Source organism: Neisseria subflava (genome assembly GCF_024205745.1).
In the GTDB taxonomy this organism is placed as follows: Bacteria; Pseudomonadota; Gammaproteobacteria; order Burkholderiales; family Neisseriaceae; genus Neisseria; species Neisseria flavescens_B.
Genome location: NZ_CP073117.1, coordinates 1,725,734 through 1,783,404, shown reverse-complemented (window position 1 = coordinate 1,783,404; position 57,671 = coordinate 1,725,734). Strand labels below are relative to the sequence as shown.

Sequence of the window (57,671 nt, the reverse complement as noted above, 5' to 3'; positions counted from 1 at the left end):
GCAGATAACGCGCCAAAGCCAAGGGCAGCGAGCCTTGAGACAGATTGAGCCAACGGGATTTTTCACGAGGTTTGGGAATCGGATAAGTCATGACAAAACAGTTTGTAATAAGTAAATACAAGCACCATAGGCCGTCTGAAAAATTTTCAGACGGCCTTTAGCGATCAAATAGATTTTCAATTTTACTGGATACAGGTTTAAAAGAATATAAGGCCTTACATTCAGACAGCCACGCCTGCCAGTTTTCCAATAAACCCGGTTATCACCAATGCCGCAACGCCCCATAAACACACGCGCAAAACGGCAGGAACGACAGGCGCGCCGCCGAGTTTGGCGGAGACATAGCCCAGTCCGGCCAGTCCGCATAAAGTGGAAACTGCCAAGGCCGGAACAATGGCACTAGAAGCCGTCAATGCGACCAGTAAAGGCAAAATCGCGCCTGCACAAAATGAAGCGGCAGAAGCAAGAGCGGCCTGCATGGGTTGGGCGGCAGAGGTTTCGGTAATGCCGATTTCGTCGCGCGCGTGGGCGGCGAGTGCATCGTGTTCCATCAAGGCTTTGGCCACCTCTGCGGCGAGCGGGTCGGACAAACCGCGACGGCGGTAAATTTCAGTCAGCTCTTCCAACTCCGCATCAGGATTATTTGCCAATTCGTAGCGTTCTTTGTGCAAATCGGCTTTTTCCGTATCCGATTGGCTGGACACAGAAACATACTCCCCCGCCGCCATTGACACCGCGCCCCCGATAAGCGCAGAAACGCCCGTCAACAGCAGGGTTTGGAAATCTGGCGCGGCTGCGGCTACGCCCGTCAACAGCGAGGCAGTGGAAATCAGGCCGTCATTAGCACCCAATACGCTTGCCCGAAGCCAGCTGTTGCGGTCGCTGAAATGGCGTTCGCTGTGGTATGAATACATATATGCTCCGATAAATTGGCTGTTTCCAGATGATGGTAACATTGTATTGTTTTTTTTGAAATCAATGTCAGTGTATCCCTTCAAATCAAGCATTCTTAAATCTTTCTGCTGCCATTTCAAACCATAAAAACCAACACTCCTCTTTGGATTTTTTCAGACGGCCTTAACTCTTTTACAAGCAAATTTATTGTTCCAAGTCATGGCATTATCACAAGGCAGTTTTGTACTGCTTGGTTTATCCGTTTAAAGATGCTATCTTTATGAATCTTTCCACCCCTCAATTCATTGAAAGGATGTATCATGGCTGAAGAAAACAAAATCAAAGTGAACGATTTGCCTGAAGATAAAAAAGAGCAAACCGAAGAAACCGAGCTGCCCGTTATCAACAACGAAGAAAAACGCGGCGGTCACAGCGAAGGCGGTTGCTGCGGTGCATGCGGCGGCTAATCTTCCCGACAAAGCCTCCGAGGCCGTCTGAAAAGTCTTACTTTTCAGACGGCCTTTTCCTTTCTAAACACTTACAGGTAAATCAATGAAAGGATGCGGGAGAAGAATTTAAACCCAACCGCGTTTGTGCTACATTCACATCTTTACAAACCACAACAATCTGCACCCGCAGACACACAAGGAAGAAAAAAATGTTTTGGTATATCGTCGGCTTTTTCGCCATTATCGTTTCCCTACTCGCCCTCTGGGTCAATGCCAGCGCGTTCGGTATGCAGGAAGACGGCACGCCGCAATCCGAATACGAAAAAATGTTGGGCCTGGGCGCGAAGCTGAAAGACAAAGATACGGTTGCCAAGGAACGCGAAGCGGCACGCTTTCATCCTGACGATTAAGCCTTATTAACTGGACAATCTTGCCGAACTGGGCTAATGTTCCAAACGCATAATGCACACCAACACAACTATACAAGAAGGTAAGAGAAATGACTGTACGAATCGAACACGATTTATTGGGCGACCGCGAGATCCCTGCTGAAGTATATTGGGGCATCCATACTTTGCGCGCCATTGAAAACTTTAAAATTTCCACACAAAAAATTTCCGACGTACCGCAATTTGTCCGCAGCATGGTCATGGTTAAAAAAGCCACTGCGCAAGCCAACGGCGCATTGGGTGCCATCAAGCCGGAAATCGCGGCCGCCATCGAAAAAGCCTGCGATGAAGTATTGGTCAAAGGCCGCTGTCTCGACCAATTCCCGTCCGACGTTTATCAAGGCGGTGCCGGCACTTCGGTCAACATGAATACCAACGAAGTCATTGCCAACCTCGCATTGGAAGTCTTGGGACACGAAAAAGGCCACTACGACATCGTCAATCCGATGGACCATGTCAACGCCAGCCAATCCACCAACGACGCCTACCCTACCGGCTTCCGCCTCGCCGTGTATTACAGCATCGGCGAATTGCTCGACAAACTGGCTATCCTGAAAAACGCCTTTGCCGCCAAAGCCGAAGAATTTAAAGACGTTTTGAAAATGGGCCGCACCCAGCTTCAAGATGCCGTACCAATGACTGCCGGTCAAGAATTCCGATCTTTCCAAGTGTTGTTGGAAGAAGAAATCCTCAACCTCGACCGCACCCGCTCCCTGCTGCTTGAAGTCAACCTCGGCGCCACTGCCATCGGTACGGGCGTGAATACGCCTAAAGGCTATGCGGCTTTGGTCGTTGAGAAACTTTCCGAAGTCAGCGGCCTGCCTTGCAAACTGACTGAAAACCTGATCGAAGCGACCTCCGACTGCGGCGCATATGTGATGGTACACGGCGCATTGAAACGCACAGCCGTTAAACTATCCAAAATCTGTAACGACCTGCGCCTGCTCTCTTCCGGTCCGCGCGCCGGTTTGAAAGAAATCAACCTGCCTGAATTGCAGGCCGGTTCTTCCATCATGCCTGCCAAAGTCAATCCTGTGATTCCTGAGGTCGTCAACCAAGTCTGCTTCAAAGTCATCGGCAACGACACCACCATCACTTTCGCAGCCGAAGCAGGTCAGTTGCAGCTGAACGTTATGGAGCCGGTAATCGCCCAATGTATGTTTGAAACCATTTCCCTCTTGGGCAATGCCGCGGTCAACCTGTCCGACAAATGCGTCAAAGGCATTACGGTCAACCGCGAAATCTGCGAACACTACGTCTTCAATTCCATCGGTTTGGTCACTTATCTGAACCCATACATCGGCCACCGCAATGGCGACTTGGTCGGCAAAATCTGCGCCCAAACCGGCAAAGGCGTGCGCGAAGTCGTATTGGAGCGCGGTCTGTTGAGCGAAGAAGAACTCAACCGCATCCTCTCTCCTGAAAACCTGATGAATCCTCATCTGTAATCAGGATTTGAAATCAAAGGCCGTCTGAAACTTTAAACGTTTAAAGTTTCAGACGGCCTTTTCGTATTTATATTGATTTTTATCGAATTTTTTTGCGAAATTCAGAATTAAAAGATAGCCTGAGCGTCAGGTTTGATTTAACATGGTGTTGCCCCAGCCTGTTTCCTCATTAAGGTTATGCCGGTAATGATACCTCAAAAGGAACCGGATATTGGAATAACATCTTCATTTATTAGGAAAACCAGATGAATCAAATTACACGCGAACAAATGCTGCAAGTATTCGAAAATCGCTGCTCTACCCGTTATTACGATCCCAATAAAAAAATCAGCCAAGAAGATTTTGCAGCGATTTTAGAATTTGCCCGCCTCTCCCCAAGCTCTGTCGGCTCCGAGCCATGGAAATTCTTGGTGATTCAAAACAAAGCCCTGCGTGAGAAAATCAAGCCTTTCAGTTGGGGGATGCAATCCCAACTGGACGACTGCAGCCATCTGGTGATTATCCTTGCCAAGAAAAATGCCCGTTACGATACCCCGTTCTTCCGCAGTGTTGCCGAACGCAGGGGCCTGCAAGGAGAGCAGCTGGAAAAAGCGTTGGCAAGATACAAAAGCTTCCAAGAAACCGACATTAAAATTGCCGACGACCAACGCGCACTCTTTGACTGGAGCGGCAAGCAGACCTATATTGCTTTGGCCAATATGCTCACAGGTGCAGCGGCCATCGGCATCAATTCCTGCCCAATCGAAGGCTTCAACTACGACAAAATGAACGAAGTATTGGCAGCAGAAGGCCTGTTTGATGCCAACGAATGGGGCGTATCCGTAGCGGCAACATTCGGCTATCGCGCCAAAGAAATCACTAAAAAATCACGCAAACCGATTGAAGAAATGGTAACTTGGGTCGAATAAGCAGTTTGTATTCTCAGGGCGGCAAATACCGCCCTTTTACTTTTCTAAAAAAGTGAAGCAAATTCCGTAACAACAAATGCTTCTAAATTTAATATCAAAAAGGCCGTCTGAAACCATGTGTCCGAAATCTTAGATTTCATTTCACACCGTTTCAGACGGCCTGATTTAATACGTTTTTACTTAAAACGATACTTTCAAACTGCCGTAGAAGGCACGGCCATGCTCGTTGTACGTTTGTGCGCCGGCAGTTGTGCGGTACAGTTTTTTGTCAAACAGATTGCTGATACCGCCACGGACGGCCACGCGTTTGTTCCAGTTGTAGCCTGCGTTGATGCCCCAAATGCCGTAAGAGCCGACTTGGGTTTGGCTGTGTTCGGAAGACAACGCTGCCACGCCTGCACGAGGATTGCCGTCTCGTTCCAGTCTATTAATCGCTACGCCGCGCGGTTTGGTGCGACCATAGTGGGTAAAGGTCAGGTTGGCATCGAAGCGTTCGTTCGGCGTCCAAGACAATGTGCTGTTGATGGTGTGTTTTGGCACCAAAGACAATGGATTGCCTTGATAATCTTCGGATTTGTGCATGTAAGTGAAATTGTTGCTCCACTTGAGTGTGTCATGCAACGGAATCACCAAGTTGCCTTCGATACCCGAAATAGTCGCTTTCGGCGTATTTTCCCATTGCAGGAGCCAGTTGCCGATATTGCTGGTGGCAATAAGCTGGTCGCCAATTACGATTTTATTGCGGTACGCATTATGGAAATAAGTCGCGGAAGCCTGCCAGCCGTTTTTGTTGAACTCAAGACCAATCTCTTTATTGATACTGGTTTCAGGTTTCAAATTGTTGTTGCCCATGTAATAGCAACGCACGCTGTTCGGCGCATTGAGCGGACAGCCTTGACCGCGTGTGTACAGGATAAAGTCAGGATTGGTTTGATACAGGTTTGGCGCTTTGTACGCGCGGGCAACACCGCCTTTGACCAACCAGTTTTCGCCGATTTGATGCGAGAAGTTCAAAGCCGGACTCCAGTTGCTGCCGCTGTCGCTGTTGTGGTCGAAGCGGATGGCCGGAATCAGATGGGTTTTGTCGGTCAACGAAATATTGTCTTCAACGTAGGCCGCCCAGTTGCGTTGCGAAGCCTTGCCGCCGCGCGTTGCGGAGATACCGTTAAACGCATCGGTTTTACCTTGGTCTTTAAATCCCTGAGTATTGGAAGCAGGATCATCCAATTTGCTGTCGGTAAATTCCGCACCGACAGTCAATACGTTATCAACACCAAGTTTAAAAGGAATATTCGCTTCGCTGCTGAAACGCAGGTTTTTCAGACGGCTTTGAACAAAATCCAAGCCTGTATAGCTGCCTTCCGGACCACCGGCCAAACCTTCAGGCAAGTGGCTGTTGACCGTGCGCTCATAACTGATCACGTTTTTGGTATCGCCCCATTCCCATGCGCCATCATGCGTTAAGGAATAAGCAGAACGGTATAAACGGGCAGTTTCGGCTTTGCTGTCGGCCAAAGAATTAACCAAAGCAGAACGCGGATTGCTGTTTTGCGTATCGCCGTTGTAGATATTGCCCTGACGGCTGTAACTGCTGTCTAAAATCAGCGTTTGCGCTGGGCTGATTTTCCATTGCAGACGGCCTGCGATGTCTTTATTGCGTACGCCTTCGACACCGGCCGCGCTGTCATTGCCGTGTCCGGCATTAATATCGGCAGCATCTGCATCCGTTTTATTCAGGTTGCCGTAAATGCGGAAGCCCAAAGTATCTTGAATGATCGGACCGCTCAAATTAAAGCCGATACGGCGGGTTGCGCCCTCTTTGCTGTCTTGCGGCTGATTGGCGTAAAGATTGACTTGGCCTTTAAATTCTTTAGACACTTTTTTGGTGACAATATTGACCACGCCGCCCATCGCGCCGGAGCCGTAACGTGTTGCCGCCGGACCGCGCAAGACGGTAATGGATTCAATCTCTTCAACCGGCACCCAGTTGCTGTCACCACGCGTATTGCGTTCACCGCGCATACTGATACGCTCGGACTGGCGCGAATTAACCGGCTTGCCGTCAATCAAAATCAAAGTGTTTTCAGGACCCATACCGCGCAAGTCAATTTGGCGTTTGTTGCCACGCTGACCTGTTGCCGTATTACCGGTCAGGTTGACACCCGGCATAGTACGGACAAATTCGGAAATATCATTGGCTGCAGGGCGTTTGTCGATGTCGTCTTTAGAAATACGCGATACGCCGAGCGACTGTTGCAACTGCTTCTCGGCAGTAACGTAAACGGTATCGACTTCAGCCTGCTCAACGGCTTTCTCTTCAGCTGCGTGTGAGAATGCACTAATTAACGCCAAAGGCAAAATGGCGAGTGTGAATGTTTTCATTGCATTGTTTCTCTTGGTTTTGTTTGTTTAAAATTAAAATGAAAATTATTTTGGATTTTAAATAAACTTAACAGAATTTTCAATGCAATTAAGAGTGATTTACAATTAATAGTTAAATTACGCTAATAAAAAATAACAAAATACCAAACAACTAAAAAGGCCGTCTGAACCGGCATGAAACGAAATCCGAGATTCCTATCATACCGTTCAGACGGCCTTATTCAATTCTTAATTATTTGCCTGCTGCTTTTTGCAGAATAGCATACAATTCGTCTTTGAGTTTGAGTTTGGCTTTTTTCAGCTCTTCAATCTCTTCGGCACCGCTGGTAACAGGGTTGTTAACCAAACCGGTGATTTTATCGTCCAGCTCATTGTGCTCGTCAAACAAACGGGCAAAGTGTGCATCCTCTTGTTTCAGTTTAGAAATCAAATCGCGATATTCTGGAAACATTTTGTTTTCCTCTCTTGTTAATTAAATAAAAAAGTACTGCGGTCAAAAACTAGGACGAATCAATCTTTAGCTTCATTATAACAAACACGGGCGTTTTATCCAGTCTTTTTTAAGTCGAAACTGTTTTACATCAAAATTAATAATATCAACATAAGTTAGCGCCAAAATAGAAAAAAACGGCTTTATAGACGGCTTGCCGACTTGGGCATACAATCGGGCTTATGCGTTTACACAATGGCCGAACCACCCTATTCCGTCATATCAACGGCATGGACGGACAATTTATCCTGCTTGAAAACCATCCTTCATGGATGCCGGTCAATGATGCCGATTTCAACCATGCCGCGCCCCTGCCCGACGGTTTGGCTGTACACGAAGAATCGTTTTATCCATTTGAAAAAATAGATGCTGCCGAATCGGCAGACAATATCAAAATCTTCAGCGAAGAAGCCCTACGGCTGGAGAAAGAACGATTAAATGCGGTAGCCTTGGTAGAACTGGCAAAAAATCTTAAAGCCGCCCAAGCAGAAGCCGATTTAGCCGCGCTTCTGGAAAAAATGGATTTTCATTTAAAACAAGATGATATTTTCAAATAACCCCTTCAATCTCAGGCCGTCTGAAACCAAACACCAGACACAATTGTTGACAATGCAAGAAAAATAGTTCATCTTGAACCAATCCGCAGCACTCCATCTCATATTTTCAGCCCATCACAAAGGAATCGAGAACATGTTTTCAAAAAGCGTTACCCTCGCACAATATGACCCCGATTTGGCAGCAGCCATCGCCCAAGAAGACAAGCGCCAGCAAGACCACGTCGAGCTGATCGCCTCTGAAAACTACGTCAGCTGTGCCGTTATGGAAGCCCAAGGTTCGCAATTGACCAACAAATACGCTGAAGGCTATCCTGGCAAACGCTACTACGGCGGCTGTGAATACGTTGATATTGTTGAACAATTAGCGATTGACCGCGTAAAAGAACTGTTTGGCGCCGCTTATGCCAACGTTCAACCGCACTCCGGCTCCCAAGCCAACCAAGCCGTGTATGCTTCTGTTTTGAAACCGGGCGACACTATTTTGGGTATGTCTCTGGCACACGGCGGCCACTTGACCCACGGTGCAAGCGTTAATATCTCCGGCAAACTCTACAACGCCATTACTTATGGTTTGGATGAAAACGAAGTTCTCGATTATGCCGAAGTAGAACGCTTGGCTCTTGAACACAAACCCAAAATGATTGTGGCCGGCGCATCTGCCTACGCGTTGCAAATCGACTGGGCAAAATTCCGCGAAATCGCCGATAAAGTCGGCGCATACCTCTTTGTCGACATGGCGCACTATGCCGGTCTGATTGCCGGCGGCGAATATCCTAACCCCGTGCCATTCTGCGACTTTGTAACCACCACCACCCACAAAACCCTGCGCGGCCCTCGCGGCGGTGTGATTTTGTGCCGTGACAATACCCATGAAAAAGCGCTGAACTCTGCCATTTTCCCAAGCCTGCAAGGCGGCCCATTGATGCACGTTATCGCTGCCAAAGCCGTAGCGTTTAAAGAAGCGTTGCAGCCTGAGTTCAAACAATACGCAAAACAAGTGAAAATCAATGCTGCCGCCATGGCGGAGGAGTTGGTTAAACGCGGTTTGCGCATTGTATCCGGCCGTACCGAAAGCCACGTTTTCCTCGTTGACCTGCAACCGATGAAAATCACCGGTAAAGCCGCCGAAGCCGCTTTGGGCAAAGCACACATTACCGTCAACAAAAACGCTATTCCAAATGATCCGGAAAAACCATTCGTTACCTCCGGCATCCGCATCGGCTCTGCCGCCATGACCACACGCGGCTTTAACGAAGCCGACGCGCGCGTATTGGCAAACTTGGTTGCCGACGTATTGGCTAATCCTGAAGACGAAGCCAACCTCGCCAAAGTCCGCGAACAAGTGACTGCTTTGTGCAATAAATATCCGGTTTACGGCGCATAAGCATTTCCGACTTGGATAAAATATTAGGCCGTCTGAACAACAGACGGCCTTTTTTTATTTCAACTTTTCTTTTAAATTTCAAAACTGTTTGTTTCGCTGACTTTACGTATCATGCCTGCCGCGACAGTATGGTTGGTGGCTTCGTCAATCAAAATAAACGCGCCTTGTGCATGGTTGTCTTCGTATGCGGCAGCGGCGAGCGGCTGCTGGGTTTTGAAGCTGACGCTGCCGATGTCGTTGAGCTTGAGCGTTTCGGCGGATTCGACCCGGCTGAGGGTGTTCACGTCCCAAACATAGGCAATTTCGCTAATTTTTACGGGCGTGGTTTGGGTAGTGTGCTTCAGCAAATATTTACGGCGCAGATTGAGCGGAATATCGTCAAACCAGCAAAGCGCGGCTTGAAATTGTTGCTCGGGAACAATAACGCTGTCGGCTGAAACAATGCTGTTGCCGCGTGAAATATCGATGTCTGCATCCAAAACGACAGTCAACACCTCCCCTGCTTCGGCAGATTCGGTTTTGCCGTTTGCATTATAGATTTCGGCAACTTTGGCAACATGGCCGCTGGGCAAAACTTTAACTTCATCGCCCACTTTCAGACGGCCTGCTTCCAATCTGCCTTGATAACCGCGGAAGTCGTCGCTGCTACTGCCGTCTTGGCGCGCCACGCGTTGTACGGGAAAATGCGCGGCTTGGTCAGCGGCATTTTGACGGTTGACAGGCAGGCTTTCAAGCAAAGGCAAAAGCGGCAAACCTTGATACCACGGGGTTTGGCTGCTGGCATTGACGATATTGTCGCCTTTTAATGCGCTGATGGGCAGGAAGTGGATTTGTGCCTTGAGGCCGATTTGCTCCGCCAGTTTGCGGTAGGCCTCGGTAATGGTTTGATATTTGGCTTCGTCAAAGTCGAGCAGGTCGAGTTTGTTGACGGCGACGATGATGTTGGGGCAGCCCAAAAGTTTCAGAATCGCGCTGTGGCGTTTGGTTTGGGGCAGTAGGACAGGTTCGCTGCCTGAAAAATCAACGCGAGTGGCATCAACCAAAATAATGGCGGCATCGGCAGTCGATGCGCCGGTAACCATATTACGCGTGTATTGCTCATGTCCCGGCGTATCGGCAATGATGAATTTCCGTTTGGGTGTGGCGAAATAACGGTAGGCGACGTCAATGGTAATGCCTTGTTCGCGCTCGGCGGCAAGGCCGTCCGTCAGGCTGGCAAAGTCGGGCGTTTCACCGTTTTCGGCAGCGCGGTTGAGCTTGTCAATTTGATCGGTCAGCAAGGTTTTGCTGTCGTAGAGTAGGCGGCCGATGAGCGTGGATTTGCCGTCATCGACACTGCCGGCGGTGATGAAGCGTAAAAGCGGAGCGGAAGCTGCGGTCATGATTCTTTCCCATTTCTCGTGATTTCTCAAACTGACTGCTACTTTAAACAGGCCGTCTGAAAATGGGAAAGAATGTTTGGTTGTTAAAAAAGCTGTTTTCGTTATATCGCAAATCTATGGGATGTTGCCTCACGCCATCTGTTTTCCCCGGGTCGCCAACCAACACACAATCGATCCTAAGCACACCATTCCCGCCCCCTGCCAAAACGTCATGGACAACGGCGCGCTAATCACAAATGATGACACCACCGCAGACAACACTGGAATGAAATAAGATGCGCCTGCCAATACAGTCAGGTTGCCACGCGAAATACCGATATTCCATACTGCATAGCCCAAACCCATGCAAGCTGCGGCGGCAACGGCATAGCCGAGCGATACGGAATCAAAATTCAACGTATCCGCGCCGCTGAGAAAATACTCAATCCACAACAGTATCGACACCAGCGCAAAGAAAAAGCCGACGCTGCTGCCCTCCGCTTTTACACGTGCCGTCAGCGTGCAATATGCCGCCCAAAACACGGCATCTACAAATGCCATGATATAGCCGCCGGGATTGGTGCGGACATTGTGGTAAATACCAGAAACCGACAAGCCGACATCGCCGCCCAGTACAGTGGCAATCCCAAAAAACGACAGCACAAAGCCGATGACTATCCACCATTTTGACGGCTGTTTATTGAAATATACCGCTCCGACGATGGTAAACGTCGGCCACAAATAATTCACCATGCCGATTTCCACCGCCTGTCTTGCGTTTTGTGCAAAGCCGACCGACAGCGACAAACACAATTCGCAGCCGACAAAAAACACGCTTGCCCAAAACAAATAACTTCGGTTGTAATTGCGCAAATGCGGCCGGCCGAAAATCAGCCAAATCAATACGGTGGACAGGGTATACATCATTGCCGCGCCACCCACTGCCCCCATATGCAGGCTCAAAGAGCGTATCAGGGAAATGACGAAGCTCCACAAGGTAACGGCAAGCAACCCGATGGCAGTGGCTTGTTTGGATGAAATATTTTGAGATAAGAAATGAATCATGGCGTATGTGTTGAAGATGGTTTTATTAGGTTTATCGTAGTTTGAATATATCGGTTCTACATTAATTATTTTAACGGTTTCAAGGCCGTCTGGAAACGATTGTTTCAGACGGCCTTCTATTTGCAATTAGTCCTAAACATGACTATAATCCGCATCCAATTAGTCAATATCGAGACCAATTTATGAATCAACTTGACCAACTCGGTATGCGCATCAGCCGCATAGACAGCGCATTCGACCAATGGATTAAACAGCAAAACACCAACTACAACACTTTAGCCGTTCTCTACACTTTGGCTACCGAAGGCAGCCGCACTCAAAAATACATAGGCGAAGAATGGAGCCTGCCCAAGCAAACCGTTTCCGGCACATGCAAAACGCTGGCGGAACAAGGCTTGCTGACATTTCACGAAAGCGAACAAGACAAACGCGAACGCTTATTGTCGCTGACCGAGCAAGGCAAGGAATACGCCGCACCATTGGTGCAAAACATGCAGGAATTCAGCAAACAAATTTTTACCGCCTTCGGTGAAAAACGTGCAGCCCGACTGTTTGCCGATTTGGACGCGTTGGCCGAATTAATGGCGCAAACCCTCAATACTAAATAAGGAGGGCAACCATGTGGAAAATGTTGAAATACATCAGTCAAATACACCGCCGCAAACTCATCACAACCTTCTCTCTCGTCGGCTTGGATAATCTGCTCTTGCTGGTATATCCCGTGTTTGGCGGCTGGGCGATTAATGCCGTTATGGATGGCAACGTCTGGCAGGCAATGTTGTATGGTGTGGTGGTTTTATTAATGTGGATAATCGGAGCCGCCCGCCGAGCAGCCGATACGCGTACGTTTACCCAAATCTATACCGAAATCGCCGTCCCGGTCGTTTTGGAACAGCGCAAACGAGAAGTACCGCATTCCGCCATTACCGCACGCGTTGCCCTATCGCGTGAGTTTGTCAGTTTTTTTGAAGAACACCTGCCCATCGCTGCTACTTCGCTGGTCTCCATCTTCGGTGCATGTATGATGTTGCTGATATTGGAATTTTGGGTGGGCGTATTGGCTGTCGCGATACTTGCCCTGTTTTTATGGTTGCTGCCGCGTTTTGCCGCCATCAGCGAAAACCTATATTTCCGTTTAAACAACCGGCTTGAACGCGACAACCACCTTATCCGCGACGGCAACGAGCGTCAGCTCTACCGCCACTATGGCTGGGTTGCCAAACTACGCGTGCTGATTTCCAACCGCGAAGCCTTAGGCTATCTCAGTATCGGCATAGCGATGAGCGTATTGTTCGGCTTCGCCTTTATACACATGACGCTTAAAGGCTATGGCAGCGCCGGCCATATCTATTCCGTCAGCACTTATTTATGGATGTTTGCAATGAGCTTGGACGATGTACCGCGCTTGGTCGAACAATACTCCAATCTAAAAGATATCGGACAACGCGTTGAACTCTCAGAAGAAAACAATCTTTCCAAGGCCGTCTGAAACCTTAACACACTATCAGGACATATTATGAGTTGGTTTTATTTAATCTTAGCCGGTATGTTGGAAATCGGCTGGCCATTGGGCTTAAAGCTGGCACAACAGGAAGGCTACCGCTGGCATGGCTTTGCCGCCGCGCTTGCCTGCATTGCCGGTAGCGGATACTTCCTTTACCTTGCCCAAAAAAGTATTCCAATGGGTACGGCCTACGCCGTCTGGACAGGCATAGGCGCGGCAGGAGCGTTTTTAGTGGGCGTTGTATTTTTCAACGATGCCGCCAACTTCGGCCGCTGGCTCGGCGCATTTCTCATCATCTCCGGCGTCGTAGTGATGAAACTCTCCAGCGGAAACTGAAAATCTCGTTTCATCCAATCCAAGGCCGTCTGAACAAGCATGCTCAGACAGCCTAATACTTTCCCGAATATAACGAAATCATCTTAAATTAAAACCAAGCATTCTTTCCTTTTTTCAGACGGCCTGTTTAAAGTGGCGACTGTCCATTATTCAAACAATCGGTTATAGCCGTCCAACAAAGGAATCCAAATGAGCCAAGCCAATCCGCTTCCACCCGAACTCTCCGCCCAACTCTCCACCCTATCCCCCACCCAACTTGCCTGGCTCTCCGGCTATTGCTGGGCGCAAAGCCAAGGCATATCCGGTGCAGCAGCCGAACCGTCTGCCCTGCAAACAGCCGCTCCGACAGTCAGCCGCCGCGTATTAGTTCTCTCTGCTTCCCAAACCGGCAATGCCCGCAGCGTTGCCGAATCCTTACACGCCAAACTTCAAGCCGCCGGCGTCGAAGCCCGCCTCAGCAGCGCAGGCGATTTCAAAAGCAAGACCCTGCCCGACGAAGACATCGTGCTTTTAGTTACCTCCACCCAAGGCGAAGGCGAACCGCCCGAAGAAGCCCTGCCCCTGTACAAATTCATCTACGGCAAAAAGAAACCCGATCTCAGCAAACTGACCTTTGCCGTCTTGGGCCTTGGCGACTCCTCCTATCCCAACTTCTGCCAAGCAGGCAAAGACTTTGATGCCAAATTTGCCGAACTGGGTGCAGGCCGTCTGAACGACTTGGGCATTTGCGACTTAGAATTTCAAGCCGATGCCGACGCATGGATTGCCGCCGTCGTACCCAAAGTAGCCGAATTAACCGCCCAAGCAACCAATCCAAGTACAACCGCTGCACCAAACGACTCAGCAGCACCAAGCAGCAACACTCTATACACCAAAGAAAAACCCTACACAGCTACCCTATCCGTGCGCAAAAAAATTACCTCGCGCGATGCGGAAAAAGACGTCGAACACATCGAAATCGACCTCAGCGGCTCAGGTTTGCATTATCAGGCAGGCGATGCGCTCGGCGTATGGCCGCTTAATGCCGCCGACCTCGTTCAAGAAATCCTCGACCTCAACCAACTGACCGGCAGCGAAACCGTCCAACTTTCAGACGGCCACGAAACCGATATCCGCACCGCCCTGACCGAATCCGCAGACATTACCCAAAACACACCCGCCTTCATCCAACAATACGCCGAATTAACAAACAACGAAGAACTCAAAGCCATAGCTGCAGATAAAGCCCAACTGGACGCCTACCTTGCCGCCACACCGCCCGTAGGCGTATTCGCGGCCTATCCGCACCCACTGGACGCACAAACCCTATACAACCTCTTCCGCCCACAAACCCCACGTCTCTATTCCATCGCCTCCGCACAAGACGAAGTCGGCGAAGAAGTCCACCTCACCATCGGCGTCGTCCGTTTCGACCACCACGACCACACCTACACCGGCGCAGCATCCGGCTACTTGGGCGAACGCCTCGAAGAAGGCAGCGAAGTCCGCGTCTTTGTCGAGCCCAACCCCAACTTCCGCCTGCCCCAAAACGGCGATACCCCCATCATCATGATCGGCGCAGGCACAGGCGTCGCCCCCTTCCGCTCCTTTATGCAGCAACGTGCCGCCAATGGCGACAGCGGCAAAAACTGGCTCTTCTTCGGCAACCAACGCCTGGCCGACGACTTCCTCTACCAACTCGAATGGAGTGAATGGCGTAAAGACGGCCTCCTCACCCGCGCCGACCTCGCATGGAGCCGCCAAGGCGAACATAAAGTCTATGTCCAACACAAAATCGCCGAATGCGCCGCCGAAGTTTGGAACTGGCTGCAACAAGGCGCACACATCTACGTCTGCGGCGACGCCGCACGCATGGCGCGCGATGTCGAAAACGCCCTGATCGAAGTCATCGAAACCCAAGGCAAACTCAGCCGCGACGAAGCCGAAGACTATCTCAACGAACTGCGTGAAGACAAACGCTACCAACGTGACATTTATTGATTGGATAAACAAAAATAAAGAGGCCGTCTGAAAGCTGAATTTCAGACGGCCTTTTGATCCTTATCATTTTCCCGAAAACATCTTAAATAAACCTGACAACATATTACCTTGTTTTAGCTCCAAATCTTGACTTCCGCATTTGCCACATTGTCCAGGCTTGGGCAACAACATATCCGATCCCTTAGATGCCTCACGCTGCCAACCGCAAGACAGACAAGTCCAATAAACATCTTGGCCGGGTTTAACTGTCATATCAATCTTCCTTTACAAACGGATAAAACGGCTTGCCCCAATCTTTATCGGCATTTTTTTGAATAATCGACAGCATTACCGGCAGGACACTGCCCAAAATCTTACAGGCATCCTTTAATTGTTCGCGATTGGCGCTACTATTATAAGTCGCACCGCCATGCACCATCTGATTACGCAAAGTGTAAAGCCTGTCAAACAACACAAACAAGACCGTTGCCGTATCCTGCGCGGCCAAAGCCGCATTTACTTTACGCCGCTCTTTTTCAAAGCATTCCAAATAAGCGGCTTCAGAAATATAGCCGTTATGGAAATCCCAAAATTCCTGAAACACATAGCGATTGCCCAATAAAGATCGAATCGCACCCGAAAACTCCTTCCACACCAAAGCATAAATCTGCTTATCCTTATCCAGAGCACAGACCTTATTTAAAAAAGTCTGAAATTTGTTTCGATCCGCAGGCATGGTTCGTCCGTCCAGCTCATAAGCATAAGCCGCATTAAACGCAATCCACATAGACTGGAAGGCAAAATCCCAATCCTGTACCGACCATCTTTCCTCCGCCTTTTCCAGCCAGCTCAAAGAGCGGTGGATACGCAAGCGGAAGTGTTCCGAGTAAGTATTTTTATGGTCTTGATAATATGTCTTGATTCCAGATAAATTCATTGCCATTCCTTTTTAACGTATCGATAAATTCACTTCATATGCACGGAATATCCTGCAATGGAATGAAGCAAATCATAATACACCCTTCATAATATTTTCTTAAAAATGATATATTGCACTTACTGAGGCCGTCTGAATGTTCAGACGGCCCAAGCCATCAACTAAACAAATGAATAATAATCTTCATTTTCTTTCCGGATAACTCCTTCATTAATTAATCTCTCCAATGTCAAAACAGGAAAATCACCATTGTAATTTTTTGTCCAATCCTCAAAATCAAAATAGTGCTGTGATTCTATCAAAACCTTTATTGCCTCAAGTTGTTCATCCGACAGATTAATATTATTGTGCCGTTGCAAAAACTGATTAAAAATTTCTTTATCCGGTAAAACAAATCGGTATGTTTTAATTGGATTACTTACTATTGATAACATATCAAATATACCTCTAAAACCAGATTCATTTTTCTTGCTTCCATCATCAATACAACGGATTATTCCTGCTTCACAAAGTGCATTCAAAGCATCATCACAGCTGTAATTTTGATGAAAATCTGTAAAGTAATTATTATAAACATCCTTCCATTCATCAAATGTAAAGGTTTCTTTATTATCAAACAAAAGCATATTTACAGTTAATTCTATTTTAGAATTACTACCTATTAGCCTATTTCCCCAATACCCCCAAAATCTAGCACTTAATTCTGTTGAATATGTTTCCTTCTCATTTGAAGGCTGGTCATTTGAAGGCTGCTCATCCATCAATTCATCGGGCATTTGCTCTTCTTGGGTTAACCGAACGAATTTTTCATCCAGCTCGATTTCGTCCTGCGTCCAATTCTTACGTTTAACCTTACTTGGCTGACCAAATACCTGCTCAATTGCCGCCACAATCTTCATTGTGACTGTTTCCAATTGTTTCAGATGTTCTTCTTTTTGCTTGATGGTAAAGATAGAATTCATTTTGCTGAGTTTTTCATACAAATCCGAACTCAGGTCATCAAAGCCGTTTTCTAACAAATCCAACTTGAAGCCGCTTAAAGTCGCATTGATTTGCTTGTTTTCTTTGATGGTACGCAAAATAGCACGTTGATATTTTTCATCTACGGCAAACAATCTTTGCATAAGCAAGGTTTGCTTTTCAGACGGCTGATCCAGGCTGGCAAGAAAGGTATGCAGCGACTGTTTGTGATACGAATACTCTTCTTTAGTAATAGAACTATATGCAGAAATACCGGCAATTTCGATATCGTAATCGTCCAAAGTATCGGCAATTTCTGCCATAATTTCTTCAAGCTGGTCATATGGGCGCAAATCTGCTTTATTTAGAACGATATAGAGCGGTTTTTGGCTATATTGTCCTGCATGATCTAAAAAATCCAAATCGCTTTTTGAAATCGTACCGTTGGAATCCAAACCAATCAGCCACAACAAAGCCTCGGAATTTTGGACAAACTCTTGCGCCGTTTTTACATCTTCCGCGGTATGTCCGTCTGCCACATCAGACGGGTTGTATCCCGGCGTATCGATAAAGCACAAATGCTCAAACTTCATCGGTGTAGTCATAAACACAAAAGGCATGATGGTTTTAAGGTTGAAACCAAATGACCGGATAAAATTATGCGACAATTTTTGTTGAAAATCAGGATCAATCTTCAGCAAATCAATCACACCACCGTTCTGACTGCAACCGATCACGCCGTTTTCCTGACCGTTTAAAGCATAAGTCGGAATGGCAGTAGTCGGTTCGATGCCGATAGGCAGTCGGATATTGTGATCCTCAAACAAACTGCTGATAAATTCGGATTTACCGGCGCTGAAACCTCCGGCAATGGCAATCGAGCGTTTTTTGTAAAATTCCGGGTAAGCGCCAATGACTTTTAATTCATCACCAATTGCCTGCAATTCTAAAAATGCCGCCGCTTCATCTTTCAAGGAATCTTCCTGATTGGCAAATTCTAAAAACTCTCCTCCCAAAAGCTGAAAATACTGTCGTACACCGGGATTCAGATTATTGGCCGATAGAAGGTCTGCAATCAAAGTCTGACGCAATTCGCTTTCTGACAAGTTCCTTTGTAATTGCTCTAATTTTTTTTGCGCTTGCTCAAGCTGTTTTTTCAATTCAGGCAGCTCTTGCTCTGCCTGATTCAATTGTTCTCGCATGACGTCTATGCTCTTAAGTTGCTGTTTGATTTGTTCAAGAATTTCCAAGGCTTGTTGTTTCTTACCAAACATCAAGCCCAAAGGAATGCTCGGACTGATCCATTCTTTCAATTTATCTACTGAATGATGAGACATAATTATTCCTTGCAGGCCGTCTGAATTTTTCAGACGGCCTGATTGATTTTGATTAAGCGGCAGACTGCATTAAGCCTGCCAATTCTTTCTGAATACCTCGATAATTAAATAAGCTCGCTTCTTTATTTTCAATTTCACTCAGCAGTTGTTTCAGATTATTTTCCAGATCTGCGGTCAACTCTTTCGCCAAGTCAATTTTTTTAAGGTTGCTTACCAAAGTTGTCATATAGGCAGAAATATCTTTATTAACCACGTCTTTAAGATTGGAAATATAATCTTCTGCATCATCAATAAATGATTCTGCCTCATAACCTGTTAACTTACCTGTCTTTTTCAGGCTTTTAGGTATATCGTCTTCTAATTTAAATGAAGCCTCAGGAATACGCACCAAAACATTTTTGACCGCACGGGCAATAATATTGACATCCAACTCTCCGTCACCCATTGCCTCCCTCAACGCGCTGACAACTTGGCTGTAGATTTTCTTTTTCCAAGCCTGTAAATAGCTTTCGGACAAATGGCCCAATTCATCTTCCAAATTAGAACGGATTTCTTCAATTGCACGACGAATCGGTTTGGCTTTTACAGTAGTGTAGGAATGAGAACGTGTTTTAGTGACAGTTTTTCCACCATCAAACCAATCAAGAGGAGTACCGAACAGCCCACCACGCTTTTCTTTAACTTGATACTCTTCATATTCGGTTTCCGAACCCTGAGCATCATCAGAAACACTGTCAAAACGGCGCATTTCACTTTTCAATTTGTCTTTTAATTGTTTGCTCAAATTCAGTTTGATATCCGAAATCAAATCATCATACACGCCGCCCACATTTGCATCGATTGTGGCTTGCTGATTTTTGAGTTCGGCTTCTTGCTTGCGCAATTCGTCCACATCGGCATGCTGAATCTGATAAATCTGCTCATTGATACGGTCGGCCCATGCTTTTAAATAGCATTGTAATGCGGTACGTTTACCATTTTCAAAATCAATGCGCCGTTGCGCTAAAATTTGTTCTTTATTGGCAGTTACTTCACTCACTATTTGATGTATCTGATGAATATTGGCCAATTGGTTTAATGCATTTTTAGCCAATTCTTCATGACTGAAAACATCAGGGAATTTTTGATTCAAATTGCGCCATACATGTTGCAAATTGGCATCCCAAGTATGTTGCTCATCAAAACGCTGCTGCATTGAAAACGCCACGCTTGAAGAGCAAATTACGTTGTTTTTGCTCAACTTGTCCGCAGCCACTTTCATTGACGGATATTCTTGGACTTGTTTGGCCAAAACATTACGCGCATGCTTGGTCAAATTGTCAGAAATACGTTCCAAAACATGAATAGGATCGCTCAAGCCTTGACTTTCACTGCCAAACAATTGGTTATCCACCTGGCTGGCGATAAGATAAGCTTGCTGCGTCCCCTCTTTGGTCGTTACCTGATGCATCAAATCGGTATCCTCACTGCTGAGGAATTGTCCAGAAGGAGAAACAATCAATACGACATCGCAGTGTTGCAACAATTGGTTGGTGCGTTCGCCACGAGATGTCACAGGGTCATTAATTCCCGGGGTATCAATGATTTGCAGGCCCTGCAAACCTTTTTCCGGAATATGCAATGTAACGGACTTGGTAAACGGCATGAATGCACCGCTTGACCCAACAAATTGGTTCAATGCGCCATTCATCAGCTCTTCCACACTACCCGCTGAAATCGTACGGTATTGCTCCAAATCACTTAATGATTTGCCTGATTCTTTAATACGGCAATATTGATCATATGAAGCAAAAGACGGATCGTCCTTCATCTCCCGCTCGGCTTGAGATTTGGCTTTATTGCGGCATTCTTGCTGCTCTTCAGCCGATAAAGAATTAACACCCTTTTTTCTCTTAATTCTCTCAGCATTTTCCAGCTCTTTTTCTTTAACTTTGCTATCTAACGCTTTTTGGAATAAATCATATTTGACTTTAATTTCATCAATGTCTTGTTGGGTAAAAAAGTCCACTTCTGCGCTGACATTTTCACTGTATTCCATAATGGTCAGCGCGGCAGTCATCGGTGTGGCTGCTTTGGGCAAAATGTCGTTACCATTGAACAGTAAGGCATTGAGCATGGAGCTTTTCCCTGCCTTCACACGCCCGATAATGCCGATACGCAACACACGGCCTTGTTCTGCAAAGCTATCTAAAACTCTCTGCCACTCTTCACTTTTCTGAATTGCATGCTCCTGCTTCAATGCCAAGGCATCATGACTGAAATTATTTTTATTTACGAATTCTTCAATTTGGTTGTTTAACTGGATGATATCCATGAATAGATCCTTAATATTTTTGTGAATATCTATTTTTTCAGACGGCCTTCGATATCATTGAGGCCGTCTGAAAATGATTAGGCAAACAAATAACGGTTTGCCGCTGTAGTCAGCTGTTGCTTGCCGCTTTCCAACTCATTAATCGTGCTTTCCAACTCGGCGGCTTTTGCTGCTTTTTCTGCCTCTGCTGCTTCAATCTCATTGCGTTTTTGTTGCAGCTGCTCCTCAAACTGTTCGCTGACTTGATTAATCAGGGCTGTAATATTCTGATTCATTAAATCAGGCAGTACGCTATTAAGCTGCTGTTGAATTTGTGGAATGACATTATTGATAATTGCCTGTTCTACTTGTTCACGCTGTCTGCGCTCCTTCTCTCCTTTTGTAAATAAAGAAATAATTTCAGGCAGGAAGAGCAATACGGCACCTACAATACCAAATACACTACCAAGCAATGCTTTCAATGTTGTCGAAGTCACATTAACCATAATTGCTTTAGATATTGATTTTAATGCTGTATTAGCTACTTTTCCGAAAGCGTCTGCCCCGCTATTGGCCAATACATCCATTGCAATGCCAGCCAAACCGCCATCCGGCAAAGTAGCTAATTGTGCATTGATACCATTGCCCATTTCTTCTATCAAATCTTGGCTAATGGCTCGGAAGCGGGTCTGAACGGCGGAAAGCAGTGCATTTTTTGTAATGTCGTTCAGCTCGCGCTCAAATGCACCTTGGTTATTGATTGCCAAATCAACCAGTCGCATTTTTTGCTGCAAAATTGCAGATGTGACAGCCTGATTGATGACAGATACGCTATCTCGTGAATAACGTTGTTCGACATCATTGATTGCAGATTGTTTTTTGGCCTCAATACCTTGCAGGCTGTTTTGCAGGGCAGATAAAGTTTCTTCGATTTCTTTTCTATCTGATTTAAATGTAGAAATTTTGACGTTGATGCTTTGTATTAATCCTGTATAGTTTTCACGCAATTCATCAATAAACAAAAGTTTGAACAATTCATCAGGATTGACTGCAGTCAAAATATTTTTAAGGTTATTGCCACCATCCATATCTAAAAGGGCAATTTGTCCCGTATAGTCAAAATCATCTTCCAGTTGCTCGGCAATTTTTTGTTGTACTGCTTTAACATCATCAGGTGCGCGCAAATTGGTTTTGCTGATACAGAATGCAAAGCCTTTTCCAATTTGTTGGAGATTGTCAATTTCACGCTTCATGCTCAATGTAATGTTTCCGTCTTCGATGCTGGTTAGGAATACAAAGAAAACGCCACGCTCCAAGTAATTCAAAATAGCTTGGTTATGGTTTTCAATCGGCGCATCAAATCCTGGCATATCAACCAATACCAAAGGTTGAATGGCTTTTAAATTTTCATTATTTAAATAAACACGCAGATTTTTGAAGTTTTGTGCATTGTCTTTTAAACGTGCAAAATCAGCCAATTGATGACGCTCAACCGCACCCGAAGCCGTTACTGCTTCAATATAGTTGCTATCGCTATAACGCAATTCTGTTGCTAATGCAGTTTCCGGAGTTACAGCTGTCGGCAAAATCTCATTGCCTAAAAAAGAATTGAGCAATGTACTTTTTCCTGCACTAAATCCACCAACCACTGGCACAATCAGCTCTGCACCCATAATATTTCCTTGAATTTCCGATAATTTGTTATCTGAAATTTCCAAAGGGGAAATGATGTTCTTAACTTCGCCGATATAATCTAAAAATTGCTTTTTGCTGTTCATAAAATAAATTTCTCCTGAATCAAAATTAAATGGAAATGACTACTTTCTGCTATTTGTGCCGATTAGGCCTTACTGAACGAACTCATTAGCAGACAAAAACCCATTAGACTAAAAATAAAACAAGAAATAAGTTCCAAGTTCCCCCTGTACGTTACGTTCCAATCAAGCCAAGATGTACTATGCATATAGATTAGCCTTATAATTGCCCTAATTCCGCCTCTTTGCATAAACGCACCAGGCAACATGATGAATCCAAGTATGATTTGCCACATGTTATTAGCCCTCCGCATGGTTATTGATATAGTTTTTTAATTTGCCAATTATCTTTTCCTGCAACTCTTGCGGACTGACAATTCTTGAATGCGGTATCCAATATTGGACGATGGGAATAACTTCAATTTCGTTAACATTTTTGCAGGCAATCAACAGGCCGCCGTTATCGAGGCGGCGAATAATCTCCTGATTGGGTAACAGCTTGCGCCGCAAAAAATAATGCGCAGCCTGTGGGCTGATTTGAATAATGATTTCACTGACTTGATTACCGTATGAGATGCTGTCGGTATTTTGAATTTTTTCTACAAATCCTACATCTGCAACATATGTCTTTGATGTCGTTTGCAACTGGGATGTTTGAGTAAAGCAATAGGTCTTTTCTCGACCATTTTCGAGTCCGATAAGATACCAAATACCGCTTTTATTAATGAGCCGGTAAGGATCTAAAGTACGATGGCTTTTGCTGCCATCGGCTTTGGTGTAATTAAAGCTAATGGTTTGCTTTGCTTCTATAGAATGTGTTACCAAATCAAAATCTGATTGGCGATGACGAATATTTTCGTATTGATGGCCTTTGATGATAATGCTTTGACGCAGACTTTCTTGAAAAAAGCGGCGGTCCGCTTCAGGGAAAAGGTCTTGTAAGCCTGCAAAATGACAAATACGGCGGATTTCGTCTTTATTCAGACGGCCATACTGGTTTTGATCCAGACGGTAATAACGTGTACCTGTAGTTTGCAATAAAGGGGCAAGACGATTGAGATCACGTTGGGCTGTACGCAATGAAATGCCATAGCGTTCGGGCAAACTTTGAATATCAATCGTTTCCCCTTGATTTAGACGTGTCAGAATATCTGCCAAACGGATGCCTAGTGCTTCCTGTGCTTTAGTACGCCGGCTCATAGTAGATAAATTTTCGTTTTCGTATGTAATGGCGGAATTTTATGTTGCAGTCACGACAGGTACTGTCGCTCTTTTTTTTGCTTTGCGTATTTTTATAATTCATTAATAAACTTTGGCAATTCTACCTTATTATTCGATATAGTAATTATTTAATTTACATTAAATTTACACTTTCTGTTTTAATGATGCAGTTATATCCCTTTTTTTAATTTGCTGTTTCATTGAGCAAATGCGATGGCCCAAGGCCGTCTGAAAGCTGAATTTCAGACGGCCTTTTTAAAGAGCCAGCTCGGATTGTTATCAATTCACCCGGTTTTGCATTATAATTGTGCAAATTTGACTCACTCGAAAGAAAATAAATTGGAAGAATTACAACAACTTGTAGATTTATTGGTGGGTTTTGTCGATTGGGTATTGAAATTACTGGCATTCTTGTTTTAAACTACGTTTCATTCTTTTATACATTAAAGACGTATTTTCATCATGCAAACCGCGCAACGCTCTGCTACTTTCTTCTATTGGTACCACACAAACGTGCGGTACTTTTTTGCGCTTGTCTGAAACAGACCAAATTGAAAATACGCAAATTAGAGCCGCCTCACTTGAGCGGCTTTTTTTATACCCACCATGGCCGCTTAAATCCACCCATTTTTAAGAAATAAGGAATACAGCCATGACCGCTTCAACTAAAATCCACAGCCAAACCCAAATGTTACACACCTGCCGCATGGTCGTTGACAGCAACAGCCACCACAGCATGCTCAACATGCACACTTTGCCAGATTCGCCTGACAGCCTCATCAGCGAAGCCCTGATTCCGCAAGTGCGCACCATCGCGACTTTGATTGCCGCAGAGCGCCACGACTTCAATCAAAGCAGCCCCAACGTTTTTACTGATGAAGCAGATTTCTTCGCAGCGCGTATTTTGGTTCTGGGCGTACGCCGTTTCCATTTGGATATTACCCTGCTGCCTATGCTTAAAACCGCCAACAAACGCGCCGAAGCTTTCGCCAAACGTCATCACATGCCCTTCTCTCCCGCTGAAATGCAAATGTCCCTGCACGCCCGCCGCCCTGCCAACCTGCTGATTATCGAAACCGAACACGAAATGCCTGCACTGGGCAACCTGGCTGCCAACAGCCGTGCATTTGCAGCGCAACTTTCCAATATTATTTTGTAAAACCACTTGAAAAACAGGGAAATGGTTTAATATTAGGCAAACACACTCCGCCGAAATCTCGGCAAAGACAAACCTCTCTCAGGAAAAACAATGAAAAAACTGATTGCCTTAGCCGCCCTTTCCACTTTTGCCCTCGCTGCCTGCAAAGACAATACCCAAGCGCAGCTTGAGCAGCAACAGAAACAAATCGAAGCATTGCAACAACAGTTGGCACAACAAAACGGCCAACAAGAAGACAATACGGTTTACCAGCTCACGCCTGAAGCCGTGAAAGACACCATTCCTGCCGAAGCACAAGCCAACGGCAACAACGGCCAACCGGTAACCGGTACAGACGGCCAACAATACATCTACGACCAATCCACCGGCAGCTGGCTGTTGCAAAGTTTGGTGGGTACTGCAGCCGGTGCATTTATCGGCAACGCATTGGCCAACAAATTCACACAGGCAAGCAATCAAAACAGCCCGATTGCCCGTCAAGCCCGTGCCAACTATTATCAAACCGCACGTCCAAACGGACGCACCAGCCAACAGCTGAATACGCGCACCCTGCGTGCCCAACAACAAAACGCTCAACAGCAACAGCGTTACCGCGAAACCGCGCGTCAGCCTTCCAACTACCGCCGCCCAAGCATGGGTCGGGGCTTTGGCCGCCGTCGCTGATTCGGTTTATATTCCATCTTTCGTGCTGAAGCACACACCTTACGCATGGATTTTAGGTTTCATGCAGGCTACAGTTTGTTTGAGAATATGTTTTTTGTATTTCTTTACACTTTTTTTGATATTCAGGGTGAGCTATTAAGAAATCAGATATTGCAATATTAAAGTAATGATATGCTAAATTAATAGGTATAATTAATTCTTCAGGATTGAAATCATCTCCAACTGAAAAATAAATAGAAGGAGCTTTATCAATATACTCAAATCCATTTACCTCTTCATAATCTCCAATCCATCTGGTAGCATCTATTTTTTCATATTGAGCACCTATTACTCCAAAATGTCCGGTAGTTGTAATATTTTTAAAACACTCTAAAAGCGTATCTTTAGTTTCAAATTGGTAAATTGTTTCAAAAAAAATCGAAATAACAAAATGGTTGTTATTTATAGATTTTTTCTTTAAGTTTAGAAAAATATTATTTTTCATAATTTTTCCTTTAAATTATTCTGGGTGAATGTTTGTAATTCTTCCTGTATTTACATCAAAATATGATCTAAATTTGATTCCGTCAAAGGTTTCTGAGAATTGAATGACATTTTTTCTTTCCGATATTGATTTAGTTCTTTCATTTTGAGCAATTTTAGAGGCTTTTGAATATCCTTGTGAAGCAGCTTTTTGAGCCATTTGAAGTATTTTATCATCAGAAAATTTTTTAGGATCATAAACAGTTTTTATACTTGAAATTTCCTTAAATCCACCATCAGGTTTACCTGTCCTGTCTAGTGTAGAAATCTCATATTTAATTCGGGTAATGCCTTCAATATCAGTTTGGGTTTCAGATTTTACGCGTCCTCCTCGTGAATTTAGTTCTGCCATAAAATTGGTGCGGTTATGGGCTCCTTTAATGCCCTGTTTTTGACTAAAACCATCAGCATTTGCCAGATGTCTTTTTAGGTTTGTATCGAAACTAATGCCTTCCGGGTATTTAACATTAGTAATAGGTGTATTTTGTTTTACAAACCCTCTTGGTATTGGAATGAATCTAGGATTAACTCCTGGATATAAACGCTCCAAATATAAAAGGCCGTCTGAAAATCAGATTTTCAGACGGCCTTTGGTTTTCTCTATTTTCTTATTGCAGACTTGTCAGGTCTGTTTGTATGCGTTATGACCAAAAATCTCGCGGAGCATCCAATACGGGTTTGACGATGCCGGTACGGATGGCAAAATCGCCAAAACCTTCATCATCCAAACGGTTTCGAGACCAATCTGCCACCCAGCCTTCGACAATTTCAAGGATTTCGGGTTCGGTAATGTTTTCTTTAAACAGGCGCGGAATGCGGGTGCCTTCGCGGTTGCCCCCTGCGTAAAGGTTGTAGCGGCCGACGGCTTTGCCGACCAAACCGATTTCCGCCAGCATGGCGCGGCCGCAACCATTCGGGCAACCGGTTACGCGCAAAACTATGTATTCGTCTTCCAAGCCATATTTGGCGAACATTTCGTCGATTTTATCGGAGAATGTCGGCAGGAAACGTTCGGCCTCCGCCATCGCCAGCGGGCAAGTCGGCAAGGCAACGCAGGCCATCGAGTTCTCACGCTGGATGGTAATCGATTTGCTGATTAATCCATGCTCTTTAGCGATTTTATCAATCGTGTCTTTCAATTCCGGAGGCACATTGGCAACCACCAGATTTTGATTGGCTGTCAGGCGGAAGTCGCCGAGATGGATTTTGGCAATTTCGCGGATACCTGTTTTCAACGGCCTGCCGGGATAATCGAGCAGACGGCCGTTTTCAATAAACAAAGTCAAATGCCAGTTGCCTTCATGCCCTTGTACCCAGCCGATGTGGTCGCCGCGATGAGTAAATTCATAAGGGCGGATGGGTTCAAACTTAATGCCCATGCGTCTTTCAACTTCTTCTTTGAACACATCCACGCCGACGCGTTGCAGCGTATAGCGTGTACGCGCTGCTTTGCGGTCGCTGCGGTTGCCCCAGTCGCGCTGGGTGCTGACGACGGCTTCGGCGGCATTGAGGGTGTATTCGAGCGGTACGAAACCAAATTCGTAAGAAGTGTTTGGATAGGTTTTGGTATTACCGTGTTCACTGGATAAGCCGCCGCCGACCAATACATTGAAGCCTACCAACCTGCCATTTTCTGCAATCGCTACAAAACCCAAGTCATTGGAATGAATGTCCACATCGTTATCAGGCGGAATCACCACGGCAGTTTTGAACTTGCGCGGCAAATAGGTTTTACCCAAAATCGGCTCGACCTCATCGGCAATTTCTTTATTGCGCGGCTCGGTCGGCTCGGTCGTGAACACTTTTTCACCGTCCAGCCACACATCAGCATATGCCATCGTGCGCGGCAAAAGGTGCATACTGATGCGCGCCGCCCATTCATAGGCTTCTTGGTGCAAAGTACTTTGTACAGGATTGCTGGTGCACAACACATTACGGTTGACATCGCTGGCTGTGGCAATGGAATCGAGACCTAGTTTGTGCAATGCCTGATGTGCCTGTTTTAAATCGGTTTTCAGAATGCCGTGGTATTGAAAGGTTTGACGGTTGGTCAGGCGGATAGAGCCATAAATCGTATTTTCACCGGCAAATTTGTCGATACCCAGCCACTGCTTCGGCGTAATGATGCCGCCGGGCAAACGGCAACGCAACATCATGTTTTTTAAGGGTTCAAGCTTTTGTTCGGTACGCTCGGCACGGATATCGCGGTTGTCCTGTTCGTACATACCGTGGAAGCGAATAAGCTGAAAATTGTCGGCGGTAAAGCCGCCGGTAAAATCGTCTTTCAACTCTTCCTTAATCGTACCATGCAGATAATCGCTGCGCTCTTTCAAGGCTTCGTTGCCGGACAAAGGCGTCTCAGGCAGCTTGGCTCGTGGGTCGGTTGTAGTAGCAGTCATTGAAGCACTCCTTATTTTTGGTATAGGCGTTACTTTAATGAGGCCGTCTGAAAATGAGAAAGAATGGTTTGTTTGTTTTAAAGACGATTTTGTTATATCGGTTTGAAACATAAAAAGGCCGTCTGAACTTTGCTTTCAGACGGCCTTGATATTGGACGGGACAAACCGATTAGGCTTGTTTGTTCCAACGTTCGATGGATTCTTTGATGACTTGTTTCGCTTCTTCTACATCGCCCCAAGATTCAACTTTAGTGGTACCTGCTTTTTTCAGGTCTTTGTAGTGGTTGAAGTGGAACTCGATTTGTTTGATCAGTTGTTGCGGTAAATCGGCCAAAGTTTTGTAGGCGTTGCCGTTGTTGCGGTCGTCGGCTGGAACGCAGACGATTTTGTCGTCCACTTCGCCGTCGTCAACGAATTTCATCACGCCGATAACGCGTGCTTCCAGGAAAATACCGGTTGCCAAAGGCTGCTCGGTAACCAGCAATACGTCCAATTCGTCGCCGTCTTCGTCCAAAGTTTGCGGAATGAAGCCGTAGTTGGTCGGTTTGGCAAAAATTGCCGGTTCAACGCGGTCGAGTTGGAACGCGGCCAGTTTGCGGTTCCACTCGATTTTGTGGTTGCTGCCCGCTGGGATTTCGTTGACAACGTTGATGATGCCGCCGTCCACGTCGCCCGGGGTCAGGATTTTGTTGAAGTCTGCCATGATGGTTTCCTTTGATTTTAAAGAGAGTCAAACGGCGAAAGTATAGCAAACCCAAGGCCGTCTGAAAATGTGAAACTGTCGTATTCAGACGGCCTTTTTGGCATTCAGCCTTTTGAGCAGTTCTAAAATTGCACGTTTATTGGAAGGGGAAAACACTTTTTCCGCCGCTTCTTCCGCACCAAACCAACCGTAGGCAACGTGTTCGTCCGGTTGCAGGACGATGGGGGTATCGCGCGGAATTTGGGCGGAGAAGATGTGTTCTCGGTTTTCAAAAACGCCTTTGGGATAGCGATGGCGCCAGTGATGATAGATTTCATAAACGGTGCTGTCGTGCCAGTTTTCCAGCTGTCCGTCTGCAAGGCGGATACCGGTTTCTTCCAATACTTCGCGCCATGCGGTTTCTTCGATACGCTCGCCCTCTTCCAAGCTACCGGTAACCGACTGCCAAAAACCTTGCGGCGCCGTGCGTTCAATCAGCAGGATATTGCCGTCTTTATCATGCAAAACGACCAAAGCGGAAACGGGATACTTCAAAGGCTTACCGCTCATGACTTGTCCTTGCCGGTTTGGTTGGGGAGGCTGATTTTTTGTAGTAAGTAAGCCAAAAGGTTGTCCATGTCTCACTCAAAAATGGGAATTGATATTCAGACGGCCTTTGCCGGAAATCCGCAAAGGCCGTCTGAAATTATACCTGATTTAACTGCGCCAGTTTCCAAGACACCAGCTCTGCCGCTTCTTCCGGCGAGTTGGCCTTCAACCCTGCTTCGCCAAAATACGAAATTTTAGGCAAATCACACAAAAACTTATCGATATCTTCTGCCGTCAAAAAGCGGCCGTGCAAATCAAATCCAACATTTAAAGCACGCCCTTTGATTGCCGCCACCCTATCATGCAAATGACCGTACAAGTGATACCAGCCCTGATAACAGCCGTCCCATTCCTGAATCGGATAGTGAAAGAGAACCAGCGTATTCTTAATTTCCGGCAATTTAAGTTTCAAATACGGCCGTATGGATGACAGCAGCGGATGGCCGTCATGCTTGGTTTGGCTGCGGAAAAAATCGGCATGCTGCCGAATCACATGATCATGATTGCCATAAATCAAGTGATGTTGCCCGTTTAAACGCGACAAAACGCGCTCTATCTGCTTATGGTCGTGGGCAAAGGAAAAATCGCCCAAGTTGTACACCGTATCTTCAGGCGTAACGGTTTCATTCCATGTCTGAATTAAAAATTCATCCATCTGCGCCACGTTATCGAACGGTCGAAATTGCGGGCAAAATTTGGCGATGTTTTTATGTGAAAAATGTAGGTCTGATGTGAAGTAGATTTTGCTCATACCGTGCTTTCTGCGTTGCAGGCTTGAATCGTATCACGCGCGGGCGTATGCTGAATAATGTTTATTGTGTGCTTCAAGGAGTTTTTATGCGTTTGGTTATTGCCGCGCCGGCTAACGGCGCAATATTGAAAGACGCGCTCAAAGCGCATCTGCAAAACGACACGCGCGTCAGCAGTTTGGTCGATTTATCCTCGCCTGAAGGAACCTATCCGCAACTCTCGTTTGCCGCGGCCGAAGAAGTCGCGGCAGGACGCGCCGACCGTGCGCTGTTGATTTGCGGAACCGGCGTGGGCACGGCAATCGCCGCCAATAAAGTGCGCGGCATACGGGCGGCAACGGCGCACGATTTGCTCACGCTCCGCGGCTCGGTGGAAAACTATGATGCGCAGGTTTTATGTATGGGGCAAAACGTGATTGCCGCTCCGGCTGCTTGGGCATTGGTCGATATTTGGTTGGATTTGCGCCACGACACAAGCAGCGGTTATGCACCTAAAATCGGCGAAATTGAAGCGTATGAGCACGGAAAATAAATACACGTTGCTCCATATATTTTCAGACGGCCTTGTTACGTTTCGCTTTAGCAAAACCGGTAAGGCAGTCTGAAAATATTTAAACGCTTATTTTCCTTTTTTATTGCAAGGATGTCCTGCGCTGTTGTCGCAGACGCGTAAATTGCGCAAATGCATGACGGCATTGGTCAACTCGGCTTTCGTCGGCTCGTAACGGAAAGCATATTGCTTCACGTACAAAGCTTCGTTACCTTGTACGGCTTTTATCCAAGTAAATTCAGGTTTGCTGGTTTGCGGATTGTTGGCACAAAACAACATCACCAAAGCGAATGGATAGCCGTTTTCTTCACCTGCCGTTATTGGGGTGACACTACTTTGCGGACAGGCATTCTGCCATGAGGCTGAAAGATTGCCGAAAAACTGCTCAACACCCGGTTTCATACCTGCCATGGATTGCAGCGTGACCATTTGCGTCCAGTCTTCCACAGTCTGTTTCTGCGGCACAAGTTCTATCAATGTCACACCATTTTGCGCGGTTTGATAGCCGACTTTGAAGCCTTTAGGCGGAGCGCCGAAAGACCCAAACTCCTCAGCCTGCGCAGTTTGAACAGCTAACGGAAGCATAGCGATGGCGAGCATCAGTTTCCTAACGATACTTGTTTTTTTCATTGTTTTTCCTTATTCACTAAAAGTATGGCAGATGAAACACTCCATCCGCCAGCGCTATACTAACACAAGCATATAGCATTTTTTCAGACGGCCTTACAACTGCTTCAAAAACGCTTGAATAAACGCAATCTTATCCAATTCCGACATAGCATTGAATGTTTCCTGATGCTCGTGGATGTAGTCGATTAAAGGATAAAACTCTTCATCAACATGGCGTTTGTCGAGTTTGCGGCCGATATTGCCCTCGTTGCTTCGTCCTAAAAACTTGGAAATCAGGTAATACGGCGATTTGAGTTTGAACAGCATTTCGCCGGTTTGAGCATCAAACACCATAAAGCCTTCGTGTTCCACGTTTTTCAGACGGCCTTTCAGCTCGCCGAATGTGATGTTTTTCAGCATTTCTGGACGGCGAACGCCGTATTGTTTGCCGATTTCGTCCAATTCGGCTTCAGTAAACTGACGGCCTGTTGCCACCTCAATGCAGCCGATTAAGGTCTCGCCCAATTCTTCGCGGATGATGTGCACGTCTTTCGCGTCTGTGATTTCAAACAAAAAAGTGTGATTCGGATAAGCGCGGAACAGGGTTTCGTATTGCGCGCAGTGTGCGGTGGTCATGTCCGCGAACGCGCTATCAAGCGAGCCGGTAGTCGAATACAGCACTTTGCCGTCAAACGCCGCGCCTTTAGACGGATGGTCGTCTGAAAGCGAGACGAAAGTACAGCAACCAAGGAAGCCATTTACTTTCACCACCGCGTCCACCAATCTCTCATCGCCGATTCGGATCGGGTAACGGCTGCCTTTGGCAATACGCTCCGAATAATTGAACACTTTTTTAAACGGGCGCACGATGATTCGATTATGCGCGTCGATAATCAAACCGCGCATTTCCAGTAGCGCATCATCAAAGCGGTTGTTATAGAACACGCTGCGTGCGTATTTCAACACGCGTAATTCGGGATAACGCTTGGATGCTTTGGCGGTAAAGTTGTGGCTGCCGTGTTGCAGATAATGATCGGTCACAAAGGTTTGCTGCGCCTCATCAAACACCAGCGGCTTATGCTCAATGGCCTGCATCTGTTCGATTTTTTCTAACTGCTCCGCATTTGCCGGTTGCACGGTCTCAATGTGGATTTCGTTTGCCACTCGATTTTGGTTCAACTTGATATACGCCGCCAACACGTCATGCTCTTTTACGCCGTGTAGGTTGGGATAGAAATTGTGCAGTCGATAGACCTCTGTTTCGAAACCGCTTTTCTCCGCCTGATCCAACAAATGACGGCAACGCGAAGCTTTTTGGTTGGTATTGGAATGAATGATCAAAATATTTCGATTCGGATTTTGGCGTCCAAGTCTCAAGGTTTCAGTCATCAAAGCATTACCGCGTTTTTGCGCCTTATCCACCGCTTCGCCCGACCAGCAATACTCACCGTATTCATCGGTAATGAACAAATCGTTTTCAATACGGACAACTTCCGCATCCGGATACTGCGCTTTAAATTCGGCGGCTTTTTGTTCGGCAAATGTCGATTTTCCAGAACCTTGATGACCGCGGATTAAGATGAATTTTTGCATAGTGTTTGGTTTCCTTATTTGGGTTTTCAGACGGCGTTTGGTGCGGGAGGCCGTCTGAAAGCAATACTGGCGATTTCCTTATCGATTTCTTCCGCCAGCAAACGGACGGGATAACTTTGCCAATCGGGATAACGGCTGCTGTGATAACAATGCCAATAGCTGCGGATGCGGTTTTTCTGCTTTTGCCAATAAAGCGGGTTGCCAGCGAAAAAGCGTGCTATAGCAGCGGCGTTGTTCTCGAAAAATACGGCAACGTCAAATTGTATCGGCAAAACGTATTCGCCGAGCAACTGTGCGGCAAAAGGCAGGACGAACTCAGGCTGTCCGGCAGCGAGCAGCGGTTTGAAATACCGTTCGCGAACATGACCGTCATGATGGCGGGTATTCAGACAGTGTGCCATCAGTTGCCGAACCTCGTTCCCTGTTGGATGAAAAACAATATATTGACGGCTGATGAGACGGATTTTCTGTCCGTCTGAAACAACGGTTTCCCCTTGGCGGACGGGCAAGCGGCTGCGGTAGGGCTGCCGCGAAATCAGCGTTTCTGCTTCGTGCCGCAAGGCTGCGGGAAAGGTTTCAATCAGGACAAGTTCGTCAGCATTCATGTTTGCCACTCAATCTTTTATCGGTAAGGTCGTCTGAAAACGTTGCAACCCTATTTTCAGACGACCCCTTGGCTAATTTACCGCCGCCAGCTCGGTTTTCTCAATCTCTTCTACCCAGAAATCTGTACCCATACCTCGTTCGGCAAAGGAACCAATCAGGGAGAATACTTGGTCGGAGAAGCCGCCGATGTTCAAGATATCCTGACGGTTTCGTGCTTGAGCCGTAGTGTAAGGCTGGATATCCAGGCAAACGAGTTTGGCTTCAGGGCAACGTCGTTTCAGAATATTCCACTCTTTCATCAGGCTGGTTGTTGCGCCCCATCGTTGGCTATCATCTGCCCAACTTTCGTTGTCTGATACGATGACGACCAAATCCACGTCGGCTTTTTCACGGTTCAACAGGGCGAGCGGTGCGCTGCAAGCCGTTCCGCCGCCGCCGACATTAGCGAGTTTTTCGGCGTTGGTCATGATGCTGTCGCGCGGGTTGAGCTTTACGTTTACCGTGATTTGTTCAAACGGTATCACGCGGGCTTGCGGATTGGTACGCAACATAGCGGCGGACACGAGCGCGGCAATGTCGATGCAGCGGGTTTTGGTGGACACACTGCCGCGATAGCCGGTAGCCGGGCTGTGCATGGAACCGGAGACGTCCGGGCAAACCACGACTTTGCCTTGGATTGCCGGTACGTTTTGTACGGCGGTTTCCATCGCATCTTGCAGGGCTTCGCGGATTTCAAACGGCATTTGGTCAGATGTCGCCTGATACGCGGTCAGCAACTGGTAAGGCAGCACGCGGGCGCGAGCAATGGCTGTTTCGTCACGCAATTTTTCCGCCACCATTTTGATGTTTTTACTTTTCTCAAACACTTCGTGGCGCAGGAAAGTGTTCAGGTTTTGACGAACCTGCTGCCATGAGCCGTTGCGGGCGATTTGCGCCCAGTCGCCGCTGTTCAAGTCTAAAGCTGTAAGCATTTGGAAGGGAACGTTGGGCAATGCGCCTTCTCGGCTTTGTTTGTAGTCTTCAAAAGCGCGGGTAATGGGCGGCAATGCTTCGCGGTCGTACGGTTTGCCGATCAGCCATGCAAACCATGCGGCACGCCATGCTTCACGCGGTTTGGGGTGCACCATTTTGACCACGTCTGCCAGCGACGGCGAATTGCCGACGGCGGCGTTCAACAGTTGTTTTTCGGTGGCGGTCAAAAGCCAAGTTTGCATCAGTTTTTTCGGACGGTTGCCGAAAGATTTTCTACCGACTGCGCCGCTGCGGATAATTTGTGCGAAGTTACGCAACATTTTACCGTTGTCCACTACTTGGTCGAATACGCGGGCGAGCATGTTCACGTCTTTTTGCGCCAACACGGCAAGCAACAGCGCAGGCATATCTTTCATAAAACCTTTTTGACGAGCATATACGGCAGTTTTGGCGATAAACTCGGCATCCAGGCTTTCTGCCAATTTCAACACTTGGTCAAGCTGACTTTGGGCATCGGCATAGAAGGTATTGTTCAGACAACCGGTAGCCGCAAGCTGGGCGAGCTGTTGTTTGGGCGTCAGCGTGTAGGCGATGCCGCCGGCTTCATTATAGGTATCGGTTTTAGTAAAACGGTTTTTAATCGATTGAAACAAGGTAGTATTAGCCATTTTCATTTTCTTTCATATTGTTGGTTTGAGGCCGTCTGAACTTGTTTTAGCTTTGTTTTTCAGACGGCCTTGAATGGGTGGCAGTATGGCGGCTAAAGATGAAGAGAAGCGTTTTTAACTGAAAGCTAATGTATTCTCTTCCGGGCATCCGCCTACTGCCGTAGGGCGACTAGATTTACTAGGATCATTCAGGTTTTAGCAGAAAAGGAATGTAATCCTAATGGCATTCGCCCATAAGGGGTGGCACATTGGGCAACAAAGAGTGGAGAAATTTTTACGCGCTCTATCCTCTGAGCTACTCTGCCATAGTTGGCGGCAGAGACGGGATTCGAACCCGCGACCTCGAGCGTTACAGGCTGTAATTCCTCCGGCATTTGCCGAATGTACCGAAAACGGTTTTTATATCGGTCCGCCTGAATATTTCAGACGGCCTCGAATGTGGGCAGCGTAGCGGATAAACATGAAGAGAAACGGTTTTAACGTGATAAGTTAATGTACCCTCTCCGAGCATCCACCTACTGCCGTAAAAATAATATGGCACGCAACAAGTTTTTCAGGGAAACATGCCTTGGCTCTACCAACTGAGCTACTCTGCTATTTTGAACAACAGAGACAGGACTCGAACCTGCGACATAAGGGTATCCATGTTGTAGTTTCCCTAGGCATTTGCCTGCCATATTGGAAAAGGGTGGGCGACTAAATAAACAAGACGTTCAACGTCTATCAGACGAGACAGGATTCGAACCTGTTAATCCAAATGTAGTCTTGTTGGCATTCGCCCTGTAACCACACAACAACTAAATTTACGGAAAATTTTTCTCCGGTAACTGTATTTCCCGAAGCATCTGCTGTATCGTTACATTCACAACTTAGCCAACAGCGTGCCAAGAATAAAATTTTTATAAAAATAATTTTTAATTAATTGAATATAAAGAAAATATATTTTAAAGTAGCTTTTATCAGCAAGAAGCGTAAAATGCTGAAAATATATTTATAGATAGCTTTATAGAAAATAAAATACACAAGGATATATGATGAGATTCGATGATTTGGACAAACACTTGCAGTTAAGTAAACGGCAAATTTGTATTGGAAAAAATAATTTGAAGGCCGTCTGAACATGAATACCAACCCTAAAAAACAAGTCGCCATCAGCTTTCTCGGTACAGTGCTGGATAAAGGTTTCAATCAAGAGCGTTGGTTGAAATGGCGGCCGAATGTCGCCATGAATCAGCGTCAAGATTTTCATCTTGACCGTATGGAGCTGTTTTATGCGGAGAAATACCGCGAACTGGCAGATCATGTAAAAGCCGATATTCAGCAGGCATCGCCGCACACAGTCGTCAATCTCGTACCTATGGAGCTGGCAAACCCGTGGGATTTTTCCGAGGTTTATACCAAACTGCACGACTGGGCAGCAGGCTATACATTTAATATTGAAGAAGAAACCTATCTCACCCACATTACCACAGGTACACACGTTGCCCAAATCTGCCTGTTCTTATTGGTGGAATCGCGTCAAATTCCGGGGGTGTTGCTCCAGACTGCGCCACCGAAAAATCAAAGACGCAGCATGATTTCAGGCGATGTTGGAAATTATGAAATCATCGATTTAGACTTGGCTCGTTACGACGTACTGGCAGAACGCCTTGCCGCTGTACGCGATGACGCAGTGCGCTACCTGAAAAGCGACATTTCCACCCAAAACGCCACCTTCAACCGCATGATTGCCGAAATCGAACAGGTCGCACTCAATTCCCCTTCCCCCATTCTACTTTCCGGCCCCACAGGTGCAGGCAAATCCATGCTGGCACGCAGAATTTTTGAATTGAAAAAAGCACGCCATCTGATTAAAGGCACATTTATCGATGTAAACTGCGCCACCCTTCGCGGCGACGGCGCAGCATCTGCCCTGTTCGGCCACAAAAAAGGCGCCTTTACAGGCGCCGCAGAAAAACGTGAAGGCTATCTGAAAACTGCCGACGGCGGCGTATTATTTTTAGACGAAATCGGAGAATTGGGTTTAGACGAGCAAGCCATGTTGCTCAAAGCCATTGAAGAAAAACACTTTTATCCCGTCGGAAGCGACAGCGAAGTCAAAAGCGACTTCCAACTCATCGCCGGCACCAATCGCGACTTACGCCACGAAATCCGCGCCGGACGCTTCCGCGAAGACCTGTTCGCCCGCATCAACATCTGGAATTACCCACTGCCCGCACTCGCCAACCGCCGCGAAGACATCGAACCCAACGTCGAACACCAGCTCGCCCTAGCCTCACAAGAACTCGGCCGAACCACCCGCTTCAACAAAGAAGCCCTATCCGTCTACCTCGACTTCGCCCACTCCAACCAAGCCCCATGGCGCGGTAACTTCCGCGACCTAGCCGCCAGCATCATGCGCCTGGCCACGCTTGCGCCGCAAGGCAGGATACAGGTAGAACAAGTCCAAGCCGAAATCGAACGCCTCAAATGGTTATGGTCGGAAGAACCCTTTTCAGACGGCCTCCTACATAACAGGCCGTCTGAAAAATCACAAGACTACCCCGATAAAGTCGATTGGGACACATTGGATTTGTTTGACAAACTACAACTGCAACACGTCATCGACGAATGCCGCAAACACCCCAACATGGCCGCTGCCGGTCGTGCATTGTTCAACGTCTCCCGAACAGAAAGGGCAAAAGTCAATGACAGCGACCGATTGAGGAAATATTTACAGCGATTTGGATTGGAATGGGGGATATTTAAATGAGAGTGGACAAGCTAGCTCATTTTAATCGCATTATTTTTCATCATTTATAAAAAATAAAAGGCATCAATCCGATGCCTTTTTAATTTATTAAAACAAATCAATTCTTTGGACTACTTCAAAAATGCCGCATGATAGGCAATATGCTCACCAATAAAACTGGCGATGAAGTAATAGCTATGATCGTAGCCTTTATGGAAGCGCACATCGACCGGTTGGTTTGCCGCACGGCAGGTTTCGATAAAATCTTCGGTACGCAATTGTGTCGGCAAAAACTCATCTTCCAAGCCCTGATCAATGCGCATACCTTGCACTTTATAGCCTTGTTGAATGAGCGAACTAGCATCATATTGCTGCCATTTTTCACGATCTTTCCCTAAATAGGCAGAAAAAGCTTTTTCTCCCCAAGGCACAAGGCTTGGTGACAAAATAGGCGAAAAGGCAGAAACACTTTGATAACGTTCCCGGTTTCGCAATGCCAATACCAATGCGCCGTGTCCGCCCATTGAATGCCCCATAATGGAACGTTTGCCATTGGTAGGAAAATGCTCCTCAATCAGACCAGGCAACTCATTCAAAATATAATCATACATTTGATAATTCATCGCCCAAGGTTGCTCGGTCGCATTCAAATAAAAGCCCGCACCCTGCCCCAAATCGTAAGCAGCATCGTTCGGCACTTGCTCTCCGCGAGGGCTGGTATCAGGAGCAACCACAATCACTTGATGTTCTGCCGCGTAACGCTGAAAGCCTGATTTGGTAATGAAATTTTGTTCAGTGCACGTTAAGCCGGAAAGCCAATAAATCACACCAAGCGGTCGATTCTCCTGATTATCCGGCAAATAGACGGCAAATTTAATTTCGCATTGCAGCGTTTGGGCATAGTGTGCCCAAACTTGTTGCGAACCGTCAAAAATTTGATGTTGTTCAATCAGTTTCATCGCGAGCCTTAGTAATGAATAACAGCGCGGATCGATTTACCTTCGTGCATTAACTCAAAGGCTTCATTGATTTGATCTAGTGTCATTGTGTGGGTCACAAATGGTTCTAACTCGATGTCGCCTTTCATTGAGTCTTCCACCATTTTCGGAAGTTCAGAGCGGCCTTTCACGCCGCCAAATGCCGTGCCTTTCCAAACACGACCTGTGACCAACTGGAACGGACGAGTTGAAATTTCTTGTCCTGCACCCGCTACGCCGATGATAATGGATTGTCCCCAACCACGGTGTGCACTTTCTAATGCCTGACGCATTACGTTTACGTTGCCGATACATTCAAAGGTGTGATCAATGCCCCATTTATTGATGTCTAACAACACATCTTTGATCGGTTTATCGTAATCGTTCGGGTTTAAACAATCCGTTGCACCAAACTGTTTTGCCAACTCGAATTTTGCAGGATTAGTATCAATAGCGATAATGCGACCAGCTTTGGCTTGACGCGCACCTTGCACCACCGCCAAACCAATTGCCCCCAAGCCAAACACGGCAACAGAGTCGCCTTCTTGTACTTTTGCTGTGTTATGCACCGCACCAATTCCTGTGGTAACGCCACAGCCGAGTAAACATACTTGTTCGTGATTCGCTTCTGGGTTGATTTTCGCCAGTGAAACTTCGGCAACAACAGAATATTCACTGAAAGTCGAACAACCCATATAGTGATAGATCGGCTGACCTTGATAAGAAAAACGCGTCGTGCCGTCCGGCATTAAACCTTTACCTTGCGTATCACGCACTGAGACGCATAAGTTGGTTTTACCTGAACGACAAAACTCACATTCGCCACATTCAGCAGTGTAAAGAGGAATGACGTGATCACCCGGTTTTACGCTTGACACACCTTCGCCCACAGTAACAACCACACCCGCACCTTCATGCCCAAGCACCACAGGGAATACACCTTCAGGATCGCTTCCTGATAACGTAAATGCATCAGTATGGCACACGCCAGTGTGCGTGTTACGAATTAACACCTCACCTTTACGCGGCATTTCTACATCGATTTCCACAATTTGTAAGGGTTGATTTGGTGCAAATGCCACCGCTGCACGAGATTTGATGGTTGAATTGGTTTGTTTATTTCCCATTATTTTTTTCCTTTTAATTCATTAGCAAAGTTATCTAGCCTAAGAAAGAGAACAACAGCTTATACTTTGGAATTCACTATAAAGCAAGCATTTTTGCAATTTTGCACCGGCGGTAGCATGATCGCCTGAAGAGCCACCATACAATCAGCGGTTAAAGGCTTCCGAATATTTCCCTAAGTCATGAAGCTGTCCCGTCTGGCTGGCAATTTCCTGCGCACCGAAGAAGAGTAGCCTGCTTGGACGATATTTGAACATACAGCCACCCAAAGGCGGCTGACGGAATAGGTCGTCATAGAATTCGTAGTTGCTAGAGTTTCAACACACAGCCGCCCGAAGGCGGCTGGCCGTTTAAATGTCGGCTGACCGGCTTTACCTTTTGTTTCAACACACAGCCGCCTGAAGGCGGCTGGGGTACGGTTTCGGTTGCAATTGTGCGTGATAACGATGTTTCAACACACAGCCGCCTGAAGGCGGCTGGAGCCTCATTCATGGGATTAACTGCATTTTAGAAGGTTTCAACACACAGCCGCCTGAAGGCGGCTGGAGGAGCAGGAACAGCTTAAACCCGAGGGTGAACGTGTTTCAACACACAGCCGCCTGAAGGCGGCTGGTTTGCCGTTTTCGTCAAATACCGGAACGCCGTCCTTGTTTCAACACACAGCCGCCTGAAGGCGGCTGGTTGCGGCGGTTTCGGTTTTCTTGGTGGTCGGGTCGTTTCAACACACAGCCGCCTGAAGGCGGCTGGAAAAACTGCTGAATACTTGCAAATTGTTAGAGATGTTTCAACACACAGCCGCCTGAAGGCGGCTGGCAAAAGTTCATCCTGCCTTGAACTCAAGATGTATTGTTTCAACACACAGCCGCCTGAAGGCGGCTGGAATACCATCAACACCTGTTACAACAGCTTGAGACCTTTGCAAAATTCCCCAAAATCCCCTAAATTCCCACCAAGACATTTAGGGGATTTTCCATGAGCACCTTCTTCCAGCAAACCGCACAAGCCATGATTGCCAAACACATCGACCGTTTCCCACTATTGAAGTTGGATCAGGTGATTGATTGGCAACCGATCGAACAGTACCTGAATCGTCAAAGAACCCGTTACCTTAGAGACCACCGCGGCCGTCCCGCCTATCCCCTGTTGTCCATGTTCAAAGCTATCCTGCTCGGCCAATGGCACAGCCTCTCCGATCCCGAACTCGAACACAGCCTCATCACCCGCATCGACTTCAACCTGTTTTGCCGTTTTGACGAACTGAGCATCCCCGATTACAGCACCTTATGCCGCTACCGCAACTGGCTGGCGCAAGACGACACCCTGTCCGAATTATTGGAACTGATCAACCGCCAACTGACCGAAAAAGGCCTAAAAGTAGAGAAAGCATCCGCCGCCGCCGTTGACGCCACCATTATTCAGACCGCCGGCAGCAAACAGCGCCAGGCCATAGAAGTTGATGAGGAAGGACAAGTCAGAGGCCAAACTACACCGAGTAAAGACAAAGATGCCCGTTGGATAAAGAAAAACGGCCTCTACAGACTCGGTTACAAACAACATACCCGCACCGATGCGGAAGGCTATATCGAGAAACTGCACATTACCCCCGCCAATGCCCATGAGTGCAAACACCTGTCGCCTTTGTTGGAAGGGTTACCCAAAGGTACGACCGTCTATGCCGATAAAGACTATGACAGTGAGGAAAACCGGCAACATCTGGAAGAGCATCGGTTACTGGACGGCATTATGCGCAAAGCCCACCGCAAACATCCGCTGTCGGAAGCGCAAACCAAACGCAACCGATATTTGTCGAAGACCCGTTATGTGGTCGAACAAAGCTTCGGTACGCTGCACCGTAAATTCCGCTATGCCCGGGCAGCCTATTTCGGGCTGCTCAAAGTGAGTGCGCAAAGCCATCTGAAGGCGATGTGTTTGAACCTGTTGAAAGCCGCCAACAGGCTAAGTGTGCCTGTAGCTGCCTAAAAGGCGGCCGGATGCCTGATTATCAGGTATCCAAGAGGGATTAAGGGGGTATTTGAGTAGAATCAGAAGCGATTTTGGATGAAAACAGCCGAAAACCTGTGTTTGGATTTCGGCTGTTTGGGGGAAAAGGAATTTTGCAAAGGTCTCAGCTTGTTTAGTTTCAACACACAGCCGCCTGAAGGCGGCTGGAAATGCTTGAAGAACATATCAAGCAGATGAGCGAGTTTCAACACACAGCCGCCTGAAGGCGGCTGGGGACCAGCCGCGCCATCTTCGCCTTTCTCGCCTTTGTTTCAACACACAGCCGCCTGAAGGCGGCTGGTAACTTATGTAGAAAAGGTATAAAGAATGAGCAATTGTTTCAACACACAGCCGCCTGAAGGCGGCTGGGTGTCGGGCTTCTTGGTTTAAGCGTTTCTTTAAAAGTTTCAACACACAGCCGCCTGAAGGCGGCTGGCCTTGCCCTGCGTTACGACCGATGGCAACGTTGGTTTCAACACACAGCCGCCTGAAGGCGACTGGCTACTTCGATTTTCGGCGTTTCGTCAGACAGCCTGTTTCAACACACAGCCGCCTGAAGGCGGCTGGTGAATGAATCCTGCGCCAACGCACGCCGTTATTTGTTTCAACACACAGCCGCCTGAAGGCGGCTGGCCTTTATCGCATTATCGGCACGAAAGAGAATGCGGTTTCAACACACAGCCGCCTGAAGGCGGCTGGCGAAGAGGCGGCAAACACACTCACTTTACCCAAAGGTTTCAACACACAGCCGCCTGAAGGCGGCTGGCCAAATGAACGCCGACACCAGCAACAGATAACCTGTTTCAACACACAGCCGCCTGAAGGCGGCTGGAGGGGATTAACCCAGCAAAAGACAGAGCCGAGAAGTTTCAACACACAGCCGCCTGAAGGCGGCTGGCATCGTAGTTATCGGCAAGGGCGCGTAATTGTGTGTTTCAACACACAGCCGCCTGAAGGCGGCTGGAATAACATCACGTTACCGATGTTGACCTGTGCTGCGTTTCAACACACAGCCGCCTGAAGGCGGCTGGAAGCAGTCGATTTGGTCGTCATGCTGACCGTTTGGGTTTCAACACACAGCCGCCTGAAGGCGGCTGGGATAGCCGCGACGTGCATAAAACATATTCAGCGCGTTTCAACACACAGCCGCCTGAAGGCGGCTGGTTGTACGCAACAACTTGATTTAAATAAGTAGGCGGTTTCAACACACAGCCGCCTGAAGGCGGCTGGGATACCAAGCGAAGAACGGTATCGAGGACTTGAAGTTTCAACACACAGCCGCCTGAAGGCGGCTGGCTTTGGTTTCGTTTGACAAATCAACCACATAATCTTGTTTCAACACACAGCCGCCTGAAGGCGGCTGGCTTTGGTTTCGTTTGACAAATCAACCACATAATCTTGTTTCAACACACAGCCGCCTGAAGGCGGCTGGAATCTGTCTTGTATCTCCATCTGCTTGGGGCTACCTGTTTCAACACACAGCCGCCTGAAGGCGGCTGGCCTGCTGCAAATCCTTTCCGTTGCATTTCGTGATTGTTTCAACACACAGCCGCCTGAAGGCGGCTGGCCGTCTGTCTGCTCAAGCTCGCTGTTCAGCTGCTGTTTCAACACACAGCCGCCTGAAGGCGGCTGGTTTCACACCTCTCCAAACCATAACAGCCTGACAAGTTTCAACACACAGCCGCCTGAAGGCGGCTGGCATTCGGAGCAAAACCATTTGTTCGGCGATTGGCGGTTTCAACACACAGCCGCCTGAAGGCGGCTGGCTGCGGTGGCCTTGCTGGGCGCGTCTTTGGTGTTGGTTTCAACACACAGCCGCCTGAAGGCGGCTGGTGAACCAATTGCAACAACTCGTGATGCTTCAGTTGTTTCAACACACAGCCGCCTGAAGGCGGCTGGGCATTTTGAAACGATTTATCAAACATTTTAATGATGTTTCAACACACAGCCGCCTGAAGGCGGCTGGGTATCAACATCACCAACAGAAACAGCAGCTGCAGTTGTTTCAACACACAGCCGCCTGAAGGCGGCTGGAATCGTTACAGTAAACGGCTCTCCCTCTTGTAACGTTTCAACACACAGCCGCCTGAAGGCGGCTGGAAATGCTTGTACTACGGCACCGGCGTAGTGATTGAGGTTTCAACACACAGCCGCCTGAAGGCGGCTGGGTTCTTTAATATCATACACATCGACTTGACTATCAGTTTCAACACACAGCCGCCTGAAGGCGGCTGGGTGCTTTTCAGGCCATAACGCCGTACCATCTTCTTGTTTCAACACACAGCCGCCTGAAGGCGGCTGGGTGCTTTTCAGGCCATAACGCCGTACCATCTTCTTGTTTCAACACACAGCCGCCTGAAGGCGGCTGGGAGCGCGATTTGTGGAGGCCCATCGTTCCTGTGCCGGTTTCAACACACAGCCGCCTGAAGGCGGCTGGTTGCAAGGGTGGGGTGACGACCAAATACGCGGAAACGGTTTCAACACACAGCCGCCTGAAGGCGGCTGGATTTGCCAAAGTACCCAATGCAAAAGCACTTTCATCAGTTTCAACACACAGCCGCCTGAAGGCGGCTGGGCCGATAACTACGATGTGCTGCGTTTGGTCATCGAGTTTCAACACACAGCCGCCTGAAGGCGGCTGGTTTTTTGGAGCAACGAATGGCGAAGTTATACGCAGTTTCAACACACAGCCGCCTGAAGGCGGCTGGATCGCCGCCTTTTGCAAGATTCAGACGTAATTGAGTTTCAACACACAGCCGCCTGAAGGCGGCTGGGTTGACTGGCAGGCCGATGACCTGACCGCCGAACTATTGAGTTTCAACACACAGCCGCCTGAAGGCGGCTGGCGAATGACGCACTTGCCAAAGCACAGGCGGAAATCGTTTCAACACACAGCCGCCTGAAGGCGGCTGGATTGCCCCAAGACTTGAGAAGGCTGAAGATGATGGTTTCAACACACAGCCGCCTGAAGGCGGCTGGTTGTAATATGGTTTCTTAAGTGAGTACCTCGCATTGTTTCAACACACAGCCGCCTGAAGGCGGCTGGGGCGAGAATGTGGTAGGCATTCAGGGCGCGAGTGTTTCAACACACAGCCGCCTGAAGGCGGCTGGAGCGTCTCGGCATCGTCTCCGAAGATGCCTTGCAGTTTCAACACACAGCCGCCTGAAGGCGGCTGGTGCCCCAATACATCGCCTGCGCTTCGCAGCTTTTTGTTTCAACACACAGCCGCCTGAAGGCGGCTGGCGGACAGATTAACCACTGTTGCACGGGGGGTTGTGTTTCAACACACAGCCGCCTGAAGGCGGCTGGGTCTTCATTTTTTGTCCTTTTTTTAAAGTTTAGTGTTTCAACACACAGCCGCCTGAAGGCGGCTGGGCTTATCACGCCGACTCGGGAGCTTATATGATCAAGTTTCAACACACAGCCGCCTGAAGGCGGCTGGGGAATCATGGCGGCTTTGGCTTTGATTTTGTCTTGTTTCAACACACAGCCGCCTGAAGGCGGCTGGTGGGCTGACGCAGCAGGCCGTCGCGGATATTACGGTTTCAACACACAGCCGCCTGAAGGCGGCTGGGGCGACCGCCGCGCCATCAGAGGCAATTAAGGGGTTTCAACACACAGCCGCCTGAAGGCGGCTGGGACACACTGCATTCCATCACGTCCGCACTCGTGCCGTTTCAACACACAGCCGCCTGAAGGCGGCTGGGGTGTAATGATGGTAGGCTGGCTTCGCTATTCGAGTTTCAACACACAGCCGCCTGAAGGCGGCTGGGACGAAACAGCCGCCGTTGAAAGACGTTTACGATGTTTCAACACACAGCCGCCTGAAGGCGGCTGGGACCTTGATATGGGGTCTCCTGCTCGTCAATACGGTTTCAACACACAGCCGCCTGAAGGCGGCTGGGTGTACGGTTACAAATGGCGTGATTACTGCGATTCGTTTCAACACACAGCCGCCTGAAGGCGGCTGGCTGGCAAAATAAGTCTTGTTCACCTCTCTATCGGTCGTTTCAACACACAGCCGCCTGAAGGCGGCTGGCCGACCACGGCAATAACCACCCCGACGATCGTCTGTTTCAACACACAGCCGCCTGAAGGCGGCTGGACAGGTCAATATGACCACTTTGGATAAGGTAGGTTTCAACACACAGCCGCCTGAAGGCGGCTGGCGGCACATTACCGCCAGCAGCCGTATGAGTGCATTGTTTCAACACACAGCCGCCTGAAGGCGGCTGGGTCGAGAAGTTGGGCATTGATGGCTGTATGGTTGGTTTCAACACACAGCCGCCTGAAGGCGGCTGGAGCAGGCGAGCGCGCCGAAGAGCAAGAGGAAATCGTTTCAACACACAGCCGCCTGAAGGCGGCTGGTCTGGGTCAAATACCAAATCAAACAAGTGATGACTGTTTCAACACACAGCCGCCTGAAGGCGGCTGGCGTAAACCTTTTGCCAATCTGCGGGCAAAGCAGAGCGTTTCAACACACAGCCGCCTGAAGGCGGCTGGGGTCTCGATTACGCGCGACTTCTTCGGGATAAGAGTTTCAACACACAGCCGCCTGAAGGCGGCTGGCCGTTGATACCAAATAACCAATCAGCTTCAGCGCGAGTTTCAACACACAGCCGCCTGAAGGCGGCTGGGACAATAAAGCATACTTAGATTGACCTATATTTAGTTTCAACACACAGCCGCCTGAAGGCGGCTGGAGTCATCAGGCGCGAAGTGCATGGCTTCAGGATTGCCGTTTCAACACACAGCCGCCTGAAGGCGGCTGGTTACAGTTTCCTCATATACACCCTCCTCCCAGTCGTTTCAACACACAGCCGCCTGAAGGCGGCTGGAACCATGTGATTCAACACGGTTAAACAAAACAAAAGTTTCAACACACAGCCGCCTGAAGGCGGCTGGTCAACATCAACAATTGTTGCAGAAACATTGTCTTGTTTCAACACACAGCCGCCTGAAGGCGGCTGGGCCAAAGGTAAAGATAAGAAAAACTTAGAAGAACTAGTTTCAACACACAGCCGCCTGAAGGCGGCTGGGCTTTCCAAACATTATATTGGATACTGTTTGCTAATGTTTCAACACACAGCCGCCTGAAGGCGGCTGGTTTTATCATATAATTTTTGTTCATTTAAATCATATGTTTCAACACACAGCCGCCTGAAGGCGGCTGGATCAACACCGAGCAACGCCTCAAGATTCTGCAAGGTTTCAACACACAGCCGCCTGAAGGCGGCTGGGTATTGGTGTAGTCCGTGGTGTCGGCATTACGATTGTTTCAACACACAGCCGCCTGAAGGCGGCTGGATTTAAAGATATTTTCAGGAGGATTCTTCAATCGATGTTTCAACACACAGCCGCCTGAAGGCGGCTGGGTGAGCGTCGGGAGCGTGAGAATGTACGCTCGGCAGTTTCAACACACAGCCGCCTGAAGGCGGCTGGTACACCGTCGAGCCGCCCATCCAGCAGGTTTTAGTTTCAACACACAGCCGCCTGAAGGCGGCTGGTGACTGCGCCACCGAACACGCCAGCCACCTGATGGTTTCAACACACAGCCGCCTGAAGGCGGCTGGGCGCGTGGTATTGACGTGTACTACTATGACGCGATTGTTTCAACACACAGCCGCCTGAAGGCGGCTGGGTCCTGCGCAGTATCGGTGGTGTGACCGAAGAGGTTTCAACACACAGCCGCCTGAAGGCGGCTGGGTCATTTTAATATCCTTTGAATAGGTTACTCACTGTTTCAACACACAGCCGCCTGAAGGCGGCTGGGTCGCGGAAATTGACTATACAGACATTAACCAATAGTTTCAACACACAGCCGCCTGAAGGCGGCTGGCTGTCTAGTGGTTCATTTTGACCAACAAAAAAGATGGTTTCAACACACAGCCGCCTGAAGGCGGCTGGTCTGTTCCAACAGAAGACAAACCAGCTTATTCAAGTTTCAACACACAGCCGCCTGAAGGCGGCTGGCACGTTTTGGTAATAACCAACGCACCGGCCAAGAGGTTTCAACACACAGCCGCCTGAAGGCGGCTGGAACAATGGCTGGCTGGCTTCTTGCCACAGAGGACGTTTCAACACACAGCCGCCTGAAGGCGGCTGGGCAACGCAGTTGCGACCGGCCAAAGACTTCGTTGTTTCAACACACAGCCGCCTGAAGGCGGCTGGGCGCATGAATCCAAAATCTTAGGAGTCAAATTATGTTTCAACACACAGCCGCCTGAAGGCGGCTGGATCTACGCCGACGACGGTACAGCTATGGCACTGGAGTTTCAACACACAGCCGCCTGAAGGCGGCTGGGCATACCAAGACTGCCCCCTGCAATCCGTTTAGCGTTTCAACACACAGCCGCCTGAAGGCGGCTGGCAAAATGGACTTGTCGTCTATGCCGGATTTTGTAGTTTCAACACACAGCCGCCTGAAGGCGGCTGGGAATCCAGTTCACAATATCTTCCGCAAACACCAGTTTCAACACACAGCCGCCTGAAGGCGGCTGGATTCATCATGGCGTTCGGTACTTTCATCAGTAACAGTTTCAACACACAGCCGCCTGAAGGCGGCTGGAAGGCAGGCTGTATCGGTTTGCCGATTGTTGGCGGTTTCAACACACAGCCGCCTGAAGGCGGCTGGTGCCTCTCTTAAAAGCCTTGCTCCATCAGGTTTCGTAAACCTAATCTCGCTAAACTCTCAAGAAAAGCAGAAATGCGAGTATAACACAGCCTTTTCTGTTACACCCGCATTCACAATATCCTGATTGTTAAAGAACAATCCCAATTCGCCAAACCTGCCGCATTTTCATGAGAACCGCAGGTTGGCGATTCACACAATCAACGTATCCTTAAACACATCCACCGCCGGTTTCGCGCCGTGGTGTTCCACTTTGCGTCGCCATTTGCTGCCTAGATGGTAAAAGCGCAGGCTGTCGGTTTCAGGGTTGTAGGTTTTCAAAAGTTTGTCTTTTAAAACAACCCACTGATCAGGTGCGATGTCGCATTCGAACACTGAATACTGCACACGCACGCCGTAGTCCAGACACAATTTCGCCACGCGCCGCAGCCTTGCCTGTCCTTCCGCGTCTTCCAGCGAAATATCGTAAGTAATCAGCATCAGCATTTGTATTCCCATGTGCAGGCTGCCTTAAAGGTCGTCTGAAAACATCCAACCCGTTTTCAGACGACCTGCAAGCCTATCTCATCAAAAACGGCGGATATTCTACCAAATCTCCGCGCAAATGGCGCGCCAACAGCATTGCCTGAATATACGGCAGCAGCCCGATTTCTACTTCTTCACCCAAAAACGGATGTACGATTTTCTCCTGCTTTTTCACCTGCAAAGCTTGGAACAACAGCTTACGCGCATCGGCTTTTAAGCTTACCGCGCCGCTTGCTTCGGTAACAAAATCCTGCGGTTTGATTTGCCCGCGGTTAATCAGCGACAACACCAGCCTGTCCGCCCACCATGCGCGGAATTCTTCCAAAATATCCTGCGCCAAACTGTCGCGACCCGGTCGGTCGGCGTGCAGAAAGCCTACCTGCGGATCCAGCCCCACGCCTTGCAGCGCGCCGCTGATGTCCTTGCCCAAGATGCTGTAAACAAACGACAATAGCGCGTTCACCCCGTCTCTGGGCGGACGGCGGTTGCGTCCGTCAAAAGAAAAGCTGCTTTTTTCGCTCAAAAGCCGCCCAAACACGCCGAAATAACGCGCCGCTGCATCGCCTTCAATACCGCGTACCACGTCCAGCTCCGCCGCGCCCTTCAACTGCCGCAGCGAAATGTTCAAAGAATCGACCGCCCTTTGAATCGCCGCATTCTCGCCGTAATTGCGAATTTGCCGCTGAAGCACCCGTTTACTCGCCTGAATCTTCGCCGCAATGATATTGCGCGCAATCGGCACAGGATTTTGCTCCGACACCCGATACTGCGCCCGACGCAGCAGCACATTGCCGCTCTGCCGTCCCTGAAGCCGCCCCAAAAAACGCCCGTTTTCGGTAAAAAACGCCAAATTCACATTATTTTCACTGCAAAACCCAAGCAGAAAAGGCGACACCAGCACATTGCCAAAACAGAAAATATGCCCGATGGAATGCACCGGCAACTGCGCCACCTTCTTACGCTCCTGCTCCACCACCAGCGTCTCCCGCTCCTTATGCAGATAGCTGCCTTGGGTGGTGATATAGAGCGTGTTTTGCAGTTTGCGCATGGGGAAGCTCCTTGTGGTTAGATTCCGTTTTGGTTAGAGGATTAGCTGAAAATTATTTATTTTCTAATAATCAAAAAGGTCAATTTCATTATTAGGAATAATATTATCTAATTTATCAAATTCTGCTTGTAGGAAAATAGATGTGTTATTTAATATATTTAGCATATTTCTACCCTTTGCCCAGCTATAATTCCATAAACTTATCTGGCTATTCTGTAATTCACATATTTTTTCAGAAAACTTAAATTCACTTAAATTATCTTTCAACATTCTTTGCAACCAAATCTGTGCAAATCCTGAATTAGGCATTCTACTTAATTTTCTATGAACCAATAAAGATATTTGCTTGCTATCGTCCAATTCTGAAAGTAGTTTACTAATGATTGCGCAACACACTGGTATTACTTTCGGATTATGGTATGCAATATCTGTTGCAATACTAATAAGCTGCTCTATATTATGCACCTTTCCTTTTTTATTTCTAATTCTCTCTATCTGTTTATCAAATTTATTTAATGCGGTATTTAAACTACCAGAATTAGCATGATTAATACTATGCTGTCTAATAAGTAGAAGTTGCTTTTGTAAACTGATTCTATTATTTTGAGGAATAGCTAACCAAGCCAGTTTGTCCTTTTTTATCGATTGAGTAATAACATCTTGACTTCCTTTGGTTTTGCTCGAATTCAACTTGAATCCAAAAGGCATCATAATTTCGGAAAGCAATTTCAGAAGCATCTCACCATCATTAGAATTGCAAACAAAAATTCGATAATCATCACGATAACGTAAAATCTGATACTGCTTAACTTTACATTTTTTTAGCGCTATTGTGAGAATCAAATCTATATAACCTAAGACAATCTCAGCTATAAAGTCCATCAACACCGAGCCTTGTGGAATACCATTAGTCTGCCCATACTGGGCATTTTGTATGGTTGCATCTATAAAATTGCCAAGCAAATTATTTTTTCGATTATTTTTAGCTTTTTTTCTTCCATCAACAGCCCAGGCAATAGAGTGTGTATAAATTGAACCATAACAATCTGCTACATCTGTATCAAAAACGTAGTCATACTCCAATGAGAGCAAAATAGACTGCTGTTCTACTTGTTCCCACCAATTTGAAATTTGCTGAGCTTTGTCAGATTGTTTATTTTCCGATTGAACAGGTATGCTTAAACATTTTATTTTTTCATTTTTACTAAAATTCTTAAATCTTGCCTGTATTTTTTTCCAATTTTTCTGTTCAGTAATTTTATGTATTAATGCCACATATACTAGAGGATTTATGATCTGCAATGGTCTCCATGATAATTTCCCATCTTTATTGGCATATAAAAGATAATTCACATCATCTAAATTCGTCATTTTCTTTTTGTCTGAAAAATCTCCCAACGATTTCCCTGAATATTCATTAGATATTTTCTCTAATAATTCAGAGAATGAAAAATATTTAGGTAAATCAATGTTGCAATAGCTTTCATGTTTCAAAAAGAATTGCCTTGCTTCATTAGCGTTCAGTTCTAAAATGCTTTTTCGACTCATTTATTGTTTATCCCATCATAAAAGTACTTACACATCTATTATTTATTTTTTAATCTTCCCCAAACAACCCCGCCACATACCCCACACTCCTATCCCGTTTCCCCAGCAACTCCGGCTGGCAAATCTCCACCAGCGAGCAGGCTTTGCAGCGTTTGCCGTAGTTGGGCGGCGGGGTTAGTCCACTGCCCAAGAGTTCGCGCACGGCGGCGATGGTGGCGAGGGTTTGGGCGCGCAGGTCGTCTGAAAACACGACGGGGACGCGGTGGCGGGTTTGCATATACCACAGCGCGCCCTCAGAGACGGTTTGCCCCGTCATTTCTTCCAAACACAAACCTTGGGCGCAAAGCTGGATTTCGTCCATCGGGTCGGGTTTGGGTTTGCCGCGTTTGTATTCCACGGGTTTCAGACGACCTGTTTTCGTATCCACTTCCACCAAATCCAACACGCCGCTGATGCCCAGTTTCTCCGCCGACACATGCACTGTCCGCTCAAAGCGCACGCCCTTGCGCGTTTCCGGCTCGCCCGAATCCACCCGCTCATGCAGCGCCTTTCCCTCCGCGGTCAAATAATTCTCCGCCCACGCCTGCTCGTTGTGAATCAACGCACATTGGCGCGGGCAGAAGGCGTAGTGTTGCAGGGCGGAAAGGGGAATCAGGTGCGTATCCTGATTTTCCCCTTGGGTTTCGGTTAAAAGTGCGGTCATCTTTTTGAACGTTTTTAGAAGTTAAAAACCATCAAGGATTTCGGGTTTCAATGACGCTCCATTTCCCGTAACGGTAAGTTTTTCTTCGGTTATGTCCCCAATCAATCCATCAATGGATTTATTTTTTATTTTTTCTTCAATAATTTCTTTTAACTTACCATGCACTTTAGCGGAAGAATATTGCCCTGCTTTGCTGTTATGTTCCCACCAGATAAGTTTCAGCACCTGCATGCTGCCTTCGGGGCGGGCAGATGATGCGTCGCCTTCAAAGAGTTTGGTGAGAACGGCTTTGATTTTTTCGGCATCGTCGTCTGAAAAGCCGGTGCGCTCGGCAAGTTGTGGCGACATGGCGCCGAAGGCGACGTAAATACCTTTATCTATACGGTATTTCATACCCATTCTTGCTTTTTTTCCTTCAGTATCATCGCTATCAACACTTTTCACAATTTGATTATCAATGATGCGTATTGGTTGAACACTAAAAGCAGATTGAATAGTAACCGGCCCTCGGATAGGAATAGAGACACCATCTTCATTCTGACCTTTCCCAAACGCAAATACCTGCCCAAAGGTTCGCACATCAAACCATTTTGCACATGCTGCACTTTTCGTTTGATCCTTTTTCTTATTCTTATCTTTATCACCTTTTTTAAATTCAAAAGCACTCTTACCTAAACCAAACTCTTCTGATTCAGCACGATTTTTTAAGCTCGTCATCCCGTCAGTTTTCTTTTCATCTGATTGTACGAAAATAACTTCCCCATTTTCTTGCAAGCGATCACGAATTTTTCTCTTTAAGCAAACATCTGTTATCTCACCGATATTAAAAAAATCAGCACGCGGGCGGTTGCCATTTAAAGGATCTCCGTTGGGATTGGCATTTTGTACACCGATAATTAAGGCGAAATCGATTTTTTTGGTTAAGCTCATGTTGTTTTCCTTTCAATGTTAGGTTATTTAGCGGTTTCGGTTTTCTTTTGCTTGGCCTTGGCAGCTTTACGCTCAGCAATTTGTCGGTTGATTTCCATTTTTTGGCAATGATATCCAAGCAGAAATTCACCGCTTAATTTATCATCGCACATAAAGTCATCGTTTTCGAATAGATCCATAATTTCTCCAATAGCTTGTTTATAAAAATCTTTTTCCAAGCTGGTCAAATAGTTTTTATATGGCACAAGTTTGACACTTTCAATATTTAGCCATGTGCTATAAGGGCGCTGTGCAAATTGTTGAAAATAGCGCTCTGCATTGGTTGCTCGAGTAGGTGCTTTTTTGCCATTTTGCAAATATAAGGCATACCACTCCAAACTTTCTGCTTGTGCAAGCAAGCGCCCATATAAATAGTCGCGCGACTGATTTGTTTTTTCTAAACTCATAAAGTAAGTTTTCCTTTCTGATAAATCTAAATCGTGATGACGGACATACCAACCTTTGTATAAAGCGCAGGCAACGCCGATATTTCGTTGCCACTCCCAATATTCGCTGCCGTTGGGATTGCAAGCAGTCTGAAAACTTTTTTGCACCAAATCATAAGGAATCGGCACATTTTTTCCGCCGGCAATTACGGGAAGCAAACGGGCGTAGAGTTGTTTTTTGGCTTTCTTACTCTTATCCTCCAATTCAGATTTGCTAAGAATCGTATCTGCAATACGCTCTATAGATGGGGCTACAAATAACCAAGGTTTACCTTCTTTAGGCTTATAACGTTGATACCAAGAAAAGTCGTCTATCCAGGCATCTAGGTTAGCAAAATAATCTTTAGGTAAGCACTCTTGATAGTAAGTTAATGCAGCACGCCCCTTCCCTGGACTTGTTCCATCTAAAACAAGTAAGGATATCTGATCATTGTCTTGCAATTTTGCTCTATATCCGTACAACCTTTTCTTCATGATCTTTGCCGCATCAAAACCAAAATCAGCAGCTTCATTAATATTATCCTCGGCAAATAATGCAGCATAAATATCTGTTTCAGCCCGATACGGTAAAGACAAGACTTTATCCTCATCAGCATTCGCAAATCTGGTTGCCCATACAACAGTTACTTGATTATCATTGCGGATACCTTGACGTTCGATTAACCAGCGTAATGCAGCATGCGCCTTATGTGAAACTTCGGCAGATATGGCAACTGCTTGATTAGCCTCTTCAAAACGACCTAAATAAGTAAAACCTGTTTTGTCATTAGAAGAAATAAGTTTTGCTTTATCACCTGAATAAGTTAACTTAGCAGGGTGACTCTCGCGGATTTTCTGTTCTTTACCAGTTACTGAACAAAATCGACTGATCAGAGTATCTTGATAATGTTTGCTCCAACTTTGTTGAACCTCTTTATCTTTCCAAGTTTCAGAAACCAAATCATGTGTTTGCACCGACCAAATAACTAAAGCTTTGCGAATTTCGGGATTTTGTCCCAACACATCCAATAATTTAGGTTTATCTTGTATATCGCCGTCTTTCTTACTCCAAGATTCCAAAAGTTTTCCACTGCTGTCTATCGGCACCACTTTTGCTTTAATCAAATCCGCTAAAACCGTTCCTTTGTGTACATATTTCTGTATGGCAAGAACTTTAGGATTTTTCGTCTCCATATCCATACACCACGCATCCAATTGCTTTATATATAAGTCAAAGGTTGCGCACTCTATAGTCTTTTCTTTAAGTTTTTTATTTCCTTTCTTATCTGTTGTCTCGATTTGAATTTTTTCTTTGCCTATATGGCCCAAATCCTTTGCAACATATTGGATACTGTCACATAATGCATGGGGTCTATAGCCGCTTGTACGCCCTTCAGAATCTTCCGTTACAGGCAGCATCACTATTGTTTTGTCTGGTAATACTTCAGCGGAAATAAAATCACCATCAGCACTCAAAACAATTTTGATATGTGCGGTTTGCGGACTATGCCATAGTGGCGCAAGAGTTTCTTTATCTAAGTCTAATAAATCAGCACTTTTTTCAACTTCGTTATATGTCTGATACAATTTCTGCATCCAGCTCATAATTCCAGCTCCTTGGCTTCGTCTTCCACAGGCTTGACATTTTCGCCGCGCTTAAACGGTTTTTCAGGCTGCATTTTACGGATAAATCGGGTTTTCAGACGACCTTCTGTATCGTCGATGCTTGGAAACTCAATTACACCGTCTTGCATATTCGCCATCCAAAAACGGCTGACCAATTCGGGCTTTCCAGTTTCTTCAGGATAGCCGAAGCTGTGGAACATCAGACCGAAATCCAAGTTGCCGTATCCATCGAAAAAGCCTGCTTTTCCATCTCGACTTGGGCTGCCAAATTCGCACGGCTCCACATAGCCCTGACAATCGCGTGTGCCCAAGAAAATATCCTGTCGTCCGCCGTGCTCCAGCATCCGTTTCGCAATCGCCATATGTTTGCCGAGATTGCGGTCGTCTTTGAGTTCTTGCCAGTATTCGTTCCAAGTAAAATGTGCTTGTACTTGATATTCCACATCTTGCAGAAAGGTGTAAATCGCAAGCGTATGATCGATACCTTTTGGTGATTCCCATTGCCTTGGTTTGATGGATTTACTTTGCGTACGAATCGGCTTCATGACACGGATTTTATCGATGTGCCAAATCAAAGTGGGTTTCCAATAAATACTTTTCAAAATGCCTTTTACCGCTTCGTAAGTCGGCACTTGATAGCTGAATTTTTCGCCGCCAATTTTGGTAACGGGATCGGTAAACAACGCTTGCCGCCCCCATACGCGGAAAGTGATTGTGCTGTTCATATTGCTCCTTTATCTAAAAAGTGTATGTAGGCATGATGCCGGTTTCATCCACCGACAAGCCGTATTCATCGGTGTAATGCCCGTCTTTCAAATAATAAATGCCCAAACCTGCCTGCACCTCTTGCAAGGCTTGATTTTCTTGCAGTTGTTTCCACACATTCGGAAACACATTCACACTGTAGCGCTGCGCTTTAGCCAGCGTGCGGTACATTTCTTTCGGGTCCCATTCGCCACAAAGCGAAGCAATCAAATCCCTGCCTTCGCCATACGGCACAATCACGGCGCGGGTCGGCGCGTCAATGGCTTGGAAAGCCCGTCCCGCACTTTTGAATGACTGCATTAATAAAGGATAAAAATCATTTTTTCTTAAAAGATGATTTTTTAACATACCGCTTTTTTTATCTGATGCGCCTTTGTTGCGACAATTATCACTTAATAAATTCAATAAATTATCTTCCCCCTTTGTTCCTATTTGATAAACCATTTCATCGCTGCGCTGGTAAAAATAGTATTCAAAATAACGTTCCATCGCGGCAGGCTGCAAAATATCCTGTCCAGCAAAATCGCGAAACACACGTTCGGCATGGTTCTTGCCTGCCTGAATATCGGGCAATATCCGCGTAAAATCCTGTTCCTGCAAATTCAACACCCAAACCTGCCCCTTGCCTTCCTTCTCGCCGTGGCGGTTACAACGCCCCGCTGCTTGAGCAATGCTATCCAGCCCACCTAAGGCACGAATCACGCAAGCCATGGAAATATCCACACCGGCTTCAATTAACTGGGTGCTGATGCAGATAACAGGTTCTTTGTTTTTCAGACGAGCTTTGATGGTATCAAAAATCTCTTTGCGGTGTGCTGCGCATTGGTTGGTGCTTAAATGAAACAAGGCCTCGGGCGGCACATTCTGCCTTTGGGAATATTGATAAAGCTCCTGCGCCCATTTTTTGGTATTGACGATAAATAGGCAGCTTGGAGTCGTCTGAAACTGTTCCAGCAAGAACGCGCCTGCTTCTTCTACATTCCAGCCTCCCACTTTTTCGTTAAATCGAATTTCCACGCGGGATAACTTTTTATAAAGCTCTTCTCTTTGCTCATCAGTTCCCATGATTTCGGCATGTGCAGGTAACCTTAACAAACCGCGCGCGGCAATGCTTTCCCTTTTATCTT

General features: G+C 47.0%; 47 protein-coding genes and 2 CRISPR repeat arrays (2 of these 49 running past the window's edge). Of the genes, 16 read left to right on the top strand and 31 right to left on the bottom strand.

The features are described from left to right. Positions 1-91: the start of a transcription-repair coupling factor gene (gene mfd / locus KCG55_RS08505; RefSeq protein ID WP_254322751.1), read on the bottom strand. It extends 3,314 nt beyond the left edge of the window; only the first 91 of its 3,405 coding nucleotides appear in the window; its start codon is at positions 89-91; its stop codon lies beyond the left edge, outside the window. A 130-nt stretch (positions 92-221) separates the two neighbouring features. Then, positions 222-914 (bottom strand): VIT1/CCC1 transporter family protein, encoded by a 693-nt coding sequence (locus KCG55_RS08500; protein ID WP_254322750.1) that lies wholly within the window; start codon positions 912-914, stop codon positions 222-224. Between the two features lie 300 nt (positions 915-1,214). Here KCG55_RS08500 and KCG55_RS08495 point away from each other — a divergent pair, with 300 nt between their 5' ends. From KCG55_RS08495 to KCG55_RS08480, 4 genes are all read left to right on the top strand, one after another. Further along, positions 1,215-1,361 carry a hypothetical protein gene (locus KCG55_RS08495; RefSeq protein ID WP_003685706.1) on the top strand — a complete coding sequence of 49 codons (147 nt, stop codon included), beginning with the start codon at positions 1,215-1,217 and terminating at the stop codon, positions 1,359-1,361. Between the two features lie 191 nt (positions 1,362-1,552). Further along, a complete protein-coding gene (locus KCG55_RS08490; RefSeq protein ID WP_003685538.1) occupies positions 1,553-1,753 on the top strand; it encodes a hypothetical protein in 201 nt (66 codons plus the stop codon). An 89-nt stretch (positions 1,754-1,842) separates the two neighbouring features. Then, complete coding sequence (aspA, locus tag KCG55_RS08485; RefSeq protein ID WP_254322749.1) at positions 1,843-3,240, top strand: aspartate ammonia-lyase; 1,398 nt, start codon at positions 1,843-1,845, stop codon at positions 3,238-3,240. Between the two features lie 245 nt (positions 3,241-3,485). Beyond that, positions 3,486-4,148, top strand: a complete 663-nt coding sequence (locus tag KCG55_RS08480; RefSeq protein ID WP_254322748.1) for an NAD(P)H-dependent oxidoreductase — start codon at positions 3,486-3,488, stop codon at positions 4,146-4,148. A 180-nt stretch (positions 4,149-4,328) separates the two neighbouring features. Here the strand turns inward: KCG55_RS08480 and KCG55_RS08475 are convergent, their stop codons facing one another. Further along, positions 4,329-6,530, bottom strand: coding sequence for a FepA family TonB-dependent siderophore receptor (locus KCG55_RS08475; RefSeq protein WP_254322747.1), 2,202 nt, complete (start codon positions 6,528-6,530; stop codon positions 4,329-4,331). Positions 6,531-6,762: 232 nt separating this feature from the next. Next, entirely contained in the window at positions 6,763-6,981 is a 219-nt protein-coding gene (locus tag KCG55_RS08470; RefSeq protein ID WP_049328987.1) for a YdcH family protein, read from the bottom strand. 221 nt (positions 6,982-7,202) lie between these two features. On the opposite strand from KCG55_RS08470, the gene KCG55_RS08465 reads away from it, so the two are divergent. Both KCG55_RS08465 and glyA read left to right on the top strand, forming a co-directional pair. Further along, positions 7,203-7,577 (top strand): hypothetical protein, encoded by a 375-nt coding sequence (locus tag KCG55_RS08465; RefSeq protein WP_107768971.1) that lies wholly within the window; start codon positions 7,203-7,205, stop codon positions 7,575-7,577. Between the two features lie 133 nt (positions 7,578-7,710). Further along, the gene (gene glyA / locus KCG55_RS08460; protein WP_254322746.1) at positions 7,711-8,961 is read left to right on the top strand and encodes a serine hydroxymethyltransferase; all 1,251 of its coding nucleotides are present in this window, start codon (positions 7,711-7,713) and stop codon (positions 8,959-8,961) included. Between the two features lie 71 nt (positions 8,962-9,032). Here the strand turns inward: glyA and KCG55_RS08455 are convergent, their stop codons facing one another. Together KCG55_RS08455 and yddG are read right to left on the bottom strand one after the other, a co-directional pair. After that, the gene (locus tag KCG55_RS08455) at positions 9,033-10,343 is read right to left on the bottom strand and encodes a sulfate adenylyltransferase subunit 1 (protein WP_254322745.1); all 1,311 of its coding nucleotides are present in this window, start codon (positions 10,341-10,343) and stop codon (positions 9,033-9,035) included. 129 nt (positions 10,344-10,472) lie between these two features. Further along, complete coding sequence (gene yddG, locus KCG55_RS08450) at positions 10,473-11,387, bottom strand: aromatic amino acid DMT transporter YddG (protein WP_254322744.1); 915 nt, start codon at positions 11,385-11,387, stop codon at positions 10,473-10,475. Positions 11,388-11,569: 182 nt separating this feature from the next. Here yddG and KCG55_RS08445 point away from each other — a divergent pair, with 182 nt between their 5' ends. The 4 genes from KCG55_RS08445 (at position 11,570) to KCG55_RS08430 (ending at position 15,207) form a co-directional block, all read left to right on the top strand. Continuing rightward, entirely contained in the window at positions 11,570-11,995 is a 426-nt protein-coding gene (locus KCG55_RS08445; protein ID WP_070824398.1) for a MarR family winged helix-turn-helix transcriptional regulator, read from the top strand. Positions 11,996-12,006: 11 nt separating this feature from the next. Next, positions 12,007-12,876 (top strand): ABC transporter six-transmembrane domain-containing protein, encoded by an 870-nt coding sequence (locus KCG55_RS08440; protein ID WP_254322743.1) that lies wholly within the window; start codon positions 12,007-12,009, stop codon positions 12,874-12,876. A 27-nt stretch (positions 12,877-12,903) separates the two neighbouring features. Next, positions 12,904-13,227 carry a DMT family transporter gene (locus tag KCG55_RS08435; protein ID WP_063068706.1) on the top strand — a complete coding sequence of 108 codons (324 nt, stop codon included), beginning with the start codon at positions 12,904-12,906 and terminating at the stop codon, positions 13,225-13,227. Positions 13,228-13,416: 189 nt separating this feature from the next. After that, a complete protein-coding gene (locus tag KCG55_RS08430) occupies positions 13,417-15,207 on the top strand; it encodes an assimilatory sulfite reductase (NADPH) flavoprotein subunit (protein ID WP_254322742.1) in 1,791 nt (596 codons plus the stop codon). 253 nt (positions 15,208-15,460) lie between these two features. On the opposite strand, the gene KCG55_RS08425 is transcribed toward KCG55_RS08430, so the two are convergent. From KCG55_RS08425 to KCG55_RS08405, 5 genes are all read right to left on the bottom strand, one after another. Next, the gene (locus KCG55_RS08425; protein ID WP_250590121.1) at positions 15,461-16,123 is read right to left on the bottom strand and encodes a HEPN domain-containing protein; all 663 of its coding nucleotides are present in this window, start codon (positions 16,121-16,123) and stop codon (positions 15,461-15,463) included. 161 nt (positions 16,124-16,284) lie between these two features. Beyond that, the gene (locus KCG55_RS08420; protein ID WP_254322741.1) at positions 16,285-18,420 is read right to left on the bottom strand and encodes a dynamin family protein; all 2,136 of its coding nucleotides are present in this window, start codon (positions 18,418-18,420) and stop codon (positions 16,285-16,287) included. A 52-nt stretch (positions 18,421-18,472) separates the two neighbouring features. Beyond that, positions 18,473-20,734: a dynamin family protein gene (locus tag KCG55_RS08415; protein ID WP_254322740.1), complete on the bottom strand. Its 2,262-nt coding sequence runs from the start codon at positions 20,732-20,734 to the stop codon at positions 18,473-18,475. A 77-nt stretch (positions 20,735-20,811) separates the two neighbouring features. Further along, positions 20,812-22,491, bottom strand: a complete 1,680-nt coding sequence (locus KCG55_RS08410) for a dynamin family protein (RefSeq protein WP_254322739.1) — start codon at positions 22,489-22,491, stop codon at positions 20,812-20,814. Between the two features lie 276 nt (positions 22,492-22,767). Next, positions 22,768-23,667, bottom strand: coding sequence for a helix-turn-helix transcriptional regulator (locus tag KCG55_RS08405; RefSeq protein WP_254322738.1), 900 nt, complete (start codon positions 23,665-23,667; stop codon positions 22,768-22,770). Positions 23,668-23,901: 234 nt separating this feature from the next. On the opposite strand from KCG55_RS08405, the gene KCG55_RS08400 reads away from it, so the two are divergent. The 3 genes from KCG55_RS08400 (at position 23,902) to KCG55_RS08390 (ending at position 25,510) form a co-directional block, all read left to right on the top strand. Continuing rightward, positions 23,902-24,108 (top strand): hypothetical protein, encoded by a 207-nt coding sequence (locus KCG55_RS08400; RefSeq protein WP_254322737.1) that lies wholly within the window; start codon positions 23,902-23,904, stop codon positions 24,106-24,108. 232 nt (positions 24,109-24,340) lie between these two features. Further along, positions 24,341-24,847: a hypothetical protein gene (locus tag KCG55_RS08395; protein WP_254322736.1), complete on the top strand. Its 507-nt coding sequence runs from the start codon at positions 24,341-24,343 to the stop codon at positions 24,845-24,847. A 90-nt stretch (positions 24,848-24,937) separates the two neighbouring features. Further along, complete coding sequence (locus KCG55_RS08390) at positions 24,938-25,510, top strand: hypothetical protein (protein WP_070589625.1); 573 nt, start codon at positions 24,938-24,940, stop codon at positions 25,508-25,510. A gap of 52 nt (positions 25,511-25,562) precedes the next feature. Here KCG55_RS08390 and KCG55_RS08385 read toward each other — a convergent pair whose 3' ends face one another. The 6 genes from KCG55_RS08385 to KCG55_RS08360 all read right to left on the bottom strand — a co-directional run bounded on the left by KCG55_RS08385 (position 25,563) and on the right by KCG55_RS08360 (position 30,473). Further along, entirely contained in the window at positions 25,563-25,994 is a 432-nt protein-coding gene (locus tag KCG55_RS08385) for a hypothetical protein (RefSeq protein WP_039406457.1), read from the bottom strand. Positions 25,995-26,009: 15 nt separating this feature from the next. Further along, a complete protein-coding gene (locus tag KCG55_RS08380) occupies positions 26,010-26,582 on the bottom strand; it encodes a CdiA family toxin C-terminal domain-containing protein (RefSeq protein ID WP_254322735.1) in 573 nt (190 codons plus the stop codon). Positions 26,583-26,673: 91 nt separating this feature from the next. Beyond that, positions 26,674-28,431, bottom strand: a complete 1,758-nt coding sequence (gene cysI / locus KCG55_RS08375; protein ID WP_254322734.1) for an assimilatory sulfite reductase (NADPH) hemoprotein subunit — start codon at positions 28,429-28,431, stop codon at positions 26,674-26,676. Positions 28,432-28,600: 169 nt separating this feature from the next. Then, a complete protein-coding gene (locus KCG55_RS08370) occupies positions 28,601-29,134 on the bottom strand; it encodes an inorganic diphosphatase (protein WP_003678634.1) in 534 nt (177 codons plus the stop codon). A gap of 84 nt (positions 29,135-29,218) precedes the next feature. Beyond that, a complete protein-coding gene (gene nudB / locus KCG55_RS08365; RefSeq protein ID WP_254322733.1) occupies positions 29,219-29,683 on the bottom strand; it encodes a dihydroneopterin triphosphate diphosphatase in 465 nt (154 codons plus the stop codon). 136 nt (positions 29,684-29,819) lie between these two features. Then, positions 29,820-30,473 carry a phosphoesterase gene (locus KCG55_RS08360; protein WP_254322732.1) on the bottom strand — a complete coding sequence of 218 codons (654 nt, stop codon included), beginning with the start codon at positions 30,471-30,473 and terminating at the stop codon, positions 29,820-29,822. 86 nt (positions 30,474-30,559) lie between these two features. Between KCG55_RS08360 and KCG55_RS08355 the strand changes: the two genes are divergently transcribed. After that, positions 30,560-31,003, top strand: coding sequence for an RpiB/LacA/LacB family sugar-phosphate isomerase (locus KCG55_RS08355; RefSeq protein ID WP_254322731.1), 444 nt, complete (start codon positions 30,560-30,562; stop codon positions 31,001-31,003). A gap of 87 nt (positions 31,004-31,090) precedes the next feature. Here the strand turns inward: KCG55_RS08355 and KCG55_RS08350 are convergent, their stop codons facing one another. The 4 genes from KCG55_RS08350 to KCG55_RS08335 form a co-directional block, all read right to left on the bottom strand. Beyond that, positions 31,091-31,651 carry a hypothetical protein gene (locus KCG55_RS08350; protein ID WP_070589615.1) on the bottom strand — a complete coding sequence of 187 codons (561 nt, stop codon included), beginning with the start codon at positions 31,649-31,651 and terminating at the stop codon, positions 31,091-31,093. Positions 31,652-31,744: 93 nt separating this feature from the next. After that, on the bottom strand, positions 31,745-33,223 hold the full coding sequence (locus KCG55_RS08345; protein WP_254322730.1) for an RNA ligase: 1,479 nt from the start codon (positions 33,221-33,223) through the stop codon (positions 31,745-31,747). Between the two features lie 26 nt (positions 33,224-33,249). Further along, positions 33,250-33,828, bottom strand: a complete 579-nt coding sequence (locus KCG55_RS08340; protein WP_254322729.1) for a hypothetical protein — start codon at positions 33,826-33,828, stop codon at positions 33,250-33,252. A 72-nt stretch (positions 33,829-33,900) separates the two neighbouring features. Continuing rightward, positions 33,901-35,475, bottom strand: coding sequence for a vWA domain-containing protein (locus tag KCG55_RS08335; RefSeq protein WP_254322728.1), 1,575 nt, complete (start codon positions 35,473-35,475; stop codon positions 33,901-33,903). A gap of 1,114 nt (positions 35,476-36,589) precedes the next feature. Between KCG55_RS08335 and rtcR the strand changes: the two genes are divergently transcribed. Then, complete coding sequence (gene rtcR, locus KCG55_RS08330; RefSeq protein WP_254322727.1) at positions 36,590-38,221, top strand: RNA repair transcriptional activator RtcR; 1,632 nt, start codon at positions 36,590-36,592, stop codon at positions 38,219-38,221. Positions 38,222-38,331: 110 nt separating this feature from the next. Here the strand turns inward: rtcR and fghA are convergent, their stop codons facing one another. Both fghA and KCG55_RS08320 read right to left on the bottom strand, forming a co-directional pair. Beyond that, on the bottom strand, positions 38,332-39,159 hold the full coding sequence (fghA, locus tag KCG55_RS08325; RefSeq protein WP_254322726.1) for an S-formylglutathione hydrolase: 828 nt from the start codon (positions 39,157-39,159) through the stop codon (positions 38,332-38,334). 8 nt (positions 39,160-39,167) lie between these two features. Then, positions 39,168-40,304, bottom strand: coding sequence for an S-(hydroxymethyl)glutathione dehydrogenase/class III alcohol dehydrogenase (locus KCG55_RS08320; RefSeq protein WP_432761060.1), 1,137 nt, complete (start codon positions 40,302-40,304; stop codon positions 39,168-39,170). Positions 40,305-40,616: 312 nt separating this feature from the next. Further along, a CRISPR array of direct repeats spans positions 40,617-41,182; the repeat unit is 32 nt; unit sequence GTTTCAACACACAGCCGCCTGAAGGCGGCTGG. Between the two features lie 92 nt (positions 41,183-41,274). On the opposite strand from KCG55_RS08320, the gene KCG55_RS08315 reads away from it, so the two are divergent. Continuing rightward, complete coding sequence (locus KCG55_RS08315) at positions 41,275-42,282, top strand: IS5 family transposase (protein WP_254322725.1); 1,008 nt, start codon at positions 41,275-41,277, stop codon at positions 42,280-42,282. A gap of 156 nt (positions 42,283-42,438) precedes the next feature. Continuing rightward, positions 42,439-48,938: direct repeats of the CRISPR family, unit length 32 nt; unit sequence GTTTCAACACACAGCCGCCTGAAGGCGGCTGG. 189 nt (positions 48,939-49,127) lie between these two features. Here the strand turns inward: KCG55_RS08315 and cas2 are convergent. The 8 genes from cas2 to cas3 form a co-directional block, all read right to left on the bottom strand. Continuing rightward, entirely contained in the window at positions 49,128-49,421 is a 294-nt protein-coding gene (gene cas2 / locus KCG55_RS08310) for a CRISPR-associated endonuclease Cas2 (RefSeq protein ID WP_003685729.1), read from the bottom strand. 73 nt (positions 49,422-49,494) lie between these two features. Beyond that, the gene (cas1c, locus tag KCG55_RS08305) at positions 49,495-50,508 is read right to left on the bottom strand and encodes a type I-C CRISPR-associated endonuclease Cas1c (protein WP_254322724.1); all 1,014 of its coding nucleotides are present in this window, start codon (positions 50,506-50,508) and stop codon (positions 49,495-49,497) included. 63 nt (positions 50,509-50,571) lie between these two features. Then, positions 50,572-52,056, bottom strand: coding sequence for an RNA-directed DNA polymerase (locus KCG55_RS08300; RefSeq protein WP_254322723.1), 1,485 nt, complete (start codon positions 52,054-52,056; stop codon positions 50,572-50,574). 49 nt (positions 52,057-52,105) lie between these two features. Next, the gene (gene cas4 / locus KCG55_RS08295; protein ID WP_254322722.1) at positions 52,106-52,759 is read right to left on the bottom strand and encodes a CRISPR-associated protein Cas4; all 654 of its coding nucleotides are present in this window, start codon (positions 52,757-52,759) and stop codon (positions 52,106-52,108) included. Positions 52,760-52,780: 21 nt separating this feature from the next. Next, on the bottom strand, positions 52,781-53,689 hold the full coding sequence (gene cas7c / locus KCG55_RS08290) for a type I-C CRISPR-associated protein Cas7/Csd2 (RefSeq protein ID WP_254322721.1): 909 nt from the start codon (positions 53,687-53,689) through the stop codon (positions 52,781-52,783). Positions 53,690-53,712: 23 nt separating this feature from the next. Then, positions 53,713-55,758, bottom strand: a complete 2,046-nt coding sequence (cas8c, locus tag KCG55_RS08285; RefSeq protein ID WP_254322720.1) for a type I-C CRISPR-associated protein Cas8c/Csd1 — start codon at positions 55,756-55,758, stop codon at positions 53,713-53,715. Continuing rightward, complete coding sequence (gene cas5c, locus KCG55_RS08280) at positions 55,755-56,504, bottom strand: type I-C CRISPR-associated protein Cas5c (protein ID WP_254322719.1); 750 nt, start codon at positions 56,502-56,504, stop codon at positions 55,755-55,757. The genes cas8c and cas5c overlap by 4 nt, the downstream gene beginning before the upstream one ends. 13 nt (positions 56,505-56,517) lie before the next feature. Beyond that, on the bottom strand, positions 56,518-57,671 hold the final stretch of the coding sequence (gene cas3, locus KCG55_RS08275; RefSeq protein ID WP_254322718.1) for a CRISPR-associated helicase Cas3'. Its footprint extends 1,453 nt past the window's final position; 1,154 of the gene's 2,607 nt are visible here — the last part of the coding sequence; the start codon falls outside the window, past its right edge — the gene reads right to left on this strand; it ends in the stop codon at positions 56,518-56,520.

Bases quoted from the DNA above. Each gene is read 5' to 3' on its own strand.
- KCG55_RS08405 (WP_254322738.1), bottom strand. From the start codon at position 23,667: ATGAGCCGGCGTACTAAAGCACAGGAAGCACTAGGCATCCGTTTGGCA.
- KCG55_RS08340 (WP_254322729.1), bottom strand. From the start codon at position 33,828: ATGAATGCTGACGAACTTGTCCTGATTGAAACCTTTCCCGCAGCCTTG.
- cas2 (WP_003685729.1), bottom strand. From the start codon at position 49,421: ATGCTGATGCTGATTACTTACGATATTTCGCTGGAAGACGCGGAAGGA.
- KCG55_RS08425 (WP_250590121.1), bottom strand. From the start codon at position 16,123: ATGAATTTATCTGGAATCAAGACATATTATCAAGACCATAAAAATACT.
- KCG55_RS08490 (WP_003685538.1), top strand. From the start codon at position 1,553: ATGTTTTGGTATATCGTCGGCTTTTTCGCCATTATCGTTTCCCTACTC.
- KCG55_RS08410 (WP_254322739.1), bottom strand. From the start codon at position 22,491: ATGAACAGCAAAAAGCAATTTTTAGATTATATCGGCGAAGTTAAGAAC.
- KCG55_RS08500 (WP_254322750.1), bottom strand. From the start codon at position 914: ATGTATTCATACCACAGCGAACGCCATTTCAGCGACCGCAACAGCTGG.
- KCG55_RS08475 (WP_254322747.1), bottom strand. From the start codon at position 6,530: ATGAAAACATTCACACTCGCCATTTTGCCTTTGGCGTTAATTAGTGCA.
- KCG55_RS08440 (WP_254322743.1), top strand. From the start codon at position 12,007: ATGTGGAAAATGTTGAAATACATCAGTCAAATACACCGCCGCAAACTC.
- rtcR (WP_254322727.1), top strand. From the start codon at position 36,590: ATGAATACCAACCCTAAAAAACAAGTCGCCATCAGCTTTCTCGGTACA.
- aspA (WP_254322749.1), top strand. From the start codon at position 1,843: ATGACTGTACGAATCGAACACGATTTATTGGGCGACCGCGAGATCCCT.
- nudB (WP_254322733.1), bottom strand. From the start codon at position 29,683: ATGAGCGGTAAGCCTTTGAAGTATCCCGTTTCCGCTTTGGTCGTTTTG.
- cas4 (WP_254322722.1), bottom strand. From the start codon at position 52,759: ATGACCGCACTTTTAACCGAAACCCAAGGGGAAAATCAGGATACGCAC.
- KCG55_RS08390 (WP_070589625.1), top strand. From the start codon at position 24,938: ATGAAAAAACTGATTGCCTTAGCCGCCCTTTCCACTTTTGCCCTCGCT.
- KCG55_RS08465 (WP_107768971.1), top strand. From the start codon at position 7,203: ATGCGTTTACACAATGGCCGAACCACCCTATTCCGTCATATCAACGGC.
- KCG55_RS08385 (WP_039406457.1), bottom strand. From the start codon at position 25,994: ATGAAAAATAATATTTTTCTAAACTTAAAGAAAAAATCTATAAATAAC.
- KCG55_RS08445 (WP_070824398.1), top strand. From the start codon at position 11,570: ATGAATCAACTTGACCAACTCGGTATGCGCATCAGCCGCATAGACAGC.
- KCG55_RS08395 (WP_254322736.1), top strand. From the start codon at position 24,341: ATGACCGCTTCAACTAAAATCCACAGCCAAACCCAAATGTTACACACC.
- KCG55_RS08355 (WP_254322731.1), top strand. From the start codon at position 30,560: ATGCGTTTGGTTATTGCCGCGCCGGCTAACGGCGCAATATTGAAAGAC.
- KCG55_RS08360 (WP_254322732.1), bottom strand. From the start codon at position 30,473: ATGAGCAAAATCTACTTCACATCAGACCTACATTTTTCACATAAAAAC.
- glyA (WP_254322746.1), top strand. From the start codon at position 7,711: ATGTTTTCAAAAAGCGTTACCCTCGCACAATATGACCCCGATTTGGCA.
- cysI (WP_254322734.1), bottom strand. From the start codon at position 28,431: ATGACTGCTACTACAACCGACCCACGAGCCAAGCTGCCTGAGACGCCT.
- cas8c (WP_254322720.1), bottom strand. From the start codon at position 55,758: ATGAGCTGGATGCAGAAATTGTATCAGACATATAACGAAGTTGAAAAA.
- KCG55_RS08435 (WP_063068706.1), top strand. From the start codon at position 12,904: ATGAGTTGGTTTTATTTAATCTTAGCCGGTATGTTGGAAATCGGCTGG.
- KCG55_RS08300 (WP_254322723.1), bottom strand. From the start codon at position 52,056: ATGAGTCGAAAAAGCATTTTAGAACTGAACGCTAATGAAGCAAGGCAA.
- fghA (WP_254322726.1), bottom strand. From the start codon at position 39,159: ATGAAACTGATTGAACAACATCAAATTTTTGACGGTTCGCAACAAGTT.
- KCG55_RS08320 (WP_432761060.1), bottom strand. From the start codon at position 40,304: ATGGGAAATAAACAAACCAATTCAACCATCAAATCTCGTGCAGCGGTG.
- KCG55_RS08315 (WP_254322725.1), top strand. From the start codon at position 41,275: ATGAGCACCTTCTTCCAGCAAACCGCACAAGCCATGATTGCCAAACAC.
- cas1c (WP_254322724.1), bottom strand. From the start codon at position 50,508: ATGCGCAAACTGCAAAACACGCTCTATATCACCACCCAAGGCAGCTAT.
- KCG55_RS08335 (WP_254322728.1), bottom strand. From the start codon at position 35,475: ATGAAAATGGCTAATACTACCTTGTTTCAATCGATTAAAAACCGTTTT.
- KCG55_RS08400 (WP_254322737.1), top strand. From the start codon at position 23,902: ATGGCCCAAGGCCGTCTGAAAGCTGAATTTCAGACGGCCTTTTTAAAG.
- KCG55_RS08415 (WP_254322740.1), bottom strand. From the start codon at position 20,734: ATGGATATCATCCAGTTAAACAACCAAATTGAAGAATTCGTAAATAAA.
- KCG55_RS08345 (WP_254322730.1), bottom strand. From the start codon at position 33,223: ATGCAAAAATTCATCTTAATCCGCGGTCATCAAGGTTCTGGAAAATCG.
- cas7c (WP_254322721.1), bottom strand. From the start codon at position 53,689: ATGAGCTTAACCAAAAAAATCGATTTCGCCTTAATTATCGGTGTACAA.
- KCG55_RS08455 (WP_254322745.1), bottom strand. From the start codon at position 10,343: ATGACCGCAGCTTCCGCTCCGCTTTTACGCTTCATCACCGCCGGCAGT.
- yddG (WP_254322744.1), bottom strand. From the start codon at position 11,387: ATGATTCATTTCTTATCTCAAAATATTTCATCCAAACAAGCCACTGCC.
- KCG55_RS08470 (WP_049328987.1), bottom strand. From the start codon at position 6,981: ATGTTTCCAGAATATCGCGATTTGATTTCTAAACTGAAACAAGAGGAT.
- KCG55_RS08420 (WP_254322741.1), bottom strand. From the start codon at position 18,420: ATGTCTCATCATTCAGTAGATAAATTGAAAGAATGGATCAGTCCGAGC.
- KCG55_RS08370 (WP_003678634.1), bottom strand. From the start codon at position 29,134: ATGGCAGACTTCAACAAAATCCTGACCCCGGGCGACGTGGACGGCGGC.
- cas5c (WP_254322719.1), bottom strand. From the start codon at position 56,504: ATGAACAGCACAATCACTTTCCGCGTATGGGGGCGGCAAGCGTTGTTT.
- KCG55_RS08495 (WP_003685706.1), top strand. From the start codon at position 1,215: ATGGCTGAAGAAAACAAAATCAAAGTGAACGATTTGCCTGAAGATAAA.
- KCG55_RS08430 (WP_254322742.1), top strand. From the start codon at position 13,417: ATGAGCCAAGCCAATCCGCTTCCACCCGAACTCTCCGCCCAACTCTCC.
- KCG55_RS08480 (WP_254322748.1), top strand. From the start codon at position 3,486: ATGAATCAAATTACACGCGAACAAATGCTGCAAGTATTCGAAAATCGC.
- KCG55_RS08350 (WP_070589615.1), bottom strand. From the start codon at position 31,651: ATGAAAAAAACAAGTATCGTTAGGAAACTGATGCTCGCCATCGCTATG.